At 73.9% G+C, this 57,671-nt stretch carries 41 protein-coding genes and 1 pseudogene (2 of these 42 cut by a window edge); 32 read left to right on the top strand and 10 right to left on the bottom strand.

Annotated features, from left to right (window positions below; translation table 11 throughout):
• Positions 1-362: the final stretch of a GuaB3 family IMP dehydrogenase-related protein gene (locus ACZ4WV_RS03665; RefSeq protein ID WP_465742406.1), read on the top strand. Its footprint begins 766 nt before the window's first position; the window shows 362 of its 1,128 coding nt (coding positions 767-1,128); its start codon lies off the left edge, out of view; its stop codon occupies positions 360-362.
• 78 nt (positions 363-440) lie between these two features.
• Here ACZ4WV_RS03665 and ACZ4WV_RS03660 read toward each other — a convergent pair whose 3' ends face one another.
• Complete coding sequence (locus tag ACZ4WV_RS03660) at positions 441-1,007, bottom strand: hypothetical protein (protein ID WP_465742404.1); 567 nt, start codon at positions 1,005-1,007, stop codon at positions 441-443.
• Positions 1,008-1,260: 253 nt separating this feature from the next.
• On the opposite strand from ACZ4WV_RS03660, the gene ACZ4WV_RS03655 reads away from it, so the two are divergent.
• The 10 genes and pseudogenes from ACZ4WV_RS03655 to ACZ4WV_RS03610 all read left to right on the top strand — a co-directional run bounded on the left by ACZ4WV_RS03655 (position 1,261) and on the right by ACZ4WV_RS03610 (position 17,372).
• Positions 1,261-3,144 carry a serine/threonine-protein kinase gene (locus ACZ4WV_RS03655; protein ID WP_465742402.1) on the top strand — a complete coding sequence of 628 codons (1,884 nt, stop codon included), beginning with the start codon at positions 1,261-1,263 and terminating at the stop codon, positions 3,142-3,144.
• 318 nt (positions 3,145-3,462) lie between these two features.
• Positions 3,463-4,515 (top strand): protein kinase domain-containing protein, encoded by a 1,053-nt coding sequence (locus ACZ4WV_RS03650; RefSeq protein WP_465742400.1) that lies wholly within the window; start codon positions 3,463-3,465, stop codon positions 4,513-4,515.
• Between the two features lie 162 nt (positions 4,516-4,677).
• Positions 4,678-6,462, top strand: a complete 1,785-nt coding sequence (locus ACZ4WV_RS03645; RefSeq protein ID WP_465742398.1) for a serine/threonine-protein kinase — start codon at positions 4,678-4,680, stop codon at positions 6,460-6,462.
• Between the two features lie 148 nt (positions 6,463-6,610).
• On the top strand, positions 6,611-8,254 hold the full coding sequence (locus ACZ4WV_RS03640) for a succinic semialdehyde dehydrogenase (RefSeq protein WP_465742396.1): 1,644 nt from the start codon (positions 6,611-6,613) through the stop codon (positions 8,252-8,254).
• 53 nt (positions 8,255-8,307) lie between these two features.
• A complete protein-coding gene (locus tag ACZ4WV_RS03635; RefSeq protein ID WP_465742394.1) occupies positions 8,308-10,116 on the top strand; it encodes a GMC oxidoreductase in 1,809 nt (602 codons plus the stop codon).
• Between the two features lie 280 nt (positions 10,117-10,396).
• Positions 10,397-11,989 (top strand): hypothetical protein, encoded by a 1,593-nt coding sequence (locus tag ACZ4WV_RS03630; protein ID WP_465742392.1) that lies wholly within the window; start codon positions 10,397-10,399, stop codon positions 11,987-11,989.
• A 92-nt stretch (positions 11,990-12,081) separates the two neighbouring features.
• Positions 12,082-13,476 (top strand): acyltransferase family protein, encoded by a 1,395-nt coding sequence (locus ACZ4WV_RS03625; protein ID WP_465742677.1) that lies wholly within the window; start codon positions 12,082-12,084, stop codon positions 13,474-13,476.
• A gap of 1,058 nt (positions 13,477-14,534) precedes the next feature.
• Positions 14,535-16,130 carry a glutamine-hydrolyzing GMP synthase gene (gene guaA / locus ACZ4WV_RS03620; RefSeq protein ID WP_465742390.1) on the top strand — a complete coding sequence of 532 codons (1,596 nt, stop codon included), beginning with the start codon at positions 14,535-14,537 and terminating at the stop codon, positions 16,128-16,130.
• A gap of 222 nt (positions 16,131-16,352) precedes the next feature.
• Positions 16,353-16,880 (top strand): annotated as a pseudogene (locus ACZ4WV_RS03615) (DoxX family membrane protein); the annotation flags it as partial.
• Positions 16,881-16,928: 48 nt separating this feature from the next.
• On the top strand, positions 16,929-17,372 hold the full coding sequence (locus ACZ4WV_RS03610; RefSeq protein WP_465742675.1) for a QcrA and Rieske domain-containing protein: 444 nt from the start codon (positions 16,929-16,931) through the stop codon (positions 17,370-17,372).
• An 8-nt stretch (positions 17,373-17,380) separates the two neighbouring features.
• Here ACZ4WV_RS03610 and ACZ4WV_RS03605 read toward each other — a convergent pair whose 3' ends face one another.
• The gene (locus ACZ4WV_RS03605) at positions 17,381-17,590 is read right to left on the bottom strand and encodes a hypothetical protein (RefSeq protein ID WP_465742388.1); all 210 of its coding nucleotides are present in this window, start codon (positions 17,588-17,590) and stop codon (positions 17,381-17,383) included.
• The gene (locus ACZ4WV_RS03600) at positions 17,587-19,047 is read right to left on the bottom strand and encodes a PspC domain-containing protein (RefSeq protein ID WP_465742386.1); all 1,461 of its coding nucleotides are present in this window, start codon (positions 19,045-19,047) and stop codon (positions 17,587-17,589) included. The genes ACZ4WV_RS03605 and ACZ4WV_RS03600 overlap by 4 nt, the downstream gene beginning before the upstream one ends.
• 263 nt (positions 19,048-19,310) lie before the next feature.
• Here ACZ4WV_RS03600 and ACZ4WV_RS03595 point away from each other — a divergent pair, with 263 nt between their 5' ends.
• The 3 genes from ACZ4WV_RS03595 (at position 19,311) to pcrA (ending at position 24,093) form a co-directional block, all read left to right on the top strand.
• The gene (locus tag ACZ4WV_RS03595) at positions 19,311-20,684 is read left to right on the top strand and encodes an ATP-binding protein (RefSeq protein ID WP_465742673.1); all 1,374 of its coding nucleotides are present in this window, start codon (positions 19,311-19,313) and stop codon (positions 20,682-20,684) included.
• Positions 20,677-21,381, top strand: coding sequence for a LuxR C-terminal-related transcriptional regulator (locus tag ACZ4WV_RS03590; protein ID WP_465742384.1), 705 nt, complete (start codon positions 20,677-20,679; stop codon positions 21,379-21,381). Before ACZ4WV_RS03595 ends, ACZ4WV_RS03590 begins: the two co-directional genes overlap by 8 nt.
• Before the next feature lie 90 nt (positions 21,382-21,471).
• The gene (gene pcrA / locus ACZ4WV_RS03585) at positions 21,472-24,093 is read left to right on the top strand and encodes a DNA helicase PcrA (RefSeq protein ID WP_465742382.1); all 2,622 of its coding nucleotides are present in this window, start codon (positions 21,472-21,474) and stop codon (positions 24,091-24,093) included.
• 39 nt (positions 24,094-24,132) lie between these two features.
• Here pcrA and ACZ4WV_RS03580 read toward each other — a convergent pair whose 3' ends face one another.
• Entirely contained in the window at positions 24,133-24,921 is a 789-nt protein-coding gene (locus tag ACZ4WV_RS03580; RefSeq protein WP_465742380.1) for a M23 family metallopeptidase, read from the bottom strand.
• 350 nt (positions 24,922-25,271) lie between these two features.
• On the opposite strand from ACZ4WV_RS03580, the gene ACZ4WV_RS03575 reads away from it, so the two are divergent.
• Entirely contained in the window at positions 25,272-25,679 is a 408-nt protein-coding gene (locus ACZ4WV_RS03575; RefSeq protein ID WP_350503520.1) for a cobalamin B12-binding domain-containing protein, read from the top strand.
• A 76-nt stretch (positions 25,680-25,755) separates the two neighbouring features.
• On the opposite strand, the gene ACZ4WV_RS03570 is transcribed toward ACZ4WV_RS03575, so the two are convergent.
• Both ACZ4WV_RS03570 and ACZ4WV_RS03565 read right to left on the bottom strand, forming a co-directional pair.
• Positions 25,756-27,411 carry a DUF5691 domain-containing protein gene (locus ACZ4WV_RS03570; RefSeq protein ID WP_465742378.1) on the bottom strand — a complete coding sequence of 552 codons (1,656 nt, stop codon included), beginning with the start codon at positions 27,409-27,411 and terminating at the stop codon, positions 25,756-25,758.
• Between the two features lie 11 nt (positions 27,412-27,422).
• Positions 27,423-28,730, bottom strand: coding sequence for an SWIM zinc finger family protein (locus tag ACZ4WV_RS03565; protein ID WP_465742376.1), 1,308 nt, complete (start codon positions 28,728-28,730; stop codon positions 27,423-27,425).
• 223 nt (positions 28,731-28,953) lie between these two features.
• On the opposite strand from ACZ4WV_RS03565, the gene ACZ4WV_RS03560 reads away from it, so the two are divergent.
• From ACZ4WV_RS03560 to sucD, 5 genes are all read left to right on the top strand, one after another.
• On the top strand, positions 28,954-30,036 hold the full coding sequence (locus ACZ4WV_RS03560; RefSeq protein WP_465742374.1) for an ATP-binding protein: 1,083 nt from the start codon (positions 28,954-28,956) through the stop codon (positions 30,034-30,036).
• Positions 30,033-32,390 (top strand): DUF5682 family protein, encoded by a 2,358-nt coding sequence (locus tag ACZ4WV_RS03555; RefSeq protein ID WP_465742372.1) that lies wholly within the window; start codon positions 30,033-30,035, stop codon positions 32,388-32,390. The genes ACZ4WV_RS03560 and ACZ4WV_RS03555 overlap by 4 nt, the downstream gene beginning before the upstream one ends.
• 81 nt (positions 32,391-32,471) lie before the next feature.
• On the top strand, positions 32,472-33,683 hold the full coding sequence (locus tag ACZ4WV_RS03550; protein ID WP_465742370.1) for a VWA domain-containing protein: 1,212 nt from the start codon (positions 32,472-32,474) through the stop codon (positions 33,681-33,683).
• Positions 33,684-33,973: 290 nt separating this feature from the next.
• Positions 33,974-35,146 carry an ADP-forming succinate--CoA ligase subunit beta gene (gene sucC / locus ACZ4WV_RS03545; RefSeq protein ID WP_465742368.1) on the top strand — a complete coding sequence of 391 codons (1,173 nt, stop codon included), beginning with the start codon at positions 33,974-33,976 and terminating at the stop codon, positions 35,144-35,146.
• Positions 35,147-35,165: 19 nt separating this feature from the next.
• Positions 35,166-36,056 (top strand): succinate--CoA ligase subunit alpha, encoded by an 891-nt coding sequence (sucD, locus tag ACZ4WV_RS03540; RefSeq protein ID WP_465742366.1) that lies wholly within the window; start codon positions 35,166-35,168, stop codon positions 36,054-36,056.
• Between the two features lie 107 nt (positions 36,057-36,163).
• Here the strand turns inward: sucD and ACZ4WV_RS03535 are convergent, their stop codons facing one another.
• Positions 36,164-38,128, bottom strand: coding sequence for a sigma factor-like helix-turn-helix DNA-binding protein (locus tag ACZ4WV_RS03535; RefSeq protein ID WP_465742365.1), 1,965 nt, complete (start codon positions 38,126-38,128; stop codon positions 36,164-36,166).
• Between the two features lie 132 nt (positions 38,129-38,260).
• On the opposite strand from ACZ4WV_RS03535, the gene ACZ4WV_RS03530 reads away from it, so the two are divergent.
• Positions 38,261-39,700 (top strand): cell division protein PerM, encoded by a 1,440-nt coding sequence (locus ACZ4WV_RS03530; protein ID WP_465742363.1) that lies wholly within the window; start codon positions 38,261-38,263, stop codon positions 39,698-39,700.
• Between the two features lie 87 nt (positions 39,701-39,787).
• Here the strand turns inward: ACZ4WV_RS03530 and ACZ4WV_RS03525 are convergent, their stop codons facing one another.
• A complete protein-coding gene (locus tag ACZ4WV_RS03525) occupies positions 39,788-40,435 on the bottom strand; it encodes a hypothetical protein (protein ID WP_465742361.1) in 648 nt (215 codons plus the stop codon).
• A 380-nt stretch (positions 40,436-40,815) separates the two neighbouring features.
• On the opposite strand from ACZ4WV_RS03525, the gene purN reads away from it, so the two are divergent.
• Both purN and purH read left to right on the top strand, forming a co-directional pair.
• Positions 40,816-41,475: a phosphoribosylglycinamide formyltransferase gene (gene purN, locus ACZ4WV_RS03520; RefSeq protein WP_465742359.1), complete on the top strand. Its 660-nt coding sequence runs from the start codon at positions 40,816-40,818 to the stop codon at positions 41,473-41,475.
• Positions 41,472-43,043 (top strand): bifunctional phosphoribosylaminoimidazolecarboxamide formyltransferase/IMP cyclohydrolase, encoded by a 1,572-nt coding sequence (gene purH / locus ACZ4WV_RS03515; RefSeq protein WP_465742357.1) that lies wholly within the window; start codon positions 41,472-41,474, stop codon positions 43,041-43,043. Before purN ends, purH begins: the two co-directional genes overlap by 4 nt.
• Positions 43,044-43,122: 79 nt before the next feature.
• Here the strand turns inward: purH and ACZ4WV_RS03510 are convergent, their stop codons facing one another.
• Positions 43,123-43,725 (bottom strand): hypothetical protein, encoded by a 603-nt coding sequence (locus ACZ4WV_RS03510; protein ID WP_465742355.1) that lies wholly within the window; start codon positions 43,723-43,725, stop codon positions 43,123-43,125.
• Positions 43,726-44,208: 483 nt separating this feature from the next.
• On the opposite strand from ACZ4WV_RS03510, the gene ACZ4WV_RS03505 reads away from it, so the two are divergent.
• The 7 genes from ACZ4WV_RS03505 to ACZ4WV_RS03475 all read left to right on the top strand — a co-directional run bounded on the left by ACZ4WV_RS03505 (position 44,209) and on the right by ACZ4WV_RS03475 (position 52,114).
• A complete protein-coding gene (locus tag ACZ4WV_RS03505) occupies positions 44,209-45,063 on the top strand; it encodes a bifunctional methylenetetrahydrofolate dehydrogenase/methenyltetrahydrofolate cyclohydrolase (RefSeq protein ID WP_465742353.1) in 855 nt (284 codons plus the stop codon).
• A gap of 19 nt (positions 45,064-45,082) precedes the next feature.
• Positions 45,083-45,508 carry a DUF3017 domain-containing protein gene (locus ACZ4WV_RS03500; protein ID WP_465742351.1) on the top strand — a complete coding sequence of 142 codons (426 nt, stop codon included), beginning with the start codon at positions 45,083-45,085 and terminating at the stop codon, positions 45,506-45,508.
• A 259-nt stretch (positions 45,509-45,767) separates the two neighbouring features.
• Positions 45,768-46,760 carry a malate dehydrogenase gene (locus ACZ4WV_RS03495; protein ID WP_465742349.1) on the top strand — a complete coding sequence of 331 codons (993 nt, stop codon included), beginning with the start codon at positions 45,768-45,770 and terminating at the stop codon, positions 46,758-46,760.
• Positions 46,761-46,872: 112 nt separating this feature from the next.
• Positions 46,873-48,198, top strand: coding sequence for a hemolysin family protein (locus tag ACZ4WV_RS03490; protein WP_465742347.1), 1,326 nt, complete (start codon positions 46,873-46,875; stop codon positions 48,196-48,198).
• A gap of 30 nt (positions 48,199-48,228) precedes the next feature.
• The gene (gene trpS, locus ACZ4WV_RS03485) at positions 48,229-49,269 is read left to right on the top strand and encodes a tryptophan--tRNA ligase (RefSeq protein ID WP_465742345.1); all 1,041 of its coding nucleotides are present in this window, start codon (positions 48,229-48,231) and stop codon (positions 49,267-49,269) included.
• A 62-nt stretch (positions 49,270-49,331) separates the two neighbouring features.
• Positions 49,332-49,820 carry a 2'-5' RNA ligase family protein gene (locus ACZ4WV_RS03480; RefSeq protein ID WP_465742343.1) on the top strand — a complete coding sequence of 163 codons (489 nt, stop codon included), beginning with the start codon at positions 49,332-49,334 and terminating at the stop codon, positions 49,818-49,820.
• A gap of 362 nt (positions 49,821-50,182) precedes the next feature.
• Positions 50,183-52,114, top strand: coding sequence for a stealth conserved region 3 domain-containing protein (locus ACZ4WV_RS03475; RefSeq protein ID WP_465742341.1), 1,932 nt, complete (start codon positions 50,183-50,185; stop codon positions 52,112-52,114).
• Between the two features lie 51 nt (positions 52,115-52,165).
• On the opposite strand, the gene ACZ4WV_RS03470 is transcribed toward ACZ4WV_RS03475, so the two are convergent.
• On the bottom strand, positions 52,166-55,738 hold the full coding sequence (locus ACZ4WV_RS03470) for a bifunctional glycosyltransferase/CDP-glycerol:glycerophosphate glycerophosphotransferase (RefSeq protein ID WP_465742339.1): 3,573 nt from the start codon (positions 55,736-55,738) through the stop codon (positions 52,166-52,168).
• 135 nt (positions 55,739-55,873) lie between these two features.
• Here ACZ4WV_RS03470 and ACZ4WV_RS03465 point away from each other — a divergent pair, with 135 nt between their 5' ends.
• Positions 55,874-56,896, top strand: a complete 1,023-nt coding sequence (locus tag ACZ4WV_RS03465) for a glycosyltransferase family 2 protein (protein ID WP_465742337.1) — start codon at positions 55,874-55,876, stop codon at positions 56,894-56,896.
• Positions 56,897-56,932: 36 nt separating this feature from the next.
• On the top strand, positions 56,933-57,671 hold the 5' portion of the coding sequence (locus ACZ4WV_RS03460; protein ID WP_465742335.1) for a YihY/virulence factor BrkB family protein. 209 nt of this gene lie beyond the right edge of the window; the window shows 739 of its 948 coding nt (coding positions 1-739); it begins with the start codon at positions 56,933-56,935; its stop codon lies off the right edge, out of view.

Here is a 57,671-nt window from a genome sequence, read left to right as displayed (position 1 = left end):
GCTACGTGCACGTGATCGCGGACGGCGGCGTCGGCTACAGCGGCGACATCCCGAAGGCGGTCGCCTGCGGCGCCGACGCCGTGATGATCGGCGCCGCGCTGGCCCGGGCCACCGACGCGCCGGGCAAGGGCTTCCACTGGGGGATGGAGGCCGTCCACGAGGAGCTGCCGCGCGGCAAGCGGGTGGACCTCGGCACGGTCGGCACCACCGAGGAGATCCTCGCGGGGCCGTCGCACACGCCGGACGGGACCATGAACCTGTTCGGTGCGCTGCGGCGGGCGATGGCGACGACGGGGTACACCGAGCTGAAGGAGTTCCAGCGGGTCGAGGTCACGGTGAATCCGGCGCTGGCTCACCGCTGAGGTCGAGGTCGCCGCGCAGGCCCCTGTCCGGATCGCCCGGGCGGGGGCCTGCGCGCTTTCCGTGGCCCGGCCGGAGCGTCAGGTGCGGGTGGCGGTGCGGCGGGTGAAGAGGAAGCCGCCGATGAGGGCGATGGCGTAGAAGGTGACGTCGAGGGGGCGGAGGTCGGCGCGCCAGGAGGTGAGGGTGGCGGGGAGGAGGCCCCGGGGGGTGGGGCCGGTGGCCTGGGTCAGCCGGAGGTGCTGGGTGAGCTGGCCGAGGAGGAGGGCGGTGGCGGCGAGGAGCGCGCCGAGGGGCGGGAGGAGCCGGTTCCGGCCACCGAGGACGCCGAGGGGAAGGGCGATCAGGCCGGCCTGGGCGATGGTGAGCCAGCCGAGGCTGTCGGCGGCGCGGAGCGGGGCGCAGCCGTAGGCCAGGCCGCTGAGGACGGTGGCGAGCAGGGCGAGGGTGATCGCGAGGGCGGTGCGGCGGCGGGGGGCGGTCCGGGTGCGCACGGGGGTGGTGGGGTCGTAGCCGGCGACCGGGACGCCGGGCATGCCGGGGGCGACGTAGCCGTCGGGGGTCTCGAGGAGCGGTGCGACCGAGTAGTGCTCGGCGGTGCGCGGCCGGGTCGAGGGGCCGTCAGCGCCGGGTGCTGATGCGGTCATGGGCGTCGAGTCCCCCCGGAAAAGACGATGAGCTGCCGAACGGTAGCAGGGCTTCGAACAGATCTTGGCGAGTTTTCGATCACAGATCGGGCACGGACGGCCGTACCCGTTCCGGTTCGTCCCGGCTTGGGACGGGGGCCGGGTGGTCGGGGCCCCTCGGGACAGGAGATGATGGAGGCTTGGGCGTTCGGGCCCGGGCCGGGCCGACGCGCCGTCACCACGACCGCCAGCAGCACATGGGGGAACGTTCCGAATGACCCAGGCGCAGGGTTCCACCGGCCGCCTCCTGGCGGGCCGCTACCGGCTGAACGGCGTGCTCGGGCGCGGTGGCATGGGTACGGTCTGGCGCGCCGAGGACGAGATGCTGGGCCGGACCGTCGCGGTCAAGGAACTGCGGATGAACGCCAGTGTCGACGAGGAGGAGAAGCACCGGCTGATCGTCCGGACGCTGCGCGAGGCGAAGGCGACCGCGCGGATCCGGCACAGCTCGGCGGTGACCGTCTTCGACGTGGTCGACGAGGACGACCGGCCGTGGATCGTCATGGAGCTGGTGGAGTCCCGCTCGCTGGCCGACGTGGTCCGGGAGGACGGGCCGCTGGCCCCCGCCCGGGCGGCGGAGATCGCGCTGGACGTGCTGGGCGTGCTGAGCGCGGCGCATGCGCTGGGCATCCTGCACCGGGACGTCAAGCCGTCCAACGTGCTGATCGGCGAGGACGGCCGGGTGGTGCTGACCGACTTCGGGATCGCCAGTGTGGAGGGCGACGCCTCGGTCACCTCCACCGGGATGCTGGTCGGAGCGCCCTCGTACATATCCCCGGAGCGGGCACGCGGCCAGAAGCCCGGGCCGCCGGCCGACCTGTGGTCGCTGGGCGGCACGCTGTACGCGATGGTCGAGGGGCGGCCGCCGTACGACCGGGGCTCGGCGCTGGCCACGCTGACCGCGGTGATGACCGAGGAGCTCGCCCCGCCGGCGAACGCCGGGCCGCTGCTGCCGGTCATCGAGGGGCTGCTGGAGAAGGACCCGGCGAAGCGCCTGGACGCCTCGCAGACCCGGTCGATGCTCAAGCGGGTGGTCGCCGAGGCGACCGTGAAGGCGGAGTCGACCACCGAGCACGCGATGCCGGTCGATACGGTGGTCACCCCCGAGCCGGAGGCCGCGGTCGAGGCGCCGAAGCGGACCGTGGCCGGGCTGCTGGGCACCGTCCGGGTGGGTAGCCGGGCCCGGGACGCAGAGCCGGCGGAGCCCGTCGCGAAGGCCCCCGCCGAGCCGGAGGCCGCTCCGGCGGGCGAGCCGATCCGGCCGGTGACCAGCGAGTGGACCAGGGGGGCGACCCAGGCGGCCGGGGCCGACCCGCGCACCGGCCGGCGCCGGCTGGCGATCGCGACGGTGGTGGTCGTCCTGCTGCTGATCGCCGGGGTGGTCGCGCTGGTCAAGGCCATGGGCGGCGAGGAGGACGGTTCGAGCGGCGGTGGCACCCACAGCGCGGGAGCCACCGCGCCGGTGGCGGCGACCACCGAGGCGGTGCCGAGCCAGGCTCCGGCGGCGCCGTCCACCGAGCCCGGGGCCGCCGGGACGAGCGCCGCGCCGGAGACCACGGCCGCCGCGCCGCCGCCGGCCGCCGCTGCTCCGACGACCGGCGCTGCCCCGCCGGCCGCTGCCACCCCGACGACCGCGCCCGGTCCGACCGAGCCCGTGCCGGCCGGCTACCACGCGTACCAGGACCCGAGCGGCTTCTCGGTGGTGCTGCCGGACTGGCTGCAGCCCGCCGGGTCGGACCCCAACCGGCGGATCTTCAAGAACGCGGCCGACGGCAGCCAGTTGCGGATCGAGTGGAGCACCACCCCGCACGCCAGTGCCGTCGCGGACTGGCAGGACTCCGAGCCCGACCTGCGTGCGCAGGTGACCAACTACCAGCGGCTGAACCTGTCGGCGATCAGCTACCGACAGTGGACCAACGCGGCCGACTGGGAGTGGACCAGCGGCACGCCCAAGACCCACTCGCTCAACCGCGGCTTCGTGACCGGCACCCCGGCCAAGTACGGCTACTCGATCTACTGGATCGTCCCGGACGCCCAGTGGGCCGCCCAGGCGCCGGTCCGGGACGTGGTGTTCAACAGCTTCCAGCCGGCGCCGTAACCGGGCCGGCGGCGGCTCACGATCCCGGCGGTGACGGCCGTAAGCGGAACCGGGACTGGTGGTTCTCCGTCCTTCGGGAAGAGCACCGGGTGGGTGAGGCGATCGGTTTCTCACCTCCGATGAACGCGGCTTCGACCGTCGGAAGGACCTTCGCCTGGTTGGCTTGGCCCTGGTCGCCCGCCATCTCGACGGCGGTGTCGATCCGATCGGTCCGGTCCACGGGATCGAGCCCGAAGGAGCCGCTCAGTAGGCTGCTCGTGAGCGAGAGGAACTGGCATGCGAGGCGGCCCTGGGCAGTTGTCGGCGGGGCGGTACCGGGTGACGGATCGTCCGGAGCTGCTGCGCGCCCTCGCGGTGGACGAGCGGACCGGTGAGTCGGTGCTGCTGCGCGCCGTGGAGCTCCCGGTGCTGCTGACCGGTGGTCAGGACCCGGAGGGGGAGGCGTCCGCGCAGGGGGACCGGTTGGTGCGGCGGGTGGCGGCCGTCGGGTCGGCCGCGCCGTCCTGGCACCCGCGGCTGCTGCGCGGGGTCGGGGCCTTCGTCGAGGGTGAGCTGCTGTGGACGGTGGAGGAGCGGCCGGCCGGGCAGTCGTTGGCCGAGCTGCTCACCGCCGGGCCGGTGCCGCCCTACCGGGCGGCCGAATTGGCGGCGGACGTGGCCGGCGCCCTGCGGGCGCTGCACGAGGCCGGGCTCTCCCACGGCAACCTGACCGCCGAGTCGGTGCTGGTCTGCGAGGACGGTGCGGCGATGCTCGGGGGGCTGCTGGCCGGGGTGGCGGAGGAGGCGCTGGCCGAGGACCTCGGCGGGCCGGGGGGCCGCCGCCGGTACGAGGTCCGGGCCACCCTGGTCGGCCCGGTGGCCGAGCGCTGGCCCCTGGACGGCGGTCCGGCGGGGGACTGCTGGGCGCTCGGAGTGCTGCTGCAGCGGCTGATCACCGGGCGCGCGCCGTACCCGGAGCGAGGGGTGCCGGAGCTGGTGGCGGCGGTGCGGGACGGGCGGCGCGAGCCCTCGGCGGCCTGCGGGCCGCTGGCGCCGCTGGCCGAGCGGCTGCTGCAGCCGGACCCGACGCTGCGGCCGACCGCGGAGGCGGTGCGGCGGGAGCTGGCGGTGCTGCTGGCAGGCGCGCCGGAGCCGGTCGACGGGGAGCGGATGGCCCGGGCGGTGGAGCTGAAGCCCGACGCGCCGCTGGTGCCGCTGCGGCACCGTCGCCGCGGCCGGGCCGCCCGGCCGGAGGCCGGGATGGAGGCCGAGCCGGAGGCCGGCGTCCGTACGCCGCGGATACCCCCCGCCCTGCTGGGCCCGCTGCTGGTCGGGGGCGTGTTCCTACTGCTGGTGCTGGGAATGGTCGCCGTGGTGCTGTTCGCAGGCTGACGGCCCCGCCGCGCACCGGCTTGCCGGTCCGGGGGGTGGGCGTGATTACCGGGGTGCGCGAGGTACGCCTAATGTGTGCGTGGGATTTGTTCGAACAGCGGTCTGCACCACGCGATCCGTCGCGGTGACGGCGAGTGGACTCGAGAGGGGGAGCGGTCGCCGATGGGCGTGCAGGACCGGCCGGAGGCGGTCGAAGCGGAGCGGCTGTTGGCCGGGCGGTACGAGCTCGGCGAGCGGCTCGGCCGCGGCGGGATGGGCACGGTCTGGCGGGCCTGGGACCGGATGCTGGACCGTGAGGTCGCGGTCAAGGAGCTGACCGTCAACCACCTGCCCGAGGAGGACCTGCAGATCCTGCACGCGCGGATGAAGCGCGAGGCCAGCGCGGCCGCCCGGATCAAGCACCCCGGCGTGATCACCGTGCACGACGTGCTGGAGCAGGACGGCCGGCCGTGGATCGTGATGGAGCTGGTCGACGGCCGTTCGCTGGCCGACGTGATCAGCCAGGACGGCACCCTCCCGCCGCGCGCCGCCGCCGAGGTCGGCAGCCAGGTGCTGGCCGCGCTGCACCGCGGCCATCAGCTCGGCGTGCTGCACCGGGACGTCAAGCCGGCCAACGTGCTGCTGGAGCGCGGCACCGGGCGGGTGGTGCTGCTGGACTTCGGCATCGCGAAGTACGAGGGCTCCACCGAGCTGACCCGGCCGGGCGACCTGGTCGGCTCGCCGGACTACCTGGCGCCCGAGCGCGCCCAGGGCCAGCGGCCCGGCCCGGCCTCCGACCTGTGGGGTCTGGGGGCGACGCTGTACGCGGCGGTCGAGGGGCAGTCGCCGTTCCGCCGGGACTCGCCGATCACCACGCTCGCCGCGGTGGTCGACGAGCCGCTGCCGGAGTCGCGCCGGGCCGGGCCGCTCGGGCCGGTGCTGGCCGCGCTGATGGCCAAGGACCCGGCCGAGCGGCCGAGCGCGGACGAGGTGGCCCGGATGCTGGCCGAGGTGCAGGCCGGGCACACCATGGGCCTGAAGTCGGTCGCCTCGGTCCGCACGCCGACCCAGTCGGTGCCGGTGGTGGACCGCAGCGAGGTGCCGGTGGGCGCCGCGGAACCGCCGGCGGAGGGCTCGGAGGAGCCCACCGAGCCGCGCCCGGTCCAGGCCGGGGCCGCCGCCACCCCTACTGGCACCTCCGCCGTCACCCCTGCTGTCACCCCTGCCGTCCCGGCCGTCGCCGAGGGCGTGCCCACCGCGCCGCAGGCGCACGCCGGAACCGGCGTGCCGGTCGCGCACACCGTCGCGCCCGCGCGCGGACCGGCCAAGCGCCGCAGCCGGATGAAGCTGATCGCCATCGCGGTGGCCGTCGGACTGCTGGCGGCCGCGGCGACCTTCCTCGTCACCCGGCACGTGGTCGACACCCCGGACGCCGACACCACCCCGACCGGTCCGGCCGAGACCACCGAGCCCGAGCCGAGCAGCACCGCCGACACCGAGGCGTCCGCGCCCAACGGCTACCACTGGGTCGACGACCCGGCGGGCTTCCGCTTCCCGCTGCCGAGCGGGGACCCGGCCTGGCAGCGGATCACCGGGACGGACAACAACCAGATCTTCTACAGCCCCGACGGCAAGGTGCACTACCTGCAGTTCGCGGTCACCGTCGGCCAGTCGATCAAGCCGCTGGACCACATGAAGCAGATGGAGACCACCGTCTCCAAATCGCTCAAGGACTACAAGCAGCACCGGATGGCGAGCGCCGCCGTGAACGGCCACGAGGCGGCCGTCTGGGAGTTCAGCTACCTGGCCCAGGGCGGCGGCCGGCGCCGCGCGATCGAGGCCGAGTTCATCGACGAGGACGGCACCGCGTACGCGATCTACTCGTCCAGCCCGGACAAGGGCAACGAGTGGAACGAGGCCGAGCAGCGCTTCACCACGGTGCTCAACCACTTCACGCCGACCCGCTGAGCCGACCCGCCGAGGCGGCCCGCTGAGGCAGTCCGCTGAGGCAGGCCGCTGAGCCTCGGCGGGCGGGGCGCCCGCTTTCGCCCGACTGCGGCAGATTCTTGTTACCGACGGGTACCGCGCCGGCGCCCGAAGGCCTAGGCTGCGCCGTATGTCGGACCTCACAGCAGATGCAGCGGCCACCGAACACCCCGGCGTCGGGCCCGCGAGCGGCAACCCGGCAGCTCCCGGCGGCGGACGCACCGTCTCCGCCGCCGTCCCGCCGTCCCTGGTGGCCCGGCTGGCCGCGGGCGTCACCGCGACCGGCGTGCCCAGCGTGGTGGAGACCGTCGCCCCGCTGACCGGTGAGCGGCTGGCCGCCCTGCCGCAGTCCACCCCGGCCGACGTCGAGGTCGCCTTCCAGCTGGCCCGGCGCGCCCAGCCCGCCTGGGCCGCCCTGCCGGTGCGCCGCCGCGCCGCCGTCCTGCTGCGCTTCCACGACCTGCTGCTCAAGCGGCAGGACGAGGCCCTGGACCTGATCCAGGCCGAGACCGGCAAGGCCCGGCTGCACGCCTTCGAGGAGGTGCTCGCCGTCGCCATGGCCGCCCGGCACTACGGGCGCGGCGCCCAGGGCTACCTCCGGGACCGCCGCCGCGGCGGGGCGCTGCCGGTGCTCACCCACACCGTCGAGGGCCGCCGCCCCAAGGGCGTCATCGGCCACATCTCGCCGTGGAACTACCCGCTGGAGCTGTGCGTCGGCGACCTGCTGCCCGCCTTCGCGGCCGGCAACGCCGTGGTCAACAAGCCGGACACCCAGACCGCGCTGACCGGGCTGTGGGCCCGTGAGCTGCTGATCGAGGCCGGGCTGCCCGCCGACCTGTGGCAGGTGGTGATCGGCGACGGCCCGGTGATCGGCCCCGCCGTGGTGGAGCACGCCGACTACGTCTCCTTCACCGGCTCGACCCGCACCGGCCGCGAGGTCGCCCAGCGCGCCGCCGCCCGACTGGTCGGCGCCTCGCTCGAACTCGGCGGCAAGAACGCCATGTTGGTGCTCTCCGACGCGGACCTCGACGCGGCCGCCGCGGGCGCCGTGCGGGCCTGCTTCTCCTCGGCCGGGCAGTTGTGCATCTCGATCGAGCGGCTGCTGGTGCACCGCTCGGTGGCCGACGGATTCCTGGAGCGCTTCACCGCCCGCACCCGGGCGCTGCGCCTGGGCGGCGGCCTGGCGTACGGCGCCGACATGGGCTCGCTGGTCTCCGCACGCCAGCTGGACACCACCACCCGGCACGTGGAGGAGGCGGTCAAGGCCGGCGCCACCGTGCTGGCCGGCGGGCGGGCCCGGCCCGATCTCGGCCCGTACTTCTACGAGCCGACCATCCTCGACGGGGTGACCCCGGAAATGGCGGTCTGCGGCGAGGAGACCTTCGGCCCGGTCGTCTCCGTCTACCGCTTCGACACCGAGGAGGAGGCGGTCGCCGCCGCCAACTCCACGCCGTACGGCCTGAATTCCAGCGTCTGGACCAGGGACCAGCGGCGCGGCCGGGCGGTCGCGGCCCGGCTGCGCACCGGCACGGTCAACGTCAACGAGGCCTATGCGGCCGCGTACGGCTCGGTCGCCTCCCCGATGGGTGGCATGGGCGACTCCGGGCTCGGCCGGCGCCACGGCGCCGAGGGCATCCTGCGCTTCACCGAGGCGCAGACCGTCTCGACCCAGCGGGTGATGCCGCTGGCACCCGCGTTCGGCCTGGACGACCGGCAGTTCGCCGCCGTGATGACCGGTGGGCTGCGGGTGCTCAAGGCCCTGCGGCTCAAGTAACGCCCGACGGGCTTCCCCCCAGGCAGGTTCGACCCTCGAAGGAGCAGTGGCAGATGGTGGAGTCCGGCGGTGCGGCGGAGTTCGACTACGACGTGGTCGTGGTCGGGTCCGGCTTCGGCGGTTCGGTCGCGGCGCTGCGGCTGACCGAGAAGGGCTACCGGGTCGCCGTCCTGGAGGCCGGGCGGCGCTTCGAACGGGACGAACTGCCCCGGAACTCCTGGGACCTGCCGAACTACCTGTGGGCGCCGCAGCTCGGGCTGTACGGCATCCAGCGGATCCACCTGCTGGCCAACGTGCTGATCCTGGCGGGCGCCGGGGTCGGCGGCGGCTCGCTGAACTACGCCAACACCCTGTACGTACCGCCGAAGGCCTTCTTCGAGGACCGGCAGTGGCGCCACATCACCGACTGGCAGCAGGAGTTGGCGCCGTTCTACGACCAGGCGCAGCGGATGCTCGGGGTCCGGCTCAACCCGACCGTCACCCCCTCGGACGTCCACCTCAAGGCGGCCGCCGAGCGGATGGGCGTCGGCCACACCTTCCACATGGCGCCGGTCGGGGTGTTCTTCGGCGACGGCGAGGACGCGGGGGGCACCGCCAAGGCGGCGCCCGGGGACGAGGTTCCCGACCCGTACTTCGGCGGCGCCGGCCCGGCCCGCAAGGCCTGCGTGGAGTGCGGCGAGTGCATGACGGGCTGCCGGCACGGCGCCAAGAACATGCTCACCGAGAACTACTTGTACCTGGCGGAGCGGCTGGGCGCCGAGATCCACCCGCTCACCACGGTGGCCCGGATCCGGGAGCACACCGACGGCCACGGGAACGCCGGCTACGCCGTGGACGTGCGCCGCACCGACTCCCGCTCCAGGACCGACCGGGTCAAGGCGGGGGCGCGGACGATCACCGCCGCCCGGGTCGTGGTCGCGGCCGGCACCTACGGCACCCAGTCGCTGCTGCACCGGATGCGCGACGCCGGCCACCTGCCCCGGATCTCCGCCCGGCTCGGCGAGCTGACCCGCACCAACTCCGAGGCGCTGGTGGGCGCGCAGACCACCGACCGGCGCTACGGCGCCAAGGCGGACTTCACCAAGGGCGTCGCGATCACCTCCTCGATCCACCCCGACGCCAACACCCACATCGAGCCGGTCCGCTACGGCAAGGGCTCCAACGCGATGGGCGCGCTGTCCATCGCGCAGGTCAAGGGCGGCGGGAAGGCCCCGCGCTGGCTGCGCTACCTGGGCAACTCGGTGCTCCACCCGGTGACCTTCGCCCGCTCGATGAACCAGCGCGGCTGGTCCGAGAAGACGATCATCGGCCTGGTGATGCAGTCGCTGGACAACTCGATCACCGTCTCGCTCAAGAAGGGGCCGATCGGCAAGCCCCGGCTCACCTCCAGCCAGGGCCACGGCACGCCCAACCCCACCTGGATCCCGGCCGCCGAGAAGGGCGCCCAGGCACTGGCGGACGAGATCAACGGCTTCCCGGGCAGCACCGTCGGCGAGATCTTCGACATCCCGATGACCGCCCACTTCCTCGGCGGCTGCCCGATCGGCGACGCGCCCGAGACCGGCGTCGTCGACCCGTACCACCGGCTGTACGGGCACCCCGGGATCAGCGTGGTGGACGGCGCGGCCGTATCCGCCAACCTCGGCGTCAACCCCTCGCTCACCATCACCGCGCAGGCCGAGCGCGCCATGTCGATGTGGCCCAACAAGGGCGAGGAGGACCCGCGGCCCGCCCCCGGCGAGGCGTACCGCCCGGTCACGGCCGTCGTGCCGGTGCGACCGGCCGTGCCGGAGGGCGCGTTCGGCGCGCTGCGGCTGCCGCTGCTGCCCGTCCCGGAGGTGCCGAAGAAGCGGGACCGGTGACGGCCGACCGGCCCCGGGCCACCCCTGAGCCCGTCCGTCCGAGGCCAACCGGCTTGCGACTTTTCGCGGTTGACATCCGTTCGGATCCGATGGGATAAACGGGCTCCCTGGGGGACCAGGGACTCGTCGAGCGGGGGGAATCCGGTCCATGGCCAACTGCGCATCGTGCGACGCGACTTCGGTGGAGGGGGCGCCCGCCTGCGGTTCCTGCGGCCGACCGGCGGCACCTCCGCTCCCGCCCGCACCCCCGCCTCCCGCCGCCGCCCCGACCGTCGTGGCCGTGCCCGCGGTACCGCCGCCGGCCCCCGGGTACCCGCCGGCCGGCGGCCCGCCCGCGACGGGCACTTGGGGCGCCGGCGTCCCGTACGAGACGCCCGGGCGCCTGCGTATTGGCCCCGGCTGGCGACCGGCGGTCCTGGCGGCCGTCGCCCCGACGCTGGCCCTGCTGCTGACGGCGCTGATCGTGGCCGTCCCCAGCGACTACACCTACGACGGCACCTTCCCCGCGCCCGCCTTCGGCGAGCGCTTCTGCGGGACGCTGTCCCTGGCCCTGAACGCGCTCGGCGCGCCGTTCCGGATCGGTTACCAGAGCCCGCTGTCCAGGAGCCGTTCCGAGGGCATGGACGTCACCATCTGGGTGGTGCCGATGACCGTCACCGTCCTCTGGTGCCTGGCGCTCTGGCTCGCCCTGCGGGCCGGGCTGCGCCGGCGCAAGGCCGACGGCTCCCAGCTGACCCGCGGCCAGGCGGCCGGCGAGGCGCTGCGCACCGCCGCGGTCCTCGGCCTCGCCACGCTGCTGCTCGGGCTGCTCGGAAGCACCAGCTGGCAGCCCGGCGGCCGCGAACTCGACTCCGACTACTACGGCACCGGCGGCGTCCGTCTGGGGAAGGCGACCTTCACCGCGGACTCCGGCTGGCTGTGGGCGGTCGGCTGGGCCGCCGTGCTGGGCGGGCTGCTGGCCTTCACCGTGTACGGCACCGACGCGCTGCGCTGGGCCGCCTGGCGCAGCCGGGCGGTACGCGGCTGGGCGGTGGCCGCGCTGACCGCGGGCCGGGCGCTGACGCTGACCCTGGGCCTGGCCTCGGTGACGGCCTTCGTACTGGTCGCGGTCAACGGCGACAGCGGTTCGGTGACGGCGGGCTCGCTGGCCTTCCTGCCGAACCTCGGGCTGCTCCTGCTGGGCATCGGCTCGGGCGCGACCTTCCGCGGACGCAGCGACTTCAGCGCGGACGTGCCGGACTGGCGTGGCCGGGACGGCGGCGAGTTCTCCTTCTTCGACCTGCACGACCAGAGCGCCGACTGGCGCTGGACCGGCCTGCTGGCGCTCGCCTCGGCGGGCGTCCTCGGCTGGACGGCGTACCGGCGGCGGCTGGACCCCGCCGACCGGCTGCGGCTGGCGGCCGTGTACGCCGGGGTGCTCACCCTGCTCTCGGCGGCGGCCGGCGCACTGATGACCACCTCGGTGTCGTACGTGACCCCGGCGGTCGAGGGCTGGGGCGGTTCGGGCAGCCGGTCCACCACGCAGGACAGCTCGGTGAGCCTGGCGTTCCCGAGCGTGCTGCTGGCCGCCGTGGTGTGGGCGGTGATCGGCGCGCTGGTGGTCCCCGCGGTCCTGTCGGCTCTCGGGGGCCGGGGCCGGACCGTCGAGCCCGCGCCGGGCGCCGCGCCGTACGGGCCGCCGGACGGCCCCTACGGCACCGTGCCGCCGCAGCCGCCCGCCTCCCCCGCCGGTCCACCTGCCGCGGCGCCCGAGGCCCCCGGGACCGTGGTCAGCGAGGTGATCGCCTCCCACGAGGCGCCGCCGCCGCCCGCCGCCCCGCCCCCGCCCTCCGCCGAGCCGCTCGACCCCAGCGTCTGGCGCAAGCAGCCGTAACGACTCCCGGGCCGGGTGTGTGAGGCGCGCACCCGGCGACACGCGGTCGGCGTGTTCATCGAATCCCCCGATCCGTTAATGTCCCGCGAGTGATGCGAATCCGACAACTCCTCACCCCGCTCGCAGCCCGTCGCGGACGCCGAACCGCTGCCGGCGGTGTCCAGTCCAGGCTCGGCTGGCTGGACGCCGTGCGCGGGATCGCCGCATTCGCGGTCGTCCTCCAGCACTTCGACATCTGGCGGCTGGTGCCCTGGGGCAACGAGGTCTGGGTCCACTTCGACTTCGGCCTCTACGGCGTGATGACGTTCTTCCTGGTGAGCGGCTACATCATCCCGGCTTCGCTGGAACGGCGTGGAGACGTCCGGGCGTTCTGGCTCGGGCGGATCTTCCGCATCCACCCGGCGTTGATCGTCACGATCGTGGTCTGCCTGCTGACGCTGCCGGACGAGCACATGCCGGTGCTGCTCCTCAACGTGCCGCACATGCCGACCGTGCTGACGGCGAACGCCATGATGCTCCAGGACATGCTCGGTCAGCCGAACTCGCTGCGGGTGATGTGGACCCTCTCCTTCGAGATGGTCTTCTACTTCTTCGTCACTGCCCTGTTCGTCCGCGGCTGGCACCGCAAGACCAGTTCGATCGCGGTCGGGCTCGCCGCCGGTGCCCTGTTGCTGGGGGTCAGCCTCACCCAGCACGGTCTGCCCGCCGGCCCCGCGGCGACCACCCACGTGGTGATGGCGGTCGCCATGTTGGTGGGCGCGGCCCTCGTCTTCATCATGACCGGCCGGACCGACCTGGTCCGCACCGGTGCGCTGCTGCTCGGCGGGGTCGGCCTGGTGCTGGCCTTCCACAACGGCCGGGCGATCGGCTTCGAGACGTTCATGGTCTTCGCGACCATGTTCGCCGGTACGGTGGTCTACCGTGCGGAGAAGGGCCAGATCGACCGGCTCCAGGGGTGGCTCGTCTGCGGGTTCGTCATTGCCGCCGGCGTTCTGGTGGGGTGGCTGTACAACCGCGGTGCCAACGCCGAGGCGACCTGGACCTCGGGCTGGATGGCCTGGTGCATCTCCTACGTGCTGGCCTGGGCCACCTTCGGCGTCGCGATGTTCTTCCGCGAGCGCCGGTTCCCGCGACCGCTGACCTGGCTCGGTGCCATCAGTTTCTCGATGTACCTGGTGCACGTTCCGGTGCTGTACGCGGTGGACGGTCCGCTCCTGACCCACCCGACGGTGGCCAGTCCCGCCTCCCAGAAGATCGTCTGGGTCGTCGGCTACCTGGCCTGTGTCCTGGTGGCCAGCCAGCTGCTCTACACCCTGGTCGAGATGCCGATGCAGAAGCTCGGCCGCAAGGTGATCAAGCGTGTGAACACCTTCGACGCGCGCCGGGCCGAAGCCGCGGCCGCAGCCGTGGTTGCCGCGGTGCCCACGGCCCGGGCGGACGGCGAGGGGCCCGAGCAGGAGCACCAGGAGCCGGCCCTGACCCGCTGAACACCCGGCCCCGGACCGGCGGCGAACGGACGGTCCGTGGACGGAGACCAGGGGTGGCCCCCGGCCATGCGGCGGCCGGAAAGGGCAAAGGGCCCCGCGGGGGAACGGGGCCCTTTGTCGCTCAGCACTCGGCGTCAGGGCGGCGCCGGTGCTGGGGTGACGGCGCCGGGGGAGGAGCGCCGTCGTGTCGGTCGGTTCGGGGGGCGCGTCCTGGCGCTCCGGCGCGGATGGCCGGCGCGGTGGGTCGCGCACGTCCGTGCGGCGACGGTCGGCGCCTGGGTCTGCGCCGGGCCCCGCTCACGGAGCGTGAAGTGAGCACCGCTGTCGCCCCCTGTGCGCGGCGACGGCGAGACGTCGGTCCGGTCCTCCGCGATGAGCCTGCAGGCCGCCGGGAGAACCGTTCACACGGAGCATCGTGCTGGACGGAGGGCTCGCTCTGCAACCGGTTCGGCGCAGTTCGGCATAGTTCGGCACAGCCCTTTTACGGCGGACATCGCGCCGGATGATCACGGTGTGTAGTGGGCGGGGCGGTTGCGGCGCACGGGGACGCGCGTAGCGGCGCGGGACGGGTGAGAGGTGGTGCGCCCGGAGTGCGGCCGGGAGTGAACCATCGGTGCGACGGCCGGCCCCCGGGCGTCCCCGGGGGCCGGCCGCCCCACCTGTCGGCCCAGTCGCGGCCGGGGTCGCTGTCCCCTGCTGGCCGGCCGCGGCACCCGCGCACGGTCCCACGGAGCCGCGCTCCCCGGCGGGCCGGGGCGGCGGCGCCTCGTGCGCCGGTGGACTGGGGTGGAACTCCACGCGTGGTCGTGCAGCCCGTACGGCTGGTGCCCCCGGCGGGGGCGGAGCGGCGCGTCTGGCGGACGCGGCGCGGCCGTGCGGTCGTCAGAAGCAACGAACCGCGGGCCCGACCGGTCACGGTCCTTTGGACGGGCAGACGAGTGAAACCGGACAGCCCGGTAGAATCGGTGTTCAGACACCCCACACCCGTCCGCCGCCGCAGCCCCCGCTGGGGACGCGGTTCAGCGCGACACCTCGATACCGCTGCCGGAAGGCCGTCTGTGTCCTCTGCAATTCCCGTCCAGTCCGCACCGGACAACGACCCCGTGCTGGTGGTCGACTTCGGTGCCCAGTACGCCCAGCTCATCGCCCGTCGGGTGCGTGAGGCGCGGGTCTACAGCGAGATCGTGCCGAGCAGCATGCCGGTCGCCGAGATGCTCGCCAAGAACCCCAAGGCGATCATCCTCTCCGGCGGCCCGTCGTCGGTCTACGAAGAGGGCGCGCCGCAGATCGACCGCGCGATCTTCGAGGCCGGTGTCCCGGTCTTCGGCATGTGCTACGGCTTCCAGCTGATGGCCGTGACCCTCGGCGGCACCGTCGACAACACCGGCGCCCGCGAGTACGGCCGCACCCCGCTGACCGTCTCCCGCAGCGGCTCCACCCTGTTCGAGGGCGTCCCCGCGCAGCACTCGGTGTGGATGTCGCACGGTGACGCCTGCTCCGCCGCGCCGGAGGGCTTCACCGTCACCGCCTCCACCGACGTGGTCCCGGTCGCGGCCTTCGAGAACGACGAGGCGCGCCTGTACGGCGTCCAGTACCACCCCGAGGTGCTGCACTCCGACCACGGCCAGCTGATCCTGGAGCACTTCCTCTACCGCGGCGCGGGCATCGCTCCGACCTGGACCACCGGCAGCGTGGTCGAGGAGCAGATCGCCCTGATCCGCGAGCAGGTCGGCGACAAGCGCGCGATCTGCGGCCTGTCCGGCGGCGTGGACTCCGCGGTCGCCGCGGCCCTGGTCAACAAGGCCATCGGTGACCGGCTGACCTGCGTCTACGTCGACCACGGCCTGATGCGCAAGGGCGAGACCGAGCAGGTCGAGAAGGACTTCGTGGCCGCCACCGGCGTGCAGCTGAAGGTCGTCGACGCCTCCGAGCGCTTCCTGGACGCGCTGAAGGGGGTCACCGACCCCGAGGAGAAGCGCAAGATCATCGGCCGGGAGTTCATCCGGGTCTTCGAGCAGGCCCAGGCCGAGATCGTCGCCGAGGCCGGCGAGCACGGCGAGTCGGTCGACTTCCTGGTCCAGGGCACCCTGTACCCGGACGTGGTGGAGTCCGGCGGCGGCACCGGCACCGCCAACATCAAGTCCCACCACAACGTCGGCGGCCTGCCCGAGGACCTGCAGTTCCAGCTGGTCGAGCCGCTGCGCAAGCTGTTCAAGGACGAGGTCCGGATGGTCGGCCAGGAGCTGGGCCTGCCGGAGGAGATCGTCCAGCGCCAGCCGTTCCCGGGCCCGGGCCTGGGCATCCGGATCGTCGGCGAGGTCACCAAGGAGCGCCTGGACCTGCTCCGCGAGGCCGACGCGATCGCCCGTGAGGAGCTGACCGCGGCCGGTCTGGACCGTGAGATCTGGCAGTGCCCGGTCGTGCTGCTCGCCGACGTCCGCAGCGTGGGCGTGCAGGGCGACGGCCGCACCTACGGCCACCCGATCGTGCTGCGCCCGGTCTCGTCCGAGGACGCCATGACGGCCGACTGGTCGCGCCTGCCGTACGACGTGCTGGCCAAGATCTCCACCCGGATCACCAACGAGGTCCGCGACGTGAACCGCGTCGTCGTCGACGTCACCAGCAAGCCGCCGGGCACCATCGAGTGGGAGTGAGAACTCCCGTGCCGCCGAGCCGGTGCTGAACGGCCGCGCCGTCGTTCCCGTATCAGGGGAGCGGCGGCGCGGCCGTTCGTTCCTCCGGGTCGGGAGGTCTTGCTCCCGGGGTGGGACCTCTCGCTGCCCCGGGTGGGAGGTCCCACCGAAAGTGAGCAGGAGCGGGCAGAATGCGGACCGGACCTGTCAGGGAGTGGCAGGCCGTGAAGGAAGGTGTGCGGGATGTCGGAGGCCAGCAACTCCGTGGTGATCGACGGGGACGCGTCCGGCCGGGCCGATCGGGCGGCCCAGCGGCGGGCGCTCGCGTCCACGTACGCGCTGCTGCCCCTGCGGGTCTTCCTCGGCCTCACCTTCGTGTACGCGGCCCTGGACAAGCTCTCCGACGCCCACTTCCTGGCCGGCGCGGGCGATCCGGCCTCCTTCCTCTCCCAGACCCGGGCGGCCCGGGCCGGCGGCAGCCCGATCTCCTTCCTGCTCGGCCCGGCCCTCGACGCGCCCACCCTGTCCGCCCTCGTGATCGCCTTCGGTGAGTTGGCGGTCGGCCTCGGCACCCTGCTCGGCCTCTGGGGCCGGGTCGCGGCGCTCGGCGGCGCGCTGATCAACCTGAGCCTCTGGCTGACCGTCAGCTGGAGCGTCTCCCCGTACTACCTCGGCAACGACCTCGCCTACCTGATGGCCTGGACACCGCTGGTGCTGGCCGGCACGCCGTACCTGTCGGTGGACGGCTACCTGTCCCGGCGGGCCCGCCGGGACCGGGCACGCGGGCTGGCCGAGGACCACGTCAAGCGCCGGGCGCTGGTGGACGGCGGGATCGCGGCGGTCGCCATCGGCGGCGCCGGCCTGCTGACCGGCTCGCTCACCCGGACCTTCGGCCGGGACGGGCAGGCCGCCCCCAAGCAGTCCGCCGCCCCGGCCCCCGCCGCGACGGGGCCCGCCCCCTCGGTGCCCGCGGCGAGCGTGCCGGTCGGCGGCTCGGCGCAGGTCAAGGACCCGGCGACCGGGGACGCCGTCTACATCACGCAGCCCAAGGCGGGCCAGTACTGCGCCTTCTCCTCGGTGTGCACCCACGCCGGCTGCGCGGTGGACGCGCCGAAGAACGGCCAGCTGTACTGCCCGTGCCACGGCTCCCGGTTCGACGCCGCGACCGGTGCGGTGGTCAACGGGCCGGCGGTCAAGCCGCTGCCCAAGTACGCCGTCCGCAAGGACGGCGACAAGCTGACCCTGGGCCCGCTGCAGAGCTGAGTACGGCTTCAGCCGTCGCCGTCGGGCCGGTTGCGCCGGGCGACCGCGGCCACGGCGCCGGCCAGACCGCCGACGCCCAGCACGATGAAGGCGACCGGGACGACGACCCGCCCGTTCACCGACCGGTCGTTGAGCGCCGCCACCAGGTACAGCAGGGCGATCACGGTGAACAGGCCGCCCGCGATCAACGAGAACAGGTCGAGCCGGTGCTTCCTCACTGCTGGACCACCTTGATGTCGCCGACGCCGATGCCGAGTTGGAGGTCGAGAGTGCCCTTGGAGGCATGGCCGACCGGTGGGTTGAGCACGTAGGTGTGCCGCCCGGTGCCCTTGTCGTGGTCACCGGGGACGTTGATGCTGCCGAGGCCGACCCGGGCCACCAGGTTCACCGTGACGTCCGGCGGCAGGGTGACGGTCAGCTGGCCGGCGCCGAGGTCGACCTTGGTGGCGAGGGCGCCCCCTGCGGGGTCGAGCCCGGCCAGGTCCAGCCGGATGTCACCGGCGCCCAGGTTGTAGCGGTCCTTCAGGTCGGCCGCCGAGGCGACCGTCCACGAGCGGTCGCCGATGGCGTCCTGCACGGAGTGCGGTGTGCGCCCGACGAAGGCCAGCGCCAGGGTGGCCAGCAGGCCCAGCACCGCGAGCTTGCGGGCCTTGCCGAACTTCGCCGCCAGCAGCAGGGTCAGGCCGATCACCAGCAGCCCGGTGGCCAGGACGACGGTGCTCAGCTTGGTGACCTCGGTGTGGCCGACCGAGGCGGACCAGACCGCCGTCGCCGCGCCGACGGCCAGCAGGAAGCCGAAGAAGCCCAGTGCCGAGCGCTCCCTGGGGTGCCGGACGACGGCCGGTTCGCGGCAGCCGTCCGGACGCCCCTTGCGCAGCGGGTCCCCCTCCGGCAGGTCGGGGCGCTGCCACCACGGCTGGGCCGGGCTGCCGGGCGGCGGCAGCTTCGCGCCCCCTCCGGCCTCCGGCCGGGCCCCCCGGGCGGGCGTGGCCGAGGGCACCGGGGCGGTGGCGCCGTACGGGTTGCGCTCGGGGTGGCGCGGATCCCACAGGTAGCCGCTCGGGCCGGGGGCGGGGGAGTCCGCCGGGACCGTCCCGGCCGCCTGCTCGGCGGCGTGCCGGGCCCGGGCCGACCCGTCCGGCGCGGGGCGCGGCCAAGAGTGGCCCTCGGCCTCGGGGAAGTGGCGGTCGTACGGTCCGCCGCGCCGACGCCCGCGGATCCGGCCGCGGCGGCGGTCCGGGTCGTAGCGCACCGCCAGGAAGACCAGGCCGCCGAGCAGCAGCAGCGGGAACAGCTGGTCGCCGTCGCCCATCGAGGAGAAGAACACCCCGGTGCCGATCACGGTCAGCAGCACCGCCCCGACCGACTGGCCGTCGACCCGGCCGGTCAGCACCCGCTGGAGCTCGGTCCGCGCGCCCCGGCCCTTGCCGTCGGCGGCGCCCTCGGTGGGGACGATCAGCCAGGCCAGGCCGTACAGGAACAGTCCGAGGCCGCCGGAGAGGCAGAGCACCACGGTGACCACCCGGAAGACCACCGGGTCGATGTCCAGGTGCCGCCCGAGGCCGCCGCACACGCCGGCCACCACGCGGTGGTGCTCGGCCCGGGTCAGCGGGGGGCGTTCCGGTTCCGGCGGGGCGGCGGGCCCGGCCTCCTCGATGCGGTGGTCCTCGGTCATGGGCACCATCCTTCCGGCACGGTCCGGTCCGGCCCAACCGGGCCCGGCCCTGCCCGTACCCTGACTTCTCCCTGATACCGGCTGGGGACACACCCTGATGCGCCCGGGCGGCCGCGCGTGGAACCATCGGTGGCGTGGCAGCACCCGGTACCGATCCCCGACCCCTCGCTCCCGACGCCGCGGCGCCGGGCGGCGGCGACCCGACCGCGCCCGACGGCGGGCGTCCGCCGTACCGCCGGCTCTACCGCAGCCCGCAGGGGCGGATGCTGGGCGGCGTCGCGCACGGCCTGGCGGTGCACCTCGGGCTACCGGTCCGCTGGGTGCGGCTCGCCTTCGTCCTGCTGTTCTTCGCGCAGGGCATCGGCGCGCTGCTGTACGCCGCGTTCTGGTTCGTGGTGCCGATCGGCATCGGCGAGCCCTCGCAGCGCGGCGGCACGCACTGGGTGAACGTCAACGGCGTCTACATCCCGACCTCGCCCTGGCTGCGGCCGGGCACCCGGCTGTCCAAGCCCGGCCGCGGCTGGGTCGGACGGCTGCGCGAGCTGCTCCAGCACGCCCTGCAGGGCGAGCCGGTCGCGGCTCCGGTCGGCACGGGCGAGGCCGCCGGGACCGCTGAGGCCGCCGCGGCCGCCGGGGTGACCGCGCCGCCCGCCGCGAAGAGCGGGCAGGGCGGCCTCGGCCAGCTCGCCGCCCTGGTCATGGTCGTGATCGGGCTGATCGCCCTGCTGAACGTGCTCGGCTGGCAGACCGCCAAGCCGTACACCTGGCCGCTGCTGGCGATCGGCGTGGGCGTCGCCCTGGTGTGGCGGCAGGCCGACGACTCGCGCTGGCAGCGCTGGTTCGGCATCGAGGAGGGCGAGAAGCGCCGCGGCGCCTACACCCGGGTCGGCGCCGGCGTGCTGCTCGCCGTGGCCGGCACCATCGCGCTGCTCGCCATGCAGGGCAGCGGCTCCCCGCTCGGCTCGGTGATCGAGGCCTCGCTCGCGGTGCTCGCCGGGGTGCTGGTCCTGCTCGGCCCGTACGGCCTGCGGCTGTGGCAGGACCTCGGCGCCGAGCGCACCGCCCGCATCCGCGCCCAGGAGCGCGCCGAGATCGCCGCGCACATCCACGACTCGGTGCTGCACACCCTGACCCTGATCCAGCGCCGGGCCGAGGACCCCAAGGAGGTGCTGCGGCTGGCCCGCTCCCAGGAGCGCGAGCTGCGGCTGTGGCTGTACCGCCCGGAGGCCGCGGCCGAGGCCGCGCCGGACACCATGGCGGAGACCCTGCGCGCCGCCGTCGCCGAGGTCGAGGACCGGCACGGCGTCCCCGTCGAGCTGGTCATCGTCGGCGACTGCCCGATGGACGACCGGATCGCGGCACAGATGCAGGCCGCGAGGGAGGCGACCGTCAACGCGGCCAAGTACGGTGGCGGGGGACCGGTCCAGGTCTACGCCGAGGTGGAGGGGAGGACGGTGTCGGTGTTCGTCCGCGACCACGGCCCCGGCTTCGACCCCGACACGGTGCCCGAGGACCGGATGGGCGTACGGGAGTCGATCATCGGCCGGATGAAGCGCAACGGCGGCACCGCCAGGGTGCGGCCCGCGGCGGGCGGCGGTACCGAGGTCGAGCTGGAGATGGAGAGAACGAATGACTGAGGCAGCGCCGATCGGGGTTCCCCCGACCGAAGGCGGGGGGCGCACGGCCAGGGTCGTCCTGGTGGACGACCACCGGATGTTCCGGACGGGGGTCAGGGCCGAGATCGGCCGCACCGAGGTGACCGGCATCGACGTGGTCGGCGAGGCCGACGACGTCGACTCGGCGGTGCGCGTGGTCGCCGAGACCAGGCCGGACGTGGTGCTGCTCGACGTCCACCTGCCCGGCGGCGGCGGCGTCGAGGTGCTGCGCCGCTCGGCCGCGCTGATGGGCGAGCAGGGCGGGGTCAAGTTCCTGGCGCTGTCCGTCTCGGACGCCGCCGAGGACGTCATCGGCGTCATCCGGGGCGGGGCCCGCGGCTACGTCACCAAGACCATCACCGGCACCGACCTGGTCGACGCGATCTTCCGGATCGCCGACGGCGACGCCGTCTTCTCGCCCCGGCTGGCCGGCTTCGTCCTGGACGCCTTCGCCGCCACCGACACCCCGCCGGTGGACGAGGACCTCGACCGCCTCACCCAGCGCGAGCGCGAGGTGCTGCGGCTGATCGCCCGCGGCTACGCCTACAAGGAGATCGCCAAGCAGCTCTTCATCTCGGTGAAGACCGTCGAGAGCCACGTCTCCGCCGTCCTGCGCAAACTTCAGCTCAGCAACCGCCACGAGCTCACCCGCTGGGCCACCGCGCGCCGCCTGGTCTGAGCCCGCCCCGAGCGTCGGGGCAAGCCCGTCCGGCCGGATTCCGCGGACCGGGCGGGCTTGTCCGTGGGTGGCCATAGACTCGTCAGTGCCATGAGTAGCCTCTTTGACGACCTCCCGCTCCCCGGTTTCGAGGCACCCGCCGCCGGGTCGAAGCAGCCCGCCGCCCCCCTCGACGAGGAGCCCCCGCCGTACGAGGACGACGTGCCGTACGACGCGTACGAGGAGGCCATCCCGGAGGGGCTGTTCCGGACCACCGCCTTCAAGGAGCCGGGGAGCGCCGCCGAGGCCGAGCGGGACGCCTGGTACCGCAACGGCGCCGCCCGGACGGTGGTGACCCCGGCGCAGCTGCTGGAGGGGATGAACGACCCGCAGCGCGAGGCGGTGCTGCACGCGGGCTCGCCGCTGCTGATCGTGGCCGGCGCCGGCTCCGGCAAGACCCGGGTGCTGACCCACCGGATCGCGTACCTGCTGGGCGCCCGCGGCGTGCAGCCGGGGGAGATCCTGGCGATCACCTTCACCAACAAGGCGGCCGGCGAGATGCGCGAGCGCGTCGAGGCGCTGGTCGGCCCGCGGGCCCGGGCGATGTGGGTGTCCACCTTCCACAGCGCCTGCGTGCGGATCCTGCGCCGCGAGTCCAAGCAGCTGGGCTTCACCTCCAGCTTCTCGATCTACGACTCGGCCGACTCGCAGCGGCTGATGTCGCTGGTCTGCCGCGACCTCGACCTGGACCCGAAGCAGTTCCCGCCGAAGTCCTTCACGGCGAAGATCAGCAACCTCAAGAACGAGCTGATCGACGAGGAGGCCTTCGCCGACCAGGCCGCCAACCCGATGGAGAAGAAGCTCGCCGAGGCGTACGCGCTCTACCAGCGGCGGCTGCGCGAGGCCAACGCGCTGGACTTCGACGACATCATCATGACGACGGTGAACCTGCTGCAGGCCTTCCCCGACGTCGCCGAGCACTACCGCCGCCGGTTCCGGCACATCCTGGTCGACGAGTACCAGGACACCAACCACGCCCAGTACATGCTGGTGCGCGAGCTCAGCGGGGGATCCGTCGCGGCCGCGCCCAAGCGCACCGCCGACGGCGACTTCGTGAACCCCGCCGCCGGCCGGCTCGCCGAGGTGCCCCCGGCCGAGCTGTGCGTGGTCGGTGACGCCGACCAGTCGATCTACGCCTTCCGCGGCGCGACCATCCGCAACATCCTCCAGTTCGAGGAGGACTACCCCAACGCGACCACGATCCTGCTGGAGCAGAACTACCGCTCCACCCAGACGATCCTGAGCGCCGCCAACGCCGTCATCGAGCGCAACGCCAACCGGCGCGAGAAGAAGCTCTGGACGGCCGGCGACCACGGCGAGAAGGTGATCGGCTACGTCGCCGACGACGAGCACGGCGAGGCCCAGTTCATCGCCGACGAGATCGACCGGCTCACCGACAAGGGCGAGGCCAAGCCCGGCGACGTCGCGATCTTCTACCGCACCAACGCCCAGTCCCGGGTGTTCGAGGAGGTGTTCATCCGGGTCGGCCTGCCGTACAAGGTGGTCGGCGGGGTGCGCTTCTACGAGCGCAAGGAGGTCCGGGACGTCCTGGCGTACCTGCGGGTGCTCTCCAACCCGGAGGACACCGTGCCGCTGCGCCGGATCCTCAACGTGCCCAAGCGCGGCATCGGCGAGCGGGCCGAGGCGATGATCGACGCGCTGGCCGCGCGGGAGCGGATCTCCTTCGCCCAGGCGCTGGTGCGGGTGGACGAGGCGTACGGGATGGCCGCGCGCTCGGCCAACGCGGTCAAGAAGTTCAACACCCTGATGGCCGGGCTGCGCCAGGTCGTCGAGTCGGGCGCGGGCCCGGCGGCGGTGCTGGAGGCCGTCCTGGAGGAGACCGGCTACCTGGCCGAGCTCCAGGCCTCCACCGACCCCCAGGACGAGACCCGGGTGGAGAACCTTCAGGAGCTCGCCTCCGTCGCCCTGGAGTACGAGCAGGACCCGGGCGAGCGACCGGACGCCGGGGAGGAGGGCGCGCCGCCGGTCGGCTCGCTGGCCGACTTCCTGGAGCGGGTCGCCCTGGTCGCCGACTCGGACCAGATCCCCGACGAGGACGAGGAGGGGCAGGGCGTCATCACGATGATGACCCTGCACACCGCCAAGGGCCTGGAGTTCCCCGTCGTCTTCCTGACCGGCATGGAGGACGGGATCTTCCCGCACATGCGGGCGCTCAACCAGGTCAAGGAGCTGGAGGAGGAACGCCGGCTCGCGTACGTGGGGCTCACCCGGGCGCGGGAGCGGCTCTACCTGACCCGTTCGGTGCTGCGCAGCGCGTGGGGGCAGCCGGCCTACAACCCGGCCTCGCGGTTCCTGGAGGAGATCCCGGACACGCTGGTCGAGTGGAAGCGGACGGGCGCGGCGCAGGCGCCGGCCGGCCGCGGCTTCTCCTGGGGCAAGTCCTCGTCGGGCGGGTCGCGCTCCGGCGGATCCTCGTCGGCGGCCGCCTCGCCGAAGGCGGGCTGGGGCCAGTCGGCGCGCCGCTCCGGCAAGGTCGTCGAGCGCGATGTCGTCTCGCTCGCGGTCGGGGACAGGGTCACCCACGACACCTTCGGGCTGGGCACCGTGGTGGGTGTCACCGGCGTCGGCGACCGGGCACAGGCCACGGTCGACTTCGGCTCGGAGGGGCGCAAGCAGCTGCTGCTGCGCTACGCGCCGGTGGAGAAGCTGTAGCGGGGCCGCCCCGGGCGAGGGATGTCCCGCGCCCGGGGTTCAGCGCGGGTCGAGCCCGTTCGCGAGGAACCAGGGCAGCGGGTCGACCGGTGCGCCGGCCTGCGGCCGGACCTCGAAGTGCAGGTGCGGCCCGGTGCTGTTGCCGCTGCTGCCGACGAAGGCGATCACGTCGCCCTGCTTCACCGGGCCTTTGCGCACCTTGTAGGCGCGCAGGTGGCAGAACCAGGCCTCGGTGCCGTCGCTCATCTTCAGGATCGACATGTAGCCGTAGAACGGATTCCACTGGGTGCGGACCGTGCCGTCGGAGACGGCGTAGACCTCGGAGCCGCCGTCCACCGGGAAGTCGATGCCGGTGTGCCGCCGGGCCCAGTGGGTGCCGGCCGCGCCGAACAACTCGCCGAGGCCGTGTTGCGCGACGGGCATGACCACCTTGGGCTTGGCCGGTTCGGCGGTCGGTTGGGCCGTCGGGGCGTCGGTGGGCCGTCCGTCTCCGGGCTGGGCGCCGGCCAGCGGCTGGCGGGCGTCGCCGCGCGAGGCCTGGGCCTGGCCGGTGGAGTCCACGGCCTGTCGGGCCGTCTGCCGGGCGGCCGTGGCGTCCGTGGCGTCGGCTGCCGCCGCCTGCGGCGGCGCCTGGCCGGCCTGGTCCTGCACCACCGTGACGGCCGCCGCCCCGGCGACCCCGAGCGCGGCGACCGAGGGGACCGCGACCCGGAACAGCGCGGCCCGGGTGGCCGCCCTGGCGGCGCCGCGACGCTGGGCGCGGGACTGCTCGCGGGCGGCGAGGCGCAGCTCCGCACGGGTCGGGCGGGCGGCTGCGTCGGGAGCCATCAGGGGCTGCCTCCTCGGTGGGCCTCGGGCACGTCATCGGGCACGGGGTGATCAGCCGTGACTGTAGCCGCAAGGCCGACGCCCCGGAAAAACCTCCGGATGTCAAGGGGTCGGCCGGGGGGCTCGCCCGCGCACGTCTGTACGAAGGGGCCCGGGACCGGTATACCCACTGGTAGCAAGGCCTGGGGCTGTGACTTTGCCCTCCTCTTGGGAGGCGGCGCGGCCAACCGGGCCGGGTGGCGCTAATCTCCCCTCAGGTTGGTTGGTTATCGAGCGTTAACCGCGTTAACCGCGCCCGTGGGCCCACAAGGTCCGGTCGGATAGTGGACGACGAGGTCCAGGAGGCAGTGATGAGTGTGTCGGGGCCGATCCGTGTGGTGGTCGCCAAGCCGGGGCTCGACGGTCACGACCGGGGCGCCAAGGTCATCGCGCGCGCCCTGCGCGACGCCGGCATGGAGGTCATCTACACCGGGCTGCACCAGACGCCCGAGCAGGTGGTCGACACCGCGATCCAGGAGGACGCGGACGGCATCGGGCTGTCGATCCTCTCCGGCGCCCACATGACGCTGTGCGCGCGGGTGCTGGAGCTGTTGAAGGAGCGCGACGCGGAGGACATCAAGGTCTTCTGTGGCGGCATCATCCCGGACGAGGACATCGCGGAGCTCAAGGCGATGGGCGTCGCGGACATCTTCACTCCGGGCACGCCCACCCGGGACGTGGTGGCCTGGGTCGAGGCCAACCTGCGCGCCGCCGGCTGAGCTTCGGCGCGACGAGCAACCGCGCTTCGGCGCGACGAGCGGGCCGGTCCGGGTGCGGACCGGCCCGCTCCGCCGTTCACGACGCCGGTCCGGCCGTCAGCTCGTCCAGCATCGCCGCCCGGAAGCGCAGGGTCCCGGCCAGCCGGGCGAAGGTCTCCGACCAGGCGGAGTCGGGGGCGGCCCCGGCGGCCAGCTCGTCCACCGCGGCGGCCGTCTCCGGGGCGAGCGCGCGTTCCGTCATTCCGAGCACCCCGCTGTGGCTCCACGGGTAGGCGCCGGAGGCGGCGGCGCGGGCCAGCGCCGTCACCACCGCGGTGGACAGCGGCGGTGACCACGGGGTGGCGCAGGCGCCGAGGAGTTGGAAGGCCTCGCCCAAGCCGTGCACCTCGATGAAGGCGGCCGTCCAGGCGGCCCGCTCCTCGGGCGGCAGGACGGCCAGCAGTTTGGCCGGCGCCCCGGTGACCCGCTGGGTCCGGCCCCGTCCGGCGCCGCGGGCCGGCGGTACGGGCGCGGGGCCGAGCAGCGCCCGGGCCCACTCGGCATCCTGCTGGCGGACGGCGGCGCGAGCCCAGGCCTCGCGCAGGTCGTCGGCCCAACTGCTGCTGGTCTCGTCCACGCTGTCGCCGACCCGCAGCGCGAGCAGCTGCCCGGGCGTCAGGCCGGTGCTCCGCGACCAGATCGCGAGCGGGGCGGCGGCCACCACCTCGCCGAACCACCAGGCCCGTTCGCCGCGGCCGGTGGGCGAGGTGGGCGCGATGCCGTCGCGCTGCATCCGCTCGTCGCATTCGGCGGGCGGGGTGACCAGCAGATGGGTGCCGTTCTCCGCGAGGCGGACGGCGGCCAGCGCCCGCTCGGCCATCCGCAGCGCGAGCGCGGAGCCGGGCAGGGTGGACAGCAGCTCGGCGGCGGTGGCCCGGACGTTCTTGCTGCGGTCGCCGAGGGCGGCCTCCAGGAACGGTTCGTCGGCGGGGGAGAGGCCGTCCTGCAGGGCGTCCAGGAAGAGCAGCCGGTCCTCGGCGCGCTCGGTGGACCAGGTGCTGCGCAGCAGCTCCAGCCCGGCGGCCGGATCGCTGCGGCGCAGCAGGGTGAGGTGGGTGACCCGCTCGGCGAACAGGCCCTCGTGCCACAGCCGGTGGTCGCTGGGCTCGCCCGGTTGCTGGGCCGGCTCGGGCGGGGCGGTGCGCAGCACGAACCGCCAGTCGGGGTTCTGCTCGGCCAGCCAGCGGCCCAGCGGGCCGGCCAATGCGACGGCGTCGGGGCGCAGTTCGCTGCGCGCGCGGGCGGCGTCGAGCAGGCCGGGTATCAGTGCGGCGGGTGGGTGCAGGCCCCGGGCGCGGGCGGTGGCGAGCCATTGCGGCAGCAGTTCGGCAAGGTTGGCCAGGCCGGCAGAACCGGCCGCACTGGCCGGACGGGCCGGATCGGCCAGAGCGCCGCCGCTGCCGCCGGAGCGTCCGGCGAGCAGCACGGCCAGTCGACGGGCGGCGGCCTCGGGCAGCTCGGGACGGGTGTCGCGGGGTGCGGGCGGGCCGGGCGGTTCGACGGCCGGTACGGGCAGCGCCCCGGCCCGACGGCGGACGGTCGCCAGCGCGGCCAGCTCCAGCAGCGCAGTGGCCGGGTCGTCCGGGTCCACGGCCTCGGCGAACGGCAGGGCGGTGGCCGGGACGGGGCGGCGGTCGGTGCCGAGCAGGGCGCTGGTCCGCAGGGTCGCCCACGGGTCCTGGGTGATCGTCATGCTCCGTCCTCCTACGGGTTGGTGAGTCCGACCGGGCGGTGGTCGGCGGGCCAGGCCGTGACCGGGGCGAAGCCCTGGTGGCCGTACTCGCCGAAGACGGTCAGCGGGCGGCCGGTGGAGACCGCGGCCAGCCGCCACAGCGCCGCCTCCGGGACGGCCGAGGCGCGGACCGGGACGGTGTGGTGGCCGTCCGTCAGGTGCCAGCCCTCCGGTGCGCGGACCGGGACGACTCCGGTGAGCACGGTCGGCCAGCTGTCCAGCCACGGGTCGTCGGCCACCGCGGTGCCGTACCCGGCCACCGCCTCGGCGACGGTGAGCCCGGCGGGCGCCGCGGCCGGGCCGGGCTCCGGGGCGCCGTAGCGGGTGCCGAGTGCGGCGCGCAGCGGGCGGGCACCGGGGTGGTAGGCCAGCTCGGCCTCCAGCAGGTGGCCGGTGCGCAGGGCGAGGTCGGGGGCCTGGCCGGGGCGGCCGAAGGCGAGCAGCAGGGCGTGGCGGCCGGTCTTGGCGCCGCGCAGCCACACCCGGCGGGTGGTGAGCCGCTCGTCCGCGGTGTCCCGGCTGCCGAGCACCAGCCAGCGGTCCCGGACGGTGGGCCCGGCCAGCACCTCGGCGGCGTCCAGGGTGTAGCCGACCCGGGTGCGGACGGTGGCGGCCAGCTCGGGCGGCAGTTCGTCGACCCGGGTGGCGGCGGTCGCGAGCAGGTGCAGCATCGCGTACTCCTCGAGCATCCGTTCCTCCGGCAGGGTGTCCAGCTCCCGTATGCGGGTGGCCAGTCCGGGGGCCTGGGCGTCGACCATCCGGGCGGCGACCTCCTCCCAGGGCCCGGCGGTGGACTGGTCGGCCAGGCCGTGCCGGATCCGGTCGGCCAGGCGCAGCCGCAGCTCGGCCGCGCCGGCCGCGACCCGGGCGCCGCGCCGCTCGGACCGACGGCGGGCGGCCTCCGGATCCGCCGGGGGCGACGGCGGTGCCGCGCGCTTCGCGGCGCGCTCCTGCCGCGCCTTGAGCCAGTCGGCCGCCCACTCGGCGGGCTCGCCGGCCGGGACGGCCTCGGCGGCGGCGCTCCACAGCAGGAGGAGCCCGAGCGCGTGCTTGCACGGGAACTTCCGGCTGGGGCAGCTGCACTGGTAGGCGGGCGTGGCGAGTTCGACCACCGTGCGGTACGGCGTCCGGCCGCTGCCCCGGCACTCGCCCCAGAGCGAGGCGCCGTCAGTGCCCGTCCCGGACCAGGGCGCGGGCGAGGAGAGCTTGCCCGCGGCCTTCCGCGACGCGGCGTCAGGTGCCAGGGACAGGACGTGTTCGGTGCTCCAGCGTTCCTCCATGCGACCGACGGTAGGCGGCGGCACTGACAGCGGCTGACTGACCGTCCGCTGAGCGCACCCGGCGCCCGGCTCCTCGCCGTCAGCCGTCGTCCGCCGCCGGCCGCCGTTGTCAGTGGCGCGTTGCAGGGTTGGTTCCCACAGGCCGGGACGCCGACCTGGCTCCCCCCGATCACCCTGCCGCCGGGCCACCCGTGTGCCCGGCGGCCGACCCGAAGGAGCCCTCATGACCGACGTTCTGCGGCAGCACGCCGAGGACGCCTTCGCCGGCGAACTGGCCGCCCTGGCCGCGCAGGACGACCGTCCGCGCCCCGAGCGCTGGAAGCTCTCGCCGTGGGCCGTGGCGACCTACCTGCTCGGCGGCGACCTGCCCGACGGCACCACGATCACCCCCAAGTACATCGGCCCGCGGCGGGTGGTGGAGGTCGCCGTGACCACCCTGGCGACGGACCGCGCACTCCTGCTGCTCGGCGTGCCCGGCACCGCCAAGACCTGGGTGTCCGAGCACCTGGCCGCGGCGATCAGCGGCGACTCCACCCTGCTGGTGCAGGGCACCGCCGGCACCCCCGAGGAGGCCGTCCGGTACGGCTGGAACTACGCCCAGCTGCTCACCCGCGGCCCCAGCCGGGAGGCCCTGGTGCCCTCGCCGCTGATGCGGGCGATGGCCGACGGCCGGATCGCCCGGGTCGAGGAGCTGACCCGCATCCCCGCCGACGTGCAGGACAGTCTGATCACCATCCTGTCCGAGAAGACGCTGCCGATACCGGAACTGGGCACCGAGACCCAGGCCGTGCGCGGCTTCAACGTGATCGCCACCGCCAACGACCGGGACCGCGGCGTCAACGAGCTGTCCAGCGCGCTGCGCCGCCGCTTCAACACCGTCGTGCTGCCGCTGCCCGGCTCGCTGGAGGAGGAGGTCGACATCGTCACCCGGCGGGTCAACCAGCTCGGCCGCTCCCTGGAACTGCCCGAACTGCCGGGCGGCGCCGAGGAGATCAGGCGGGTGGTCACCGTCTTCCGCGAGCTGCGGGCCGGCGTCACGGTGGACGGCCGGACGAAGGTCAAGACCCCGAGCGGCACCCTCTCCACCGCCGAGGCGATCTCGGTGGTGACCAACGGCCTGGCCCTGGCCTCCCACTTCGGCGACGGCGTGCTGCGCGCCGGGGACGTGACGGCCGGCATCCTCGGCGCCGTCGTTCGCGACCCGGTCGCCGACCGGGCGGTGTGGCGCGAGTACGTCGAAGGGGTGGTGCGCGAGCGCGACGGCTGGAAGGACTTCTACCGCGCCGCCCGCGAGGTGACGGCATGACCGAAGTCGCCTTGCTGGGGATCCGGCACCACGGACCCGGCTCGGCCCGGGCGGTGGCCGCCGCGCTGACGCAGTGGCAGCCGGACGCGGTGCTGATCGAGGGTCCGCCGGAGGCCGAGGGCATCGTCCACCTCGCCGCCGGGAAGGACCTCGTCCCGCCGGTCGCCCTGCTCGCCCACGCCGTGGACGACCCGGCCCGGGCCGCCTTCTGGCCGTACGCCGAGTTCTCCCCGGAGTGGGTGGCGATCCGCCACGGCGTCGAGCACGACCTGCCGGTGCACTTCATCGACCTGCCCGCCGGGTACGGCTTCGAGCCGCTCACCGCAGCCGATGGCAGCGAAGGTACCGCCGCTGCCGGGCCGGCCGCCGACCCGCTGGCCCTGCTCGCCGAAGCCGCCGGGTACGACGACCCGGAGCGCTGGTGGGAGGACGTCATCGAGCACCGCGCCCCCGGCGCGGACGCGCTGGCGCCGTTCGCCGCCGTCGCCGAGGCGATGGGCGCGCTGCGCGCCGAGGGCCTCGGCGAGTCCCGCCGGGACCAGCTGCGCGAGGCGCACATGCGCCAGCGGATCCGCGCCGCCCGCCGCGCCGGCCACCACCGGATCGCCGTGGTGTGCGGGGCCTTCCACGTCCCCGCGCTGGCGGAGATGCCCACCGTCGCCCACGACCGGGCGCTGCTCGCCGAGTTGCCGAAGAAGGTGCGGGCGGACATCACCTGGATCCCGTGGACGCACCGCCGGCTCTCCCAGTCCACCGGCTACGGCGCGGGCGTCCAGTCGCCGGGCTGGTACCACCACCTGTTCACCACCACGGGCGACCCGGTGCCGCGCTGGCTCACCCGGGCCGCCGAACTGCTGCGCGCCGAGGACCACCCGGTCTCCTCCGCGCACGTCATCGAGGCGGTCCGGCTCGCCGAGAGCCTCGCGGTGCTGCGCGGCCGCCCGCTCGCCGGGCTGACCGAGACCCTGGACGCCGTCCGCGCGGTGCTCTGCGAGGGCTCGGACGTCGCCCTGGAGCTCGTCCGGGACCGGCTGGTGGTCGGCGACGCGCTCGGCGAAGTCCCGGACGCCGCACCGACGGTGCCGCTGCAGCGCGACCTCGCCCGGCTGCAGCGCTCGCTGCGGCTCAAGCCCGGGGCCGCACCCCGGGACCTCGACCTGGACCTGCGCAAGGACACCGACGCCGCCCGCTCCCGGCTGCTGCACCGGCTGCGGCTGCTGGGCGTCGAGTGGGGCGTGCCCGCCCGCTCCTCGGTCGCCTCCACCGGCACCTTCCGGGAGAGCTGGCGGTTGTGCTGGCAGCCCGAGTTCGCGGTGCGGATCGCCGAGGCCGCCCAGTGGGGCACCACGGTCGAGGCGGCCGCCGGCAACAAGGCGGTCGGCGCCGCCCGCGCCGCCGGCGAACTCGCCGAGCTGACCGGCCTGGTGGAGACCTGTCTGCTGGCCGGGCTGTCCGGCGCGCTGCCCGTCGTGATGCGGGTGCTCGCCGACTGCGCGGCGCTGGACACCGACGTCGCCCACCTCGCCGGCGCGCTGCCCGCGCTGGTCCGCGCGCTGCGCTACGGCGACGTGCGCGGTACCGACCACGGCGCGCTCGCCGGAGTCGCGGTGGGCCTGGCCGAGCGGATTTGCGTCGGACTGCCGCCCGCCTGCGTCGGCGTGGACGCGGAGAGCGCGGCGGCGATGCGCGCCCGGATCGACGAAGTGCACGGCGCGATCGGTCTGCTCACCTCCGCCGGGCCGGGGACCGGCGACGCAGCGGCGGACGCGGACGGCCTGGACGGCCCACACGTTCCGGGCGCGCCGAGTGATCCGGCAGGCCTGGCCGACCGCTGGGCCGCCACCCTGCGCTCGCTGGCCGCTCGTGAGCCCTCCGGCGGACCGGCCACCGGCGCCCCCGGTGTGCTGCGCGGCCGGGCCGTCCGGCTGCTGCTCGACGACGGCCGGCTCGACTCCGAGCAGGCCGGCCGCCGGCTACGGCTGGCCCTGTCCGTCGCCAACGCCCCGGCCGACGCGGCCGGTTGGGTGGAGGGCTTCCTCACTGGCGGTGGCGCCCTGCTGCTGCACGACCCCCGGCTGCTCGCCCTGCTGGACGAGTGGCTGACCGGGGTGAGCGGCGAGGTCTTCATCGGCGTCCTGCCCCTGCTGCGCCGCACCTTCGCCGGGCTGGAGGCGGGCGTGCGCACCACCATCGGCAGTCGGGTCGCGGCCGGCCCGCTGGGCGCGCCCCCGGCGGAGCCCGAGACGGCCGGTGAACTGGACCGGGACCGCGCCGACGCCGCCGTCCCCGTGGTGGCCCTGCTGCTCGGCGCCCGCCCGAGGATCCCCCGGCAGGCCACCGGCCGTAACACCTGAGCACCACGACAGCCGAGCACCGCGACACCTGAGCACCGCGACACCCGACCACTGCGGTACCCGCTGAAGGAGGAGGACGAGATGGCAGCGCCCACGACCGACGAACGGCTGCGCCGCTGGCGCCTGGTACTCGGCGGCGAGGCATGGGGGCACCTCAGGCCGGAGACCGGGGGAAGCACCGGCTGCACCCTGCGCGGCCGCGACGCCGCGATGGACGGCGCCCTGGCCGCGCTCTACCGGAGCGCCCCCGAGCAGGACGGCGGCCGGGCCGCCCGCGGGGGCCGCCGCAGCGCCGGGCTCGGCGGCTCGGCCCCGCAGGTGGCCCGCTGGCTGGGCGACATCCGCACGTACTTCCCGTCCACCGTCGTCCAGCTGATGCAGCAGGACGCGATCACCCGGCTCGGCCTGGACCGGCTGCTGCTGGAGCCGGAGATGCTGGAGGCCGTCGAACCGGACGTGCACCTGGTCGGCACCCTGCTGTCGCTCAAGCACGCGCTGCCGGAGACCACCCGGGAGACCGCCCGCGCCGTGGTCGGCAAGGTGGTCGCCGACCTGGAGCGCCGGCTCGCGGACCGGACCAGGGCCACCCTGGGCGGCGCCCTCGACCGCAGCGCCAAGGTGAACCGGCCGCGCCACCGGGACATCGACTGGGACCGGACGATCCGGGCCAACCTGAAGAACTATCTGCCCGAGCACGGCACCGTCGTCCCCGAGCGGCTGGTCGGCTACGCCCGCGCCCAGCGCGCGGTGAAGAAGGACGTCATCCTCTGCGTCGACCAGTCCGGCTCGATGGCGCCGTCGGTGGTGCACTCGGCGGTCTTCGGCGCGGTGCTCTCCTCGATGCGCACCCTGGACACCCGGCTGGTCGTCTTCGACACCTCGGTGGTGGACCTCACCGAACAGCTCACCGACCCGGTGGACGTCCTGTTCGCCACCCAGCTCGGCGGCGGCACCGACATCAACCGTGCGCTCGCCTACTGCCAGTCGAGGATCACCCGGCCCTCCGAGACCGTCGTGGTGCTGATCAGCGACCTCTACGAGGGCGGCATCCGGGACGGCATGCTCAAGCGGGTCGCCGCGATGAAGGCGGCCGGCGTCCAGTTCATCGCCCTGCTCGCGCTGTCCGACGAGGGCGCACCGGCGTACGACCACGCCCACGCGGCCGCGCTGGCCGCCCTCGGCGCCCCGGCCTTCGCCTGCACCCCGGACGTCTTCCCCGAGATCATGGCGGCGGCGATCGAGAAGCGTCCGCTCCCGTGGCACCTGGTCAAGGGGGCGGAACAGGGGGTGTGACGGCCTCACCCGGGCGGGTGAACCCGCCCGATCGGCGGACCGGGCGTCCGGGCTGATCTGTGACGGTTCTCACCCAAGCCGGACAGGCCCCGGGCGGAACAGGCCCGTCCCACGGGGATAACCTGCCAGACGGACGTGACGCGCGTGTTGATTGACGTGTGCGCCCGTGGCTGTGTGGGCCGCAAGGCCGTACCTCTGCGTACCCGCACCGCCCCGACGACCCGCAGCGAAGATCCTGCCGTGGCACGCTCGTAGAGACACAATCCGCGACCACGAACAAGGACAAACACGTGGACCTGTTCGAGTACCAGGCGAGGGACCTCTTCGCCAAGCACGGTGTGCCCGTGCTTGACGGCGATGTCATCGAGACCGCCGCAGACGCTGCCGCCATCGCGGAGCGCTTCGGCGGCCGCGCCGTCGTCAAGGCTCAGGTGAAGGTGGGTGGCCGAGGCAAGGCCGGTGGCGTCAAGCTCGCCGCCGACCCGGCGGACGCCGTCGCCAAGGCCGAGCAGATCCTCGGCATGGACATCAAGGGCCACACCGTGCACAAGGTGATGCTGGCCCAGACCGCGGACATCCAGGAGGAGTACTACGTCTCCTACCTGCTCGACCGCGCCAACCGCACCTTCCTGGCCATGGCCAGCGTCGAGGGCGGCATGGACATCGAGGAGGTCGCGGCCACCAAGCCCGAGGCCCTCGCGAAGATCCCGGTGGACGCGAACGAGGGCGTGACCGCGGAGAAGGCCGCCGAGATCGTGGCCGCCGCGAAGTTCCCGGCCGACGTCGCCCCGCAGATCGCCGAGGTCCTGCAGACCCTGTGGACCGTCTTCGTCAAGGAGGACGCCCTCCTCGTCGAGGTCAACCCGCTGATCAAGTCCGGTGACGGCAAGATCATCGCTCTCGACGGCAAGGTTTCGCTGGACGCGAACGCCGACTTCCGCCAGCCCGAGCACGAGGCGCTGGAGGACAAGGCCGCGGCCAACCCGCTGGAGGCCGCCGCCAAGGCCAAGGGCCTGAACTACGTCAAGCTCGACGGCCAGGTCGGCATCATCGGCAACGGCGCGGGCCTCGTCATGAGCACCCTCGACGTGGTCGCCTACGCCGGTGAGAACCACGGCGGCGTTAAGCCCGCCAACTTCCTCGACATCGGCGGCGGCGCCTCGGCCGAGGTCATGGCGAACGGCCTGGAGATCATCCTGGGCGACCCCGACGTCAAGTCGGTCTTCGTCAACGTCTTCGGCGGCATCACCGCCTGTGACGCGGTCGCCAACGGCATCGTGCAGGCCCTGGCCCTCCTCGAGGAGAAGGGCGAGGAGGTCACCAAGCCGCTGGTCGTCCGTCTGGACGGCAACAACGCCGAGCTGGGTCGCAAGATCCTGACCGACGCCAACCACCCGCTGGTTCAGCAGGTGGACACCATGGACGGCGCCGCGGACCGCGCCGCCGAGCTGGCCAACAAGTAAGGAAGGGGACTTTCACACCATGGCTATCTTCCTTACCAAGGACAGCAAGGTCATCGTTCAGGGCATGACCGGCTCCGAGGGCATGAAGCACACCCGCCGCATGCTCGCCTCGGGCACCCAGATCGTCGGCGGTGTCAACCCGCGCAAGGCCGGCACCACGGTCGACGTCGACGGCACCGAGATCCCGGTGTTCGGCTCGGTCGCCGAGGCGATGGAGAAGACCGGTGCCGACGTCACCGTCGTCTTCGTCCCGCCGGCGTTCACCAAGGCCGCCGTGGTCGAGGCCATCGACGCCGAGATCGGTCTGGCCGTCGTCATCACCGAGGGCGTCCCGGTGCACGACACCGCCGCCTTCTGGGCCCACGCCGGCTCCAAGGGCAACAAGACCCGGATCATCGGCCCGAACTGCCCCGGCCTGATCAGCCCCGGACAGTCGAACGCCGGCATCATCCCGGCCGACATCACCAGCTCCGGCAAGATCGGTCTGGTCTCGAAGTCCGGCACCCTGACCTACCAGCTCATGTACGAGCTGCGCGACATCGGCTTCTCCTCGGCCGTGGGCATCGGCGGTGACCCGGTCATCGGCACCACCCACATCGACGCCCTCAAGGCGTTCCAGGAGGACCCGGAGACCGAGATCATCGTCATGATCGGTGAGATCGGTGGCGACGCCGAGGAGCGTGCCGCGGCCTTCATCAAGGAGAATGTGACCAAGCCGGTCGTCGGCTACGTCGCGGGCTTCACCGCCCCCGAGGGCAAGACCATGGGCCACGCCGGCGCCATCGTCTCCGGCTCCTCGGGCACCGCCCAGGCGAAGAAGGAGGCCCTCGAGGCCGCCGGTGTCAAGGTCGGCAAGACGCCGTCCGAGACCGCCCGCCTGGCCCGCGAGATCATCGCCGCCCAGGCCTGATCCCGCACCCGGCGCAGTGAGCGCCCCCGCCCTCCCGGGCGGGGGCGCTCGCCGTTTCGGCTCCGCCGTCACCTCCGTCGTCACTCCGTCGTCTCGGCTCCGCCGTTTCAGCGCTTCGGGCCGATCGTGCAGGGCAGCGGGGACCACAGCGGGCAGGCCTCCGGGCCCTGCCGGGGCGGTGGCGCCTGGACCACCGCCGAGGGCGGCAGCTCCCAGCGCGCGATCGCCTGCGGCTGCCGGTCCACCACCACCGCCTCCAGGCCGGGCGCCGGGCTGCACCACAGACTGGCGATGGCGTTCGGCGCCCCGCCCGGCAGCAGCGGCACCCCGGGCGGGGCGATCTCCGCGGTGGGGGCCGGTACGCACAGCGCGGGGGTCGGCTGCTCCCTCGGCTGGAACAGCGCCGCCGGGCGCAGCCCCGCCAGGGTCGCCAACGTGGCCCCGCCCACCGCGACCGTCAGCAGCGCCGCCGCGCCCGTCCGGCTCGCCGTCCACAGCCGGTGCTGGGCGCGCAGCACCGGGACCGGCGCGCGGTGCGGCTCCGGACACCCCCGCACCGCCGCCCGGTGCAGCAGCGCGCTCAGCCCGTCCGCGAAGCCGGGTGCCGTCGGGTCCGGCCCCACCAGGTCCGGCACCCACTGCGCCAGCGCCGCCCGGGCCGCCCAGACCCGCCCCTCGGCGGCCGCCCGGGTGGACTCCACCTCCACCGCGATCGCCGCCGCGGGAAGCCCCAGGCCGTCGTGCAGCACCAGTGCCCGCCGCTGCGGCCGGGTGAGCCGCCGCAGGGCCTTCAGCAGCGCCTTGTCCCGGTCGGTCAGCCGGTCGTGGTCCGGCAGCACCGCCTGCGTCTCGTCGGCCGGCCGCACCTTGATCCGCCGGTGCGGCAGCGCCCAGGCGTGCGCCCGCCGCGGGCCGCCCCGGTGCCACGGTGACAGCGCCAGCTCGCACGCCCGCACCCGCACCCACCCCTCCGGATCGTCCGACCGGACCACCTCGTCCCAGCCGCGCCGCGCCTCCCCGAACGCCCGCCGCACGCAGTGCACCGCCCGGTGCCGGCACGCGGTCAGCAGGAACACCTGCTGCGCCAGCCGGGTGTGCGCCTGCTCGTAGAGGTCGTCGAAGCTCGCCGTGGGTTCCTCCGAGAGGTCCCGCCCGCTCCCGGCCTCGGTGAGCGCCAGCTCGATGCGCTCCCTGCGGTCGGCGGCGGGCGCCGGGGCGCCCCGGAGGGGCGGAGGAGCGCTGCCGCGCTCGAGGCGCGCTGCCGTCGTCTCCGTCCGCGGCGCGGGCGTCTGCCGCTCCGGGGCGGCGGGCGCGGTGGGCGCGTCCTGCCGGGCGGTGGGCCGGGGCCGCTGCTCGCGGACGGTCGGAGCGGGGGAGACCGACGGGTGTGCGGCCGCGCGCTGTTCCTCGGCCGTGCCCGTGCCGGTTTCCGTGCCCGTGTCCGCTTCCGTGTCTGCACCGGTTTCGGTGTCCGTCGACGGAGTCGGGGCCGTATCCGGGGGCGTCCTGTGTGCCGCATCACCCCGAGCGGCCGCCCGGCCCTCGCTGCCGGGGGCCTTCGGCTCCTTGGCCTCCGCCGTACGGGCCCGCGCCGGCTGGCCCGGTCGGCCCGCGGCCGGCCCGGGTGGCGGCTCCGGGGACGCCGCCGGCCCGGAGGACGCGCGGCCGTCCGGCTCTCGCCCGGTGCCGACGGCGGGGGACCGGTGGTCCCGGCCGTTCCCGCCGGGTCCGTCGGTGGTCGGGTTGCCGATCGCGGTCGGGTCCGCCGTCATGCCGCCGTGTTCTCCCGTGGCGGTGGGGGCCGCTCGCAGGCCGGCGGGCGGATCCGGGGGCCGTCGGTCCGGCCCGGCGGGGGGTGCGGTCCTGATGAGGGCGACGGCGGCGGATTCGGTGGGGCAGCCGAGCTTGCGCATGGCGCGGTGGAGGTAGTTGCGTGCGGTACTGGGGGTGACCCCGAGGACGGTGGCGGTGTGCTGGAGGTCGTGACCGGCGGCGAGGTGGGTGATGGCCTGGGCCTCACGGGGTGTCAGTGTCCGCAGCGGATCGGTGGCGCGGGTGGGGGGCGTGGTCATCAGACGCTCCGGGCCGGGGCTCCGGCGGCTGGGGGGCAGGGTCTGAAAAGGCGCATAAGCCAATAATCTGGGACACGGCGGCGGTTTGCCGCTTCACGGAGCATGGCGAGTCGCCTTGGCAGCATGAGCCCCATGACACAGCTGATGGGCCGTCCGATCCTGGAAGCGCCTGGCGATTGGGGCGGACGCCCTGTGCTGGCCGACCTGTTGACGGGGGTGCGGACGGCGCTGGTCGGTCTCGCGGTGGTCACCGTACCGGTGGTCGGGCTCTGGATCGTGACACCGTACGCCGACTCGGGCGCGGCGGGTGCCACCCGGTTGGCGGGCACTCTCTGGTTGCTCGGGCACGGCGCGCCGGTGCTGCGCGGGGACGGGGACGCCCCGCTGACCGTCACTCCGCTGCTGCTCGCCGCCCTGGCGGTGGTGCGGCTGTACCGGGCGGGCGCCGCAGTGGTGGCCCGGCGCGGACTGCGGTCGTCCTGGAGCGGTCCGCTGTCGCTGTGGTCGGGCTACTGCGCGGTGGCGGTCGCGGTGGCGCTGCACTGTGCGGGCACCGGCCCGTTCCGCAGCCGGGTGCTGCCGGACCTGCTGGCGGTCGGCCTGCTCGCCGGGCTGGCGGTCGCCGCGGGGGTCCGCTCGGCGCGGCCCGGTCCGGCCGTGGGCCGGCCCCTGCTCGACCGGCTGCCCCCGGGCTGGCGGCCGACCGGCGGCACGGCCGCGGTGCGGCGCTCGGCCTGGGCGGCGGGGGCGGGGCTGGTCGCGGTGGGCGGGGCGCTGGTGGCGGTGGCGGCGGCGCTGGACGCGGTGACCGGTGGCGGGCGCGGGATGGCGCTGCTCAGGGGCGGCCCCGCCGCCCTGCTCGGGCTGCTGCTGCTCACCGTGGTGCTGCTGCCGAACGCCGTGCTGTGGGGTGCGGCGTACGCGCTGGGCCCGGGGTTCGCGGTGGGCGCCGGCACGCTGGTGTCGCCGGGCGGCACGGAGCTCGGCCGGGTGCCGGAGTTCCCCCTGTTCGCCCTGCTGCCCGAGGAGGGCCCGGGCGGCTGGCGGTTGGCGGCGTTGGCGCTGCCGCTGCTGGTGGGGCTGGTGCCCGCGGTCCTGCTGGGCCGCGCGGCGGCCGGACGGCCCTTCCCGGGCGGGCGCACCGGCGGTGAGGGGCGACGTGACGGGCGCGCTGGGGGAGACGGGCGCGGTGACGGTGACGGGCACGGGGCGCCCTGGCCGCCGGCCGCGACGGTGACGGCGGCGCTGGCGGCCGCGCTGCTGCTCGGCGCCGGCGCGGCGGTACTGGGCTGGCTGTCGGGCGGGGCGTTGTCGGGCGGCCGGATGGCCTGGCTGGGTCCGGTGCCGTGGTGGACCGGCCTGGCTGCGGCGGGCTGGCTCGCGCTGGTCGCCGTTCCGGGGGCCCTGCTGGTGCGCCACCGCGCGGTCGGCCCGGCGGCCCACCGGACCCCGGCGGCCGCCCCGGGCGCGTGCGCCCGGCTCTCGGTACCGGCGCGCCGGAGCGCACTGCGGCTGCGCGCCGGTACGTACGCCCTGGTGCTACGCCTGTCGGAGCCGGGCCCCACCGGCTGAACCCGCCGCCGCCGCCCGCCCGTCGCCGCCCAGCCCGTCGCCCCCTCAGCGCGGGGCCACACACCGGGAGGCCACTCGGCCCGTCGCCTACTCGGCGTTGCCGGTGAAGTCCACGTACCACTGCGGCGCGTACCGGTCGCAGTTCTCGGCACCGACGGTGGTCAGCGAGTCCCGGACGCAGGTCGCGTAGTCCTGGTAGTAGACGCCGAGCCCCATCATCAGGCCGACCATCGCGACGGTCATCGCGCCGGTCAGGATCCCGGCGAGCGCGGCGGGGGTGAGCGGGTTCGGCGCCCGGGTGAGCGGGTTCGGCGCCGGGGCCCCGGGGACCGTCCCGGCCGGGGTGCCGCCGGGCGCCGGCTGCTTGGCCCGCAGTGCGCTGACGCCCCAGTAGATCGCGAGCAGCGCGGCCAGCAGCGCGACCCAGGGGAACTCCGCGAACAGGCAGAGCAGCGCGAAGGGCCCGGCCAGCGCGGCGTTGCGGGCCCGGCGGTGGGCCGGGTTGGCCGGGTCGAGCCGGGGCGGCTGCGGGGCGGGCGGGCGCTGGCCGGGGCGGCCGTCGCCGAGGCCCTGGCCCCATGGCGGCGGCAGCTGGGGGCGGTCGCCGCCCTGGCCGCCGTTGCCCTCGGGGCCCTGACCGGGCCAGCCGCCGCGCGGCTGCCACGGCTGGTCCGGGGCGTCCGCCGGCGGCGGCGCGAAGGGGTTGTGCTCGCCGTTGTCGTCGCCGCTGCTCATCGGTTCAGCCATTCCTTCTCGGTCGGGGCCCGGGCGGAGGGTCTCGGGTCGGAGCGGTCTCCGCGTCCCCCCATGATCCCGCAGTCGTTCGAGCGCCCGGCGGGGGCCCGCGCCTGGGGCCGCGGAGGCCCGCGCCCGGGGTGCACCGGGCCCGCGAGGAGATCCCCGTCTCAACTACGCGCGTAGCGCCGCCTGGAGCGTGTGGAGGCCATCCGACCAGCCGTTATCGTGGTGACGGTCAGCAGCTCACATCGGTTCCCGGGGGTCCGCGTCGCGGCGGGTTCCCCTGGTGTTCCCCTTCGCTCGACCTGCCGTTCGTAGTGGCCCCACCGCCGGTGGACGTACCAGCGGACGGCGCCCGACCTACGGAGAATCGCGCAGTGGCCGCCGCCCCCGCCCAGCTCTTCCCGCCCCGCACGCCCGGACCGGCCCGCCTGGTGGTGCTGGTCTCCGGCTCCGGCACCAATCTGCAGGCGCTGATCGAGGCCGTCGCCGACCCCTCCTACGGCGCCGAGATCGTCGCCGTGGGCGCCGACCGGGACGGGATCGCCGGCCTGGAGCGCGCCGGGAAGGCCGGTCTGCCGACCTTCGTCCACCGGGTGAAGGACTTCCCGGACCGCGCCGAGTGGGACCGCGCGCTGACCGCCTCCGTCGCCGCGTACCAGCCGGACCTGGTGGTCACGGCCGGCTTCATGAAGATCCTCGGCCCCGGGTTCCTGGCGACCTTCGCCGGGCGGATCGTCAACACCCACCCCGCGCTGCTGCCCGCCTTCCCCGGCGCCCACGGCGTCCGCGACGCGCTCGCGTACGGGGTGAAGGTCACCGGCTGCACCGTCCACCTGGTCGACGCCGGGGTGGACACCGGGCCGATCATCGCGCAGGGCGTCGTCGAGGTCGCCGACGCCGACCACGCCGATGGCGGCGACGCGCTGCACGAGCGCATCAAGACTGTCGAGCGCAAGCTGCTCGTCGACGTCGTGGGCCGGCTGGCCCGCGAAGGTCACCGCATCGAGGACCGAAAGGTATGGATTCCGGCATGAGCTCCACCACGCCGCCCGTTTCGGAGAACATCCGTCCGATCCGTCGCGCGCTGATCAGCGTGTACGACAAGACCGGTCTGGAGGAGCTGGCCCAGGGCCTGCACGCCGCCGGGGTCGCCATCGTCTCCACCGGCTCCACCGCCGGCCGGATCGCCGCCGCCGGTGTCCCGGTGACCGAGGTCTCCGAGCTGACCGGCTTCCCGGAGTGCCTGGACGGCCGCGTGAAGACGCTGCACCCCCGGGTGCACGCCGGCGTGCTGGCCGACCTCCGGCTGGAGTCGCACCGCGCGCAGCTGGCCGAACTGGGCGTCGAGCCCTTCGACCTGGTCGTGGTCAACCTCTACCCGTTCAAGGCCACCGTCGCCTCCGGCGCCACCCCGGACGAGTGCGTCGAGCAGATCGACATCGGCGGCCCGAGCATGGTCCGCGCCGCCGCCAAGAACCACCCCTCGGTGGCCGTCGTGGTCGACCCGGCCCGCTACGCCGACGTGCTGAAGGCCGTTCAGGAAGGCGGCTTCGACCTGGCCACCCGCAAGCGCCTGGCCGGTGCCGCGTTCGCCCACACCGCCGCCTACGACGTGGCCGTCGCCTCCTGGTTCGAGGCCGGCTACGCCCCGAGCGACGAGCGCTTCCCCGAGTTCCTTGGCGGCACCTGGGAGCGGCAGGACGTGCTGCGCTACGGCGAGAACCCGCACCAGGGCGCCGCGCTGTACAGCGACGGCACGGGCGGCCTGGCCGGCGCGCGGCAGCTGCACGGCAAGGAGATGTCGTACAACAACTACGTCGACACCGACGCCGCCCGCCGCGCCGCGTACGACCACGCGGAGCCGGCCGTGGCGATCATCAAGCACGCCAACCCGTGCGGCATCGCGACCGGCGCCGACGTCGTCGAGGCGCACCGCAAGGCGCACGAGTGCGACCCGGTCTCCGCGTACGGCGGCGTGATCGCGGTCAACCGCCTGGTCACCGTCGAGCTGGCCGAGCAGATCGCCCCGATCTTCACCGAGGTCGTCGTGGCCCCCGGCTACGAGGAGGGCGCGGTCGAGGTGCTGGCCCGCAAGAAGAACCTGCGGGTGCTGCTCGCCCCGGAGGCCCCGGCCAACCGCCAGGAGGTCCGCCCGATCTCCGGCGGCGTGCTGCTCCAGGACGCCGACCGGCTGCAGGCCGAGGGTGACGACCCGGCGAACTGGACGCTGGCCAGCGGCGAAGCGCTCCCCGAGGCCGAGCTGGCCGAGCTGGCCTTCGCCTGGCGGGCCTGCCGGGCCGTCAAGTCCAACGCCATCCTGCTGGCCAAGGACGGTGCCTCGGTCGGCGTCGGCATGGGCCAGGTCAACCGGGTCGACTCCTGCAAGCTCGCGGTCGAGCGGGCCGGCGAGCGGGCCGCGGGCTCGTACGCGGCCTCGGACGCCTTCTTCCCGTTCCCGGACGGCCCGGAGATCCTGATCGCCGCGGGCGTGAAGGCGATCGTGCAGCCGGGCGGTTCGATCCGCGACGAGCAGGTCGTCGAGGCGGCCGCCAAGGCGGGCGTGACGATGTACTTCACCGGCGCGCGGCACTTCTTCCACTGATTCCACCGAGTGGCACGAAGCGGCCCGGCCCCCTCCGAGGAGGGAGCCGGGCCGCTTCGCCGTGGTCCGTGCCGTCCGGTCAGTACCGCGGGCGGTTGAACCAGTTGACGCCGTCCCGGACGCACATCGCGGTGATCCATATGATGCTGATCGCCAGCCACAGGAAGGCCATCACCAGGCCCACGGCGGTGCCGGCGGAGATGGCGCCCAGCAGGATCAGCAGGCCGACCAGGCCGCCGAGCGAGCCGTACACGATGGTGGTGACCCGGACGGTGTTGCCGCCCTTGCCGAACTTCGCGCCGAGCGTGATGGAGAGCGCGGCGAAGAGCGCGAACAGGACGGCGACGATGATGATCACGCTGGCGGCGGCGTCGCCCATCGCGGTGAACGGGTTGTCGCTGGTCGTGTGCTTGATGCTGTTGGTGGCGTCCTTGGCGGCAGCCCCGATGATCAGGTAGATGACCGCGAGGACCGTCTGCACGCCGCCCACGATGAACAGCAGCACCCGGGCCGTCATCACCAGGCCCGGCATGGTCTGCGGAACGGCCGGCGGGTAGCCGTAGGCCGGCGCGGCCGGCGGGTAGCCGTACCCCGGGGCGGGCGGCGGGGCCTGCTGCGGGTAGCCGTAGCCCGGCGCGGGCGGCTGGCCGTACGGGTTGTTCGGGTCGGGCGGGTACGTCATGGATGCCTCCGGGCAGTTGCGGGACGCGGGGACGGGACGGCGGAGGACCCGGTTGCGGCCGGCGAGTCGGGTCGACGACGGAACGGGACGGTATCGGAGCACAGTGACAGCCCGGCGGCGGTGACGGGCGCGGGCCGGCTCAGCAGTGAGACGAGGAACGGGCGAGCGCGGGCCGGGACGGGCGCGGCACGGCGAGGACGGCGCCGTGGCGGTCGGGCGGCTGCTCGGTCTGCTGTGGTCGGATCACTGGCTCTTTCCCCCGGGTACGCCCCCGCCGTGGGATCCGTCGGCCCGTCACCGGGCCGGGTCGCGGCAGGGGATGCCCGCATATCGTCGTCCGGACGGCAGTACCGTGTCCAGCCGGTTCCACGGGCCGGGCCAAGACTGTGGCGCAACCGCAATGTGGTGCGGACCTTCCGTACCCGTCCGGTCGCCGCAGCGGCCCCGGTACGGAGGCCGGTCGCGATCCGGGAGAATGGGGTCATGACTGCCCAGATTCTCGATGGCAAGGCCACCGCCGCCGCGATCAAGTCCGAACTCGCCGCCCGCGTGGCGGTCCTCAAGGCGAAGGGCGTCACGCCCGGCCTCGGCACCGTCCTGGTCGGCGACGACCCGGGCAGCCGCTGGTACGTCAACGGGAAGCACAAGGACTGCGCCGAGGTCGGCATCGCCTCGATCCAGCGCGAGCTGCCCGCCACGGCGACCCAGGAGGACGTCGAGAACGTCGTCCGCGAGCTCAACGCCGACCCGTCCTGCACCGGCTACATCGTGCAGCTGCCGCTGCCCAAGGGCCTGGACCAGAACCCCGTCCTGGAGCTGATGGACCCGGACAAGGACGCCGACGGCCTGCACCCGACCTCGCTGGGCCGGCTCGCCCTGGGCATCGAGGGCCCGCTGCCGTGCACCCCGCTGGGCATCGTCGAGCTGCTGCGCCGCCACGACGTCGAGATCGACGGCGCCGAGGTGGTCGTGGTCGGCCGCGGCATCACCGTCGGCCGCTCGATCGGCCTGCTGCTGACCCGCCGCAGCGAGAACGCCACCGTGACCCTGTGCCACACCGGCACCCGCGACCTCGGCGCGCACCTGCGCAAGGCCGACATCATCGTGGCCGCCGCGGGCGTGCCGCACCTGGTCAAGCCGGAGGACGTCAAGCCGGGCGCGGCGGTGCTGGACGTGGGCGTCAGCCGCAGCGAGGGCAAGATCGTCGGCGACGTGCACCCGGGCGTGGCCGAGGTGGCCGGCTGGATCTCGCCGAACCCCGGCGGCGTGGGCCCGATGACCCGCGCGATGCTCCTCAACAACATCGTCGAGGCGGCCGAGCGCCGCTCCGGCGTCTGACCCCGGAGGGACGGCGAGCATGACTGAACCGCGACCGGCGCGGTCCCGGCGCAGGCCGGTCAAGACCACCGGAACCCTGCCGCCCGAGGGCGCGGCCCCGGCCCTCGGGCGCGACCACGCCCTGCCGGTCCGGCAGTGGCCGATAACGCTGGTCCTGTCGGTGGTCGGTGCCGGTCTCGCGGTCACCTGGTTCGCCGACTTCAAGGACGGCTTCAAGTACGGGCTGCTGATCCTCGGCACCGGGGTGCTGCTCGGCGCCGTGCTGCGGCTGGTGCTGCCCGAGGTCGGGATGCTGGCGGTGCGCAGCCGCTTCACCGACGTGCTCGTGCTGGCCTTCCTGGGCGCCTCGATCGTGCTGCTGACCCTGGTGGCGCAGCCGAACCCGTGGCTGGAGATCCCGCTGCTCGACAACATCGGCCAGTTGATCGGCCGGCCCAAGCACTGAGCCCGCGCGCGCCCGCGGCCCCGTCCGGTGATCCGGCCCGGGCCGCGGGCGCGTTCCGTTCCGGTCGCGGCGGGGCGATCGTGCGCCCCCGTCCCCGTTTCCGGGGAGCGGGGTTCTGTGACGCATCAGCCACGCCCGCACACGCGGCGTACGCTTCCCTTTGCGATAACCTGACGCCGGTCTCTCGACGTCGAGAGATCATCCTGGCTCCAGTGCCGGTGTGCCTGGGGCACCTGGCGATTTGCTGGAGAAGGTAGAAATGACCCGCACCCCCGTCAACGTCACCATCACCGGAGCCGCCGGCCAGATCGGCTACGCGCTGCTCTTCCGCATCGCCTCGGGCCACCTGCTCGGTGCCGACGTGCCGGTGAACCTGCGCCTCCTGGAGATCCCGCAGGGCCTCAAGGCCGCCGAGGGCACCGCGATGGAGCTCGTCGACTGCGCCTTCCCGCTGCTGCGGGACATCACGATCACCGACAACCCGAACGAGGCCTTCGACGGCGCCAACGTCGCGCTGCTGGTTGGCGCCCGTCCGCGCACCGCCGGCATGGAGCGCGGCGACCTGCTGCAGGCCAACGGCGGCATCTTCGGCCCGCAGGGCAAGGCCATCAACGACCACGCCGCGGACGACATCAAGGTCCTGGTCGTCGGCAACCCGGCCAACACCAACGCCCTGATCGCCCAGCGCAACGCCCCGGACGTCCCGGCCGAGCGCTTCACCGCGATGACCCGCCTGGACCACAACCGCGCCGTCGGCCAGCTGTCGGCCAAGACCGGCGCCCTGGTCTCGGACATCAAGCGCGTCACCATCTGGGGCAACCACTCCGCCACCCAGTACCCGGACATCTTCCAGGCCGAGGTCGCCGGCAAGCCGGCCTTCGAGGCCGTCGGCAGCGACCAGGCCTGGCTGGAGAACGACTTCATCCCGACCGTCGCCAAGCGCGGCGCCGCCATCATCGACGCCCGCGGCGCCTCCTCGGCCGCCTCGGCCGCCAACGCCGCCATCGACCACGTGTACACCTGGGTCAACGGCACCGCCGAGGGCGACTGGACTTCCATGGGTGTCGTCTCCGACGGCTCCTACGGCGTTCCGCAGGGCTTGATCTCCTCCTTCCCGGTCACCACCAAGGACGGCAAGTTCGAGATCGTCCAGGGCCTGGAGATCTCCGACTTCTCCCGCGGCCGCATCGACGCCTCGGTCAAGGAGCTGACCGAGGAGCGCGACGCGGTCCAGGAGCTCGGCCTCATCTGAGCCCCGCCCGCCCGGTCCGTTCCGGCGGCCCGCCCCCTTCCGCGACCGGGAGGCGGCGGGCCGCCGCCGTGTCCGGCGTCTCGTCCGCACCGGCCACCTACACTGGCCCGCTGTGAACGAAACACTCGGGGACGCCGCGCTCGTCCTCGTCTTCATCCTGCTGGGCGGACTGTTCAACGTCGCCGAGATCTCCCTGATCTCGCTGCGCGAGGGCCAGATCCGGGCGCTGGAGGGGCAGGGCACCCGTCGCTCGGCCCGCGCCGCGCACCTGGCCGCCGACCCGAACCGCTTCCTGGCCGCCGTCCAGGTCGGCGTGACCTGCATGGGCTTCCTGTCCGCCGCCTTCGGCGCCGACACCCTGTCCGGCAAGGTCGCCCCGCTGTTCGTCCGGGCCGGGCTGTCCGATGGCGTGGCCGACGCGGTCGCCCTGGTCGGCCTCACCCTGGTGATCAGCTACGTCTCGCTGGTGCTCGGCGAGCTCACCCCCAAGCGGATCGGCCTGCAGCGCGCCGAGTCCATCGCGGTGGTCGCCGCCCCCGTGGTGGACGTGATGTCCGTGGCGCTGCGTCCGGCGATCTGGCTGCTCGGCCACTCCACCAATCTGATGGTCCGGCTGCTCGGCAGCGACCCGGCGGCCGGGCGCGGCTCGATGAGCTCCGAGGAGCTCCGCGGCCTGGTCGCGGCCAACACCGAACTGGGCAGCGATGAACGGGCGTTGATCGCCGACGTGTTCGCCGCCGGGGAGCGCCAGCTGCGCGAGGTGATGGTCCCGCGCACGGAGGTGACCTTCCTCGACGCCGAGCGCCCGCTGAACGCGGTACGGCACCAGGCCGAGACCTCGCCGCACTCGCGCTACCCGGTGGTCGAGGGCAGCGCCGACGCCGTGGTCGGCTTCGTCCACGTCCGGGACCTCTACGGCGCCCGCGGCGAGCAGGCCGTCAAGGTCCGCGACCTCGCCCGTCCGGTCAAGCTGCTCCCCGGCACCAAGCGGGTGCTGGAGGCGATGGGCGAGATGCGCCGGGAGGGCCACCACCTGGCCATCGTGGTCGACGAGTACGGCGGCACCGCCGGGATCGTCACCCTGGAGGACCTCGTCGAAGAGGTGGTCGGGGAGATCCGGGACGAGTACGACCGGCCGGAGACGGCCACCACCCGCCGGCTGGCCGGCGGCGGCATCGAACTGGACGGCCTGCTCAACCTCGGCGACTTCGAGGAGGAGACCGGCGTCACCCTGCCCGAGGGCCCGTACGAGACGGTGGCCGGCTGCCTGGTCGCCTCGCTCGGCCGGCTGCCCAGGGACGGCGACCAGGCCCGCGTCCCGCTCCGCGGGGGCGGAGCGGTGCTGCTGACGGTGGCCAAGGTGGAGGGCCGGCGGATCGCCCGGGTGAGGGTGAGTGCCGTCACACCGGCCGAGCCCGCGGGGGCGGAGGTTTCCTGAGCGACCGGTGGAACTGGAACAATGGCCCGCATGGTCAACGCAGCGGTCACTGGTCCGGTCAAGGACCGTCCCCGGGTGCTCTCCGGCATCCAGCCCACCTCCGGTTCGTTCCACCTCGGCAACTACCTGGGCGCGGTGCGCCAGTGGGTCGACCTGCAGAAGGACAACGACGCCTTCTACATGGTCGTCGACCTGCACGCGATCACCGTCCCCCAGGACCCGGTGACCCTGCGCCAGAACACCCGCGTCTCCGCCGCCCAGCTGCTCGGCGCCGGTCTGGACCCGGAGCACTGCACCCTGTTCGTCCAGTCGCACGTGCCCGAGCACGCGCAGCTCGCCTGGGTGATGAACTGCCTCACCGGCTTCGGCGAGGCCTCCCGGATGACCCAGTTCAAGGACAAGTCCTCCCGGTACGGCGCCGACAGCACCACCGTCGGCCTGTTCACCTACCCGATCCTGCAGATCGCGGACATCCTGCTCTACCAGGCCGACGCCGTCCCGGTCGGTGAGGACCAGCGCCAGCACGTGGAGATCACCCGCGACATCGCGGAGCGGTTCAACTCGCGCTACGCCCCGACGTTCACGATCCCGAAGCCGTACATCCTCAAGGAGACGGCGAAGATCCAGGACCTGCAGGACCCCGCCGTCAAGATGAGCAAGTCGGCGTCCTCGCCCAAGGGCCTGGTCAGCCTGCTGGACGACCCGAAGGCCAGCGCCAAGAAGTTCAAGAGCGCGGTGACCGACGCCGGCACCGTCGTCTCCTACGACGAGGAGCAGAAGCCGGGCGTCTCCAACCTGCTGCGCATCCACTCCGCGCTCAGCGGCCAGTCCGTCGAGCAGCTGGTCGCGCACTTCGAGGGCAAGATGTACGGCGCCCTCAAGACCGAGCTGGCCGAGCTGTTCACCGAGTGGGTCACTCCCTTCCAGGAGCGCACCCGCAGCTTCCTGGACGACCCGGCCGAGCTGGACCGGGTGCTCGCGATCGGTGCCGAGAAGGCCCGCGCGGTGGCCTCCGAGACGCTGGCGACGGTGTACGACCGGATCGGCTTCCTCCCGGCCGCCAAGCGGTGACTCCCCTCACACGCCTGCCCGGTGGTGACGACCTCCCGGAGGTCGTCACCATCGGTGTGTCCGTGAGCGTGCCGGACCCGTACGGGACGCTGATCCAGGACACCCGGGCCGGGCACGGCGACCCGCAGGCACGCTCGATACCGACGCACGTCACGCTGCTGCCGCCGACCGAGGTGCCGGCCGAGGCGCTGCCGAAGATCGAGGAGCACCTCGCGGCGGTGGCGGCAGCGCACCGGCCGTTCCGGATGCTGCTGCGCGGCGGCGGCACCTTCCGCCCGGTCTCCCCGGTGGTGTTCGTCCGGGTCGAGGAGGGCGCGCAGGAGTGCCGGCTGCTGGAGGCGGACGTCCGCTCCGGCCCGCTGGCCCGCGAGTTGGCCTTCCCGTACCACCCGCACGTGACTGTCGCGCACGGCCTGCCGGACGACGTCCTGGACCAGGCGTACGAGCAGGCGCGCGGCTTCCGGGCCTCCTTCACCGTCCCGGGCTTCTCTCTCTCCCGCTTCGACGCGGACGAGGTCTGGCGGCCCTGGCGCGGCTACGCGTTCTCCTGAACCGGCCTGGCGTCAGCCGGCTTCCTCGGTTTCGCTTCCCGTGGTGGTGGGGGCCTTTCTCTCATCGTCTTCTGACCTGTCACCGGCTTGTTCTTTCAGCTTTCCGTGAGGATATGGAGCTCAGCCGCGCTCCATTTCCGTCGGATCAAACGATCACCTGTGCGGCTTTCCGCATCGGCGTCGAATGAATGTATGACAGTGATATCGCGGCTTGGAGGAAGGGGCGGTTCGCCGCATACGATCTGCGGATGACATCTGGATCTCCGGACTCATCCCGATCGGAAAGACCCGGTCATCGAACCGACTTTCGGGCATTCCGGCGCCATTCCCCCCGGCAACCGTCCCCACGGGAGCGATAATCCGTGTCCATCGGCCGGACCACCCTCTCCGCCGCCGTCCGCCTGCCGGCCGCCTGGGTGCGCCGCCGCTGGTCATCCGGCGGCGGGCGGCCCGGATCCGCGCCGCCGGAGCCGGACCGGTCGGCGCAGCGGCGGGACGTCTCGGCGCTGGAGCGGCTGGAGCGGGCGCGGTACGCGCGCGAGGAGGAACTGCTCGGCTCGCTCCCCGGTGTCACCCGGTTCCGGGGCCGCATCGCCGAGTCGCGCCGGCACCTGCTGCCCGGCGCCCGTCGCGACGGCAACCTGGCCGAGGTGGCCGACGCGTTGGCGGTGCGCGGCATCGCGCACGGCATCGTGCCCGACCGGCATCCGCGGCACCGGCTGGCGATCGCCCCGGGCGTCCGGGCGGCGGTGCTGAAGGCCCTCGCCTCCGCCTTCGCCGGGCAAGCGGTCTACGCGGACCTGCTGGAGCACGGCCGCACTCTCGGCACCGTCCTGGCCGAGCAACTGCCCACTGCAGTGACTGAGTTGGAGGACCTCTGGGCTGCCGAGGCGAGCGGCTCCGGCCGGGCGGGCGCCGTCGACGAGCCGGTGGCGCCGGCGGACCGGGTGAAGGGCGTGCGGATCTATCGGCCGGCCGTGATCGACACCGTGCTGTACGGGCCCGAGGTGGGGTGCGACGTCGAGTTCTGGGACTCCGCCGCGCCCTCGGAGGGCGCGATCGCCTCGATCGGCGAAACCCCGTTCGGCTGGTGGGTGCCCTCGCTGGAGGCCACCGCGACCACGACCGTCGCCGACCGCGGCTATCCGCTGCTGGACGCCTTCGCCACCGTCCTGCCGGACCAGGTCCGCTTCCCGATCGACGTCGTGATCACCTGGGTCGACGACGGCGACCCCGCCTGGCAGGAACGCCGCGCCGCCGCTCGCGCCCGGGTGGCCCGCCACCCGGCCACGTCGACCCTGTCGCCCCTGTCGCCCCTGTCGGTCGGACCGGCCACGCCGGCCACGCCGATCGCGCCGATCGCGCCGGAGGACGGCATGGCCGCCAGCGGCATCGCGGGCGACGCCGACCAGCGCTTCCGCAACCGCGACGAGCTGCGGTACTGCCTGCGCGCACTCGCCTCGTACGCTCCGTGGATCCGCCGGACCTTCCTGATCACCGACGACCAGCTGCCGCACTGGCTGGACCCCACACGGCCCGGCCTGACCGTGATCTCGCACCGCGACCTGTTCGCGGGCACCGGTGCCGGACCGGTGTTCAACTCCCATGCCATCGAAACCCGGCTGCACCTGATCCCCGGGCTCGCCGAGCACTTCCTGTACGTCAATGACGACGTCTTCCTCGGCCGGGCACTGGTGCCCGAGGACTTCTTCCTCGGCAACGGAATGCCCCGGTACTTCCCTGACGACCGGACCATCCCGCCCGGCGAGCCCAAGCCCGGCGAATCGGTGTACGTCGCCGCCCAGAAGAACACCCGGGCCGCCCTGGCCGCCGCCATCGGGCGGACCTACCCACGCACGCTCAAGCACGCGCCGCACCCCCTGCGGCGCAGCGTGCTGGCGGAGAGCGCGGAGCGGTTCGCCGCCGAACTCCGCGGCACCGTCCACTCGCCGTTCCGCTCGGCCACCGACCTCGCGCCGGTCACCCTGGCCGTCCACTACGCCCATGCCACCGCCCGCGCGGTGGAGGGGCGCCTGTACGACGGATACTTCGTCACCGACAGCACCGAGGACCTCGCCCGGCTCGCGGCGCTGCACGAGGAGCGCTGGGCGGACTACTTCTGCCTGGCCGACGGCACCCGTGACCTGCTCTCCCCGGCGGAGCAGGAGGCAGCCGTGACCGCCTTCCTCAGGGCGTACTTCCCCGTCCCCTCGTCCTTCGAGAAGGCCGACGCGGAACCGGACGCCACGAGGCGCCCGGCGCGGTTCGCGCCGGGCGCCTCAGTGGGTGCCTGACCGGACGGCCCGGGTTGGCCCCCGATCGATGCCTGATGGGCTCTGGTCGGGCTACTCCATCCGGAGCATCGCGTCGACCACCCGGGCGGAGGCCTTGCCGTCGTCCAGGTCGCAGTAGGCCTCGCGGAACGCGGCCGCCTTGTCGGCGTACTCGGCCGCGACCTCGTCCACCCGGCCGAGCGCGGCGACCAGCTCCTCCGAGGTGGCCAGCAGCGGACCGGGCGCCTCGGCCTCGAAGTTCAGGCTGAAGCCGCGCAGGTTGTCCCGGTAGTGCTCCAGGTCGTGGGTGAAGAAGAGCATCGGCTTGCCGGTGGAGGCGAAGTCGAACACGCTCGCCGAGTAGTCGGTGACCAGCACGTCGGCGATCAGCAGCAGCTCCGCCATGTCGGGGTAGCTGCCCACGTCCCAGATGTAGCCGTTGCCGGCGCCCGGGATCTGGCCGCACATCAGGCTGTGCCGGCGCACCAGCAGCACCTGGTCATCGCCGAGCGCGGCCTTGGCCGCCGCCAGGTCGATCCGCAGGTCGATCTGGTAGCCGCCGTTCGGCCGCCGCCGGTCCTCCCGCCAGGTGGGCGCGTACAGCACGACCTTCTTGCCCTCGGGCAGGCCGAGCCGCTCGCGGACCTGCTCGGCGGTCTTCTCCCGGTCGGCCGCGAACAGGAGGTCGTTGCGGGGCGAACCACTCTCCAGGATCTCGCCCTTGAAGTCGAAGGCGCGCTTGAGGATCGGGGCCGACCAGGTGTTCCCGGCCACCAGCAGGTTCCAGTTCGGGACCTCGCGGGTCAGGCTCTTGAGGTAGTTGGAGTCGGTGAACCAGACCTTCTCGAAGTCGAGGCCGATCTGCTTCAGCGGGGTGCCGAGCCAGGTCTGCACGACCACCTGGCCGGGCCGGCGGACGAAGAAGTCGGGCAGGTGGGTGCTGGTGACGATGTACTTCGCGGTCGCCAGCGCGTCGAACCACTCCGGGCTCCAGAGCCGGACCGGGGTCACCGACTGCGGCAGGTCGGCCTGCAGGTCGTCGTTGCCCCACAGGTGCTCCAGCGGCAGGCCGCGGCGGACCAGCTCCTCGTGGATCGCCTTCGGCGAGTCGGCGTACACGCTGCCGTGCCCGGCGTTGTACAGCACGGTGTCCCGCACCGGCAGGCGCCGGGCGGCCGGGTAGTGGTCGCTGCGCAGCAGCCGCTGGCGGTAGCCGGCCCGCTCCTCGGGCAGCAGCGCCGAGTGCGACTCCAGCGAGAGCCCGTCGTGGTAGCGCCGTTCCAGCACGATCCGCTTGCCGCGGGACTCCACCTCCAGCGGGAGCGAGCCGAAGCAGTCCGGGCTGATCAGTGCCCAGGCCTTCGGCAGGACGGCCGCCGGCACGCCGACCGGGCGGAAGAAGACGTTCCAGGTGCCGGCGGCGAGGGGCACCCGGCCGGCGAAGGAGGCGGTCGGCACGGCGGGCAGCGCGGTGCGGAACCGGCCGTCCGAGATCTCCACCGGGTAGACGTGCTCCTCCTCGCGCCAGTGGTGCCGGACCACCAGCTCCCAGCGGTGGGCGCCGGGCAGCGGGAACGAGCCGGCCAGCAGGAAGCCGTCGGCGCCGCGCGCGGACACCTCGTCCACCAGCGGCTGCAGCAGCTGGTCGCAGAGCTGCAGGTGACCGCCCGGGGAGGGCTTGGAGTAGAGGGCCCGGCGCGGCTCGCTCGGCGACGACTGGGCCAGCGGCAGGTGCAGCGGCTCGGGCGCGTTGCGGTCGTCCCAGGCCAGCCGGACGACGCTGCCGTCCGCCAGCAGCAGCGCGCTGTCCCAGCGGTCGCGGCTGCGCCCGGCGGCCAGCGGGTCCAGCTCGGCCCAGGCCTCGCGGACGGCGGTCAGCTCGGCCACCGGGACGGAGGCCGTGAACGGCTGCAGCGTGCCGACCGGCGTGCCCAGCTCCAGCGGGAAGGACAGCTCGCGGTCCGACTCGACGTGGGTGAGCCGCAGCCGGGCCCCGACGAAGCTCGCCCCGGAACGGGCGGCGCCGGAGACCTCCACCCGGCCGCCCTGCGCGGCCAGGCCGGTCACCCGGGCCTTGACCGTCTCCACGTGCAGGTAGACGAAGTTGTCCCGGACCCACGGCACGATCCGTACGTCCGGCTCGACCCAGTGGCTCGGGAGGTACTCGGCGGTGTCGCTCCAACCGGCCGAGATCCGGCCCTTGTACACCCCGCCCTTGCCCGCGCCGGCCACCAGGACGCGCCAGTGGCCGTCCTTCCACCGGCCCCGGTGCTTGAGCTTCTTCGGGTCCAGGCTGACGGTGAAGCCGGACCAGTCACAGCTGTACAGGTCGTGGTTGCAGCTCGCCGTGGCCTCGGGGCTGTACTGGGTCTTCATCGGCACCGCGACCACCCGGCGGCCCTTGGCCTCGCGCAGCACCAGCGTGCGGACCATGTCGTGCTTGGCCGCCGCGCCCAGCTGCTCCGGGTACGCGTGCCCGGTCAGCTGGAGCTTCCCGCCCACCCAGGCGCTCTCGTACAGCCGGCTGCGCATGACCAGCGAGTTGTCCAGCTTGAGCACGCCGGCCGGCACGCTCTTGCGGCCGCCGCGCAGGAACGGGTAGTCCGCGTACGGGCGCAGCAGACCGCGGGCCTGCACGCCGCCGCCGCTCTCGCCCTCGTACTTGATCTGCTCGACCAGCTCGTCCACCCGGCCCGCCAGGGTCAGGTGGTACTTCAGCCGCAGCGGCGCGCGCAGCTTGCGGACCTGCTCGGGGCCGATCGCCCGGAGCAGCCGGCTGACGTGCTGGACGTAGGCGTCCCGGTACTCCTTGTCGCCGTCCACGACGGACCAGAAGAACATCGGGATCTCCTCGACGAGGGTGTTCTCGTCGTAGGAGCGCAGGTACTGGGCGAAACGCGGCTCGGTCTGCTTCTTCAGCCAGCCGCGGACCAGCTCGACCGAGGCGACCCGGTCGATCAGGCCCTTGGGGTTGGTGCGCATCTGCGTGATCGACATCTCGCCGACCTCGCGCTCGCGCCAGTGGTAGATCGGCTCGGAGAGCACGTCCACGCTCTTGGCCAGGTAGTGGTGCGGCACGCTGACCGGCGCGTCCTCGTACAGGATGCCCTCGGGGTACAGCAGGCCGGCCGCGTCGAAGAACGACCGGCGGTACATCTTGTTCCACGCGGTGCGGTCGGTGACCAGCGCCGGGATCTCGGTGATGTGGGTCTTGAGCTTGGTCACCTTGAACGGCTTCACGTGGCCGCCGGACTGGTAGTAGCCCACCGCGCGGAACCGCAGCACGTTGCCGGTGCAGAAGTCCGAGCCGGTCTCGTCCAGCGTGTTGATCATCAGCTCGTACGCGCTGGGCGGCATCGAGTCGTCGCTGTCCACGAAGCACAGGAACTCGGAGTCCGGGTCGATGTGCCGGATGCCGGTGTTGCGGGCCGCGCCGAGGCCCTTGTTCACCTGGCGGACCAGCCGGAACCGCGAGTCCTTGGCCGCGTACGCGTCGGCCAGGGCCGCGCTGTCGTCCTTCGAACCGTCGTCGACCATGACGCACTCGAAGTCCGTGAAGGTCTGGGCGGCGATCGAGTCGAGGCATTCGACGAGGTAACGCTCGACGTTGTAGATCGGGACGACGATGGAGAGGCGGGGAGCCATCGGCTACGCAGGCCTTTCTCGGGAGGAGCGTGGCAGCCCGGTGAGGGCCTGGCCGCACATCGAATCGGTGCGTACGTGCGCCCCGATCCTACCTCCGGGCTCCGGGCCCTCCCCGGGCCACTAGGCTTGGGCCCCGTGCCCCGCTTCAGCGTGATCGTCCCCGTGTACCAGGTCCAGGACTACCTCGCCGAGTGCCTCGACTCGGTCCTCGGCCAGGGCGGCCCCGACGTCGAGCTGATCGCGGTGGACGACCGGTCCCCGGACGGCTGCGGCGCCCTGTTGGACGAGGCGGCCGCCGCCGATCCCCGGGTGCGGGTGCTGCACCTGCCGGAGAACGTCGGCCTCGGCCGCGCCCGCAACGCCGGCCTGGAGGTCGCCACCGGCGACTACGTGGTCTTCCTCGACAGCGACGACACCCTCACCCCCGGCCTGCTGAAGGCCGTCGACGACCGGCTCGCCGCCACCGGTGACCCGGACGTCCTGGTCTACGACTACGCCCGCACCTACGCCGACGGCCGGATCACCCGGGCCGCCTCGGCCCACGTCTTCGGCGCCGCCTCCCCGGACGTCTTCGACCTCGCCGCCCGCCCCGACCTGCTCGACCTGCTCCAGGTCGTCTGGAACAAGGCCTACCGCCGCGCCTTCATCACCGAGCAGCAGCTGGTCTTCCCGGCCGGCTACTACGAGGACACCCCCTGGACGTACCCGGCGCTGCTCGCCGCCGCCACCATCACCCTGCTCGACCGGATCGGCGTGCACTACCGCCAGCGCCAGGAGGGCGGCAACATCCTGGCCACCGCCAGCCGCAAGCACTTCGACGTGTTCGCCCAGTACGACCTGGTCTTCGCCTTCCTCGACCGCCGCCCCGACCTGGACCGCTGGCGCCCGGTGGTCTACGGGAAGATGCTGCACCACCTCAACACCGTGGTCGCCAAGCCCGGCCGGGTGCCGCCCCGCGACCGCCGCGAGTACTTCCGCCGCGCCGCCGCGCACTGCGCCCGGCTGCGTCCGGCCGGCTACCGCCCGCCGGCCGGCGTGGAGGGCGTGCGCACCGAGCTGCTCAGCCACGGCCGCTACGGCGCCTACCAGGCCGTCCGGGCCCTCGCCCGGGCCCGCCGGCTGGTCGACCGCCGGACACCGCCCAAGGTCCGTGTCTGACGGCCGTTCGGGGGACGGCCCGGTATAACCGGTCGGGTGGACTTCCTGACCCGCCTTCCGGTCGTCGGCCCGCTGGTGGCCCGGGCGCTGCGCAGCCGCCCGTACCGGGTGTACGAGTACTTCACCGCCGCCCGCGGCAACCGGCTGGCCGGCGCGGTCACCTTCTTCGGCTTCCTCGCGCTCTTCCCGCTGCTCACGGTGGGCCTGGCGGTCGCCGTGGCCACGCTCAGCGGCAGCCAGGTGAACGACCTGCAGAAGCGCATCTCCGACCAGCTGCCGGGCATCTCGGACGCGCTCGACCTGCCGTCCCTGGTGGCCAACGCGGGCACGGTCGGGCTGGTCGGCGGGGCGCTGCTGCTGGTCTCCGGCCTCGGCTGGGTGGACACCATGCGCACCTCGATCCGGGACCTCTGGCAGCTGCCCGAGGAGGAGGCCAACCCGGTGCTGCGCAAGGCCTGGGACGTCGCGGTGCTGGCCGGCCTCGGCCTGGTGTCGCTGTTCTCGATGGCCGCCTCCGCCGCCGGGACGACGCTCGCCGGGCGGATCGCCGAGGAGATCGGCCTCGGCAGCGGCTACCTGCTCACCGGCGTGGGCGTGCTGATCGCCATAGGGTGCGACACCCTGCTCTTCGCCTACCTGCTGGCACCCTTCCCCGGGATCACCGGCCAGCGGCGCCGGGACCTGCTGGTCGGCGCGCTGATCGGCGCGGTCGGCTTCGAACTGCTGAAGGCGCTGCTCGCCTCCTACCTCGGCTCGGTCGCCGGGCGAAGCCTGT

This window comes from Kitasatospora sp. NPDC029312 (assembly GCF_055569215.1).
Note: the sequence above shows the minus strand (reverse complement) of the source record. Positions and strands in the feature narration are given on the sequence as shown.

Excerpts from the sequence above, each read along its gene's own strand:
- ACZ4WV_RS03660 (WP_465742404.1), bottom strand. The coding sequence starts at position 1,007 with ATGACCGCATCAGCACCCGGCGCTGACGGCCCCTCGACCCGGCCGCGC.
- ACZ4WV_RS03655 (WP_465742402.1), top strand. The coding sequence starts at position 1,261 with ATGACCCAGGCGCAGGGTTCCACCGGCCGCCTCCTGGCGGGCCGCTAC.
- ACZ4WV_RS03645 (WP_465742398.1), top strand. The coding sequence starts at position 4,678 with ATGGGCGTGCAGGACCGGCCGGAGGCGGTCGAAGCGGAGCGGCTGTTG.
- ACZ4WV_RS03640 (WP_465742396.1), top strand. The coding sequence starts at position 6,611 with ATGTCGGACCTCACAGCAGATGCAGCGGCCACCGAACACCCCGGCGTC.
- ACZ4WV_RS03635 (WP_465742394.1), top strand. The coding sequence starts at position 8,308 with ATGGTGGAGTCCGGCGGTGCGGCGGAGTTCGACTACGACGTGGTCGTG.
- ACZ4WV_RS03625 (WP_465742677.1), top strand. The coding sequence starts at position 12,082 with ATGCGAATCCGACAACTCCTCACCCCGCTCGCAGCCCGTCGCGGACGC.
- ACZ4WV_RS03600 (WP_465742386.1), bottom strand. The coding sequence starts at position 19,047 with ATGACCGAGGACCACCGCATCGAGGAGGCCGGGCCCGCCGCCCCGCCG.
- ACZ4WV_RS03595 (WP_465742673.1), top strand. The coding sequence starts at position 19,311 with ATGCTGGGCGGCGTCGCGCACGGCCTGGCGGTGCACCTCGGGCTACCG.
- ACZ4WV_RS03590 (WP_465742384.1), top strand. The coding sequence starts at position 20,677 with ATGACTGAGGCAGCGCCGATCGGGGTTCCCCCGACCGAAGGCGGGGGG.
- pcrA (WP_465742382.1), top strand. The coding sequence starts at position 21,472 with ATGAGTAGCCTCTTTGACGACCTCCCGCTCCCCGGTTTCGAGGCACCC.
- ACZ4WV_RS03580 (WP_465742380.1), bottom strand. The coding sequence starts at position 24,921 with ATGGCTCCCGACGCAGCCGCCCGCCCGACCCGTGCGGAGCTGCGCCTC.
- ACZ4WV_RS03575 (WP_350503520.1), top strand. The coding sequence starts at position 25,272 with ATGAGTGTGTCGGGGCCGATCCGTGTGGTGGTCGCCAAGCCGGGGCTC.
- ACZ4WV_RS03570 (WP_465742378.1), bottom strand. The coding sequence starts at position 27,411 with ATGACGATCACCCAGGACCCGTGGGCGACCCTGCGGACCAGCGCCCTG.
- ACZ4WV_RS03565 (WP_465742376.1), bottom strand. The coding sequence starts at position 28,730 with ATGGAGGAACGCTGGAGCACCGAACACGTCCTGTCCCTGGCACCTGAC.
- ACZ4WV_RS03560 (WP_465742374.1), top strand. The coding sequence starts at position 28,954 with ATGACCGACGTTCTGCGGCAGCACGCCGAGGACGCCTTCGCCGGCGAA.
- ACZ4WV_RS03555 (WP_465742372.1), top strand. The coding sequence starts at position 30,033 with ATGACCGAAGTCGCCTTGCTGGGGATCCGGCACCACGGACCCGGCTCG.
- ACZ4WV_RS03550 (WP_465742370.1), top strand. The coding sequence starts at position 32,472 with ATGGCAGCGCCCACGACCGACGAACGGCTGCGCCGCTGGCGCCTGGTA.
- sucD (WP_465742366.1), top strand. The coding sequence starts at position 35,166 with ATGGCTATCTTCCTTACCAAGGACAGCAAGGTCATCGTTCAGGGCATG.
- ACZ4WV_RS03535 (WP_465742365.1), bottom strand. The coding sequence starts at position 38,128 with ATGACCACGCCCCCCACCCGCGCCACCGATCCGCTGCGGACACTGACA.
- ACZ4WV_RS03530 (WP_465742363.1), top strand. The coding sequence starts at position 38,261 with ATGACACAGCTGATGGGCCGTCCGATCCTGGAAGCGCCTGGCGATTGG.
- ACZ4WV_RS03525 (WP_465742361.1), bottom strand. The coding sequence starts at position 40,435 with ATGAGCAGCGGCGACGACAACGGCGAGCACAACCCCTTCGCGCCGCCG.
- purH (WP_465742357.1), top strand. The coding sequence starts at position 41,472 with ATGAGCTCCACCACGCCGCCCGTTTCGGAGAACATCCGTCCGATCCGT.
- ACZ4WV_RS03510 (WP_465742355.1), bottom strand. The coding sequence starts at position 43,725 with ATGACGTACCCGCCCGACCCGAACAACCCGTACGGCCAGCCGCCCGCG.
- ACZ4WV_RS03505 (WP_465742353.1), top strand. The coding sequence starts at position 44,209 with ATGACTGCCCAGATTCTCGATGGCAAGGCCACCGCCGCCGCGATCAAG.
- ACZ4WV_RS03500 (WP_465742351.1), top strand. The coding sequence starts at position 45,083 with ATGACTGAACCGCGACCGGCGCGGTCCCGGCGCAGGCCGGTCAAGACC.
- ACZ4WV_RS03495 (WP_465742349.1), top strand. The coding sequence starts at position 45,768 with ATGACCCGCACCCCCGTCAACGTCACCATCACCGGAGCCGCCGGCCAG.
- trpS (WP_465742345.1), top strand. The coding sequence starts at position 48,229 with ATGGTCAACGCAGCGGTCACTGGTCCGGTCAAGGACCGTCCCCGGGTG.
- ACZ4WV_RS03470 (WP_465742339.1), bottom strand. The coding sequence starts at position 55,738 with ATGGCTCCCCGCCTCTCCATCGTCGTCCCGATCTACAACGTCGAGCGT.